This window comes from Streptomyces sp. TM32 (assembly GCF_004122755.1).
Taxonomy (GTDB): Bacteria; Actinomycetota; Actinomycetes; order Streptomycetales; family Streptomycetaceae; genus Streptomyces; species Streptomyces sioyaensis.
Genome location: NZ_SDIG01000031.1, coordinates 1 through 54,449, shown reverse-complemented (window position 1 = coordinate 54,449; position 54,449 = coordinate 1). Strand labels below are relative to the sequence as shown.

36 protein-coding genes and 1 pseudogene are annotated in these 54,449 nt (G+C 72.4%); 19 read left to right on the top strand and 18 right to left on the bottom strand.

The annotated features are described in order from the left end of the window. Positions 1–489 precede the first annotated feature (489 nt). A complete protein-coding gene (locus tag EST92_RS10580; protein ID WP_129280687.1) occupies positions 490–1,812 on the top strand; it encodes a streptophobe family protein in 1,323 nt (440 codons plus the stop codon). A gap of 2 nt (positions 1,813–1,814) precedes the next feature. On the opposite strand, the gene EST92_RS10575 is transcribed toward EST92_RS10580, so the two are convergent. The 3 genes from EST92_RS10575 to EST92_RS10565 all read right to left on the bottom strand — a co-directional run bounded on the left by EST92_RS10575 (position 1,815) and on the right by EST92_RS10565 (position 6,048). Beyond that, positions 1,815–2,810, bottom strand: coding sequence for a serine/threonine-protein kinase (locus EST92_RS10575; protein ID WP_129280689.1), 996 nt, complete (start codon positions 2,808–2,810; stop codon positions 1,815–1,817). A gap of 66 nt (positions 2,811–2,876) precedes the next feature. Then, entirely contained in the window at positions 2,877–3,686 is an 810-nt protein-coding gene (locus tag EST92_RS10570; protein WP_129280686.1) for a hypothetical protein, read from the bottom strand. A 16-nt stretch (positions 3,687–3,702) separates the two neighbouring features. Further along, a complete protein-coding gene (locus tag EST92_RS10565) occupies positions 3,703–6,048 on the bottom strand; it encodes an FHA domain-containing protein (RefSeq protein ID WP_129280685.1) in 2,346 nt (781 codons plus the stop codon). 388 nt (positions 6,049–6,436) lie between these two features. On the opposite strand from EST92_RS10565, the gene EST92_RS10560 reads away from it, so the two are divergent. Further along, positions 6,437–7,999 carry a nucleobase:cation symporter-2 family protein gene (locus EST92_RS10560; RefSeq protein ID WP_129280684.1) on the top strand — a complete coding sequence of 521 codons (1,563 nt, stop codon included), beginning with the start codon at positions 6,437–6,439 and terminating at the stop codon, positions 7,997–7,999. A 93-nt stretch (positions 8,000–8,092) separates the two neighbouring features. Here EST92_RS10560 and EST92_RS10555 read toward each other — a convergent pair whose 3' ends face one another. The 4 genes from EST92_RS10555 to EST92_RS10540 all read right to left on the bottom strand — a co-directional run bounded on the left by EST92_RS10555 (position 8,093) and on the right by EST92_RS10540 (position 13,123). Further along, entirely contained in the window at positions 8,093–8,734 is a 642-nt protein-coding gene (locus EST92_RS10555; protein WP_129280683.1) for a transcriptional regulator, read from the bottom strand. A gap of 369 nt (positions 8,735–9,103) precedes the next feature. Then, positions 9,104–9,982, bottom strand: coding sequence for a sigma-70 family RNA polymerase sigma factor (locus EST92_RS10550; RefSeq protein ID WP_129280682.1), 879 nt, complete (start codon positions 9,980–9,982; stop codon positions 9,104–9,106). Positions 9,983–10,209: 227 nt separating this feature from the next. After that, a complete protein-coding gene (locus EST92_RS10545; RefSeq protein ID WP_129280681.1) occupies positions 10,210–11,004 on the bottom strand; it encodes a maleylpyruvate isomerase family mycothiol-dependent enzyme in 795 nt (264 codons plus the stop codon). 148 nt (positions 11,005–11,152) lie between these two features. After that, positions 11,153–13,123 (bottom strand): APC family permease, encoded by a 1,971-nt coding sequence (locus tag EST92_RS10540; RefSeq protein WP_129280680.1) that lies wholly within the window; start codon positions 13,121–13,123, stop codon positions 11,153–11,155. A gap of 289 nt (positions 13,124–13,412) precedes the next feature. Here EST92_RS10540 and EST92_RS10535 point away from each other — a divergent pair, with 289 nt between their 5' ends. Next, a complete protein-coding gene (locus EST92_RS10535) occupies positions 13,413–13,865 on the top strand; it encodes a DUF4118 domain-containing protein (protein WP_254068756.1) in 453 nt (150 codons plus the stop codon). A 111-nt stretch (positions 13,866–13,976) separates the two neighbouring features. On the opposite strand, the gene EST92_RS10530 is transcribed toward EST92_RS10535, so the two are convergent. Together EST92_RS10530 and EST92_RS10525 are read right to left on the bottom strand one after the other, a co-directional pair. Then, the gene (locus EST92_RS10530; protein ID WP_129280679.1) at positions 13,977–14,459 is read right to left on the bottom strand and encodes a hypothetical protein; all 483 of its coding nucleotides are present in this window, start codon (positions 14,457–14,459) and stop codon (positions 13,977–13,979) included. 158 nt (positions 14,460–14,617) lie between these two features. Next, complete coding sequence (locus EST92_RS10525; protein WP_129280678.1) at positions 14,618–17,482, bottom strand: SpoIIE family protein phosphatase/ATP-binding protein; 2,865 nt, start codon at positions 17,480–17,482, stop codon at positions 14,618–14,620. A 319-nt stretch (positions 17,483–17,801) separates the two neighbouring features. Between EST92_RS10525 and rsgA the strand changes: the two genes are divergently transcribed. Next, the gene (rsgA, locus tag EST92_RS10520; RefSeq protein WP_129280677.1) at positions 17,802–18,977 is read left to right on the top strand and encodes a ribosome small subunit-dependent GTPase A; all 1,176 of its coding nucleotides are present in this window, start codon (positions 17,802–17,804) and stop codon (positions 18,975–18,977) included. 145 nt (positions 18,978–19,122) lie between these two features. Here the strand turns inward: rsgA and EST92_RS10515 are convergent, their stop codons facing one another. Continuing rightward, on the bottom strand, positions 19,123–19,605 hold the full coding sequence (locus tag EST92_RS10515) for a DUF456 domain-containing protein (protein WP_129280676.1): 483 nt from the start codon (positions 19,603–19,605) through the stop codon (positions 19,123–19,125). Between the two features lie 315 nt (positions 19,606–19,920). On the opposite strand from EST92_RS10515, the gene EST92_RS10510 reads away from it, so the two are divergent. Both EST92_RS10510 and EST92_RS10505 read left to right on the top strand, forming a co-directional pair. Then, a complete protein-coding gene (locus tag EST92_RS10510; RefSeq protein WP_129280675.1) occupies positions 19,921–21,303 on the top strand; it encodes a protein phosphatase 2C domain-containing protein in 1,383 nt (460 codons plus the stop codon). A 124-nt stretch (positions 21,304–21,427) separates the two neighbouring features. Next, on the top strand, positions 21,428–23,170 hold the full coding sequence (locus EST92_RS10505; RefSeq protein ID WP_129280674.1) for a pyruvate dehydrogenase: 1,743 nt from the start codon (positions 21,428–21,430) through the stop codon (positions 23,168–23,170). A gap of 485 nt (positions 23,171–23,655) precedes the next feature. On the opposite strand, the gene EST92_RS10500 is transcribed toward EST92_RS10505, so the two are convergent. After that, complete coding sequence (locus EST92_RS10500) at positions 23,656–26,811, bottom strand: glycoside hydrolase family 38 C-terminal domain-containing protein (protein ID WP_129280673.1); 3,156 nt, start codon at positions 26,809–26,811, stop codon at positions 23,656–23,658. Between the two features lie 268 nt (positions 26,812–27,079). On the opposite strand from EST92_RS10500, the gene EST92_RS10495 reads away from it, so the two are divergent. Further along, the gene (locus EST92_RS10495; protein WP_239012665.1) at positions 27,080–27,553 is read left to right on the top strand and encodes an ATP-binding protein; all 474 of its coding nucleotides are present in this window, start codon (positions 27,080–27,082) and stop codon (positions 27,551–27,553) included. 39 nt (positions 27,554–27,592) lie between these two features. Here the strand turns inward: EST92_RS10495 and EST92_RS10490 are convergent, their stop codons facing one another. Further along, positions 27,593–28,675 (bottom strand): DUF2637 domain-containing protein, encoded by a 1,083-nt coding sequence (locus EST92_RS10490; protein WP_129280672.1) that lies wholly within the window; start codon positions 28,673–28,675, stop codon positions 27,593–27,595. A 667-nt stretch (positions 28,676–29,342) separates the two neighbouring features. Here EST92_RS10490 and EST92_RS10485 point away from each other — a divergent pair. The 6 genes from EST92_RS10485 (at position 29,343) to EST92_RS10460 (ending at position 35,559) form a co-directional block, all read left to right on the top strand. Continuing rightward, on the top strand, positions 29,343–30,668 hold the full coding sequence (locus EST92_RS10485) for a pyruvate carboxyltransferase (RefSeq protein WP_343283788.1): 1,326 nt from the start codon (positions 29,343–29,345) through the stop codon (positions 30,666–30,668). A gap of 5 nt (positions 30,669–30,673) precedes the next feature. After that, positions 30,674–31,051 carry a nuclear transport factor 2 family protein gene (locus tag EST92_RS10480; protein ID WP_129280670.1) on the top strand — a complete coding sequence of 126 codons (378 nt, stop codon included), beginning with the start codon at positions 30,674–30,676 and terminating at the stop codon, positions 31,049–31,051. A 27-nt stretch (positions 31,052–31,078) separates the two neighbouring features. Then, positions 31,079–31,789 (top strand): helix-turn-helix domain-containing protein, encoded by a 711-nt coding sequence (locus tag EST92_RS10475; protein WP_161981727.1) that lies wholly within the window; start codon positions 31,079–31,081, stop codon positions 31,787–31,789. Positions 31,790–31,925: 136 nt separating this feature from the next. After that, positions 31,926–33,386 carry an FAD/NAD(P)-binding domain-containing protein gene (locus EST92_RS10470; RefSeq protein ID WP_161981726.1) on the top strand — a complete coding sequence of 487 codons (1,461 nt, stop codon included), beginning with the start codon at positions 31,926–31,928 and terminating at the stop codon, positions 33,384–33,386. After that, positions 33,383–34,615: an ATP-grasp domain-containing protein gene (locus tag EST92_RS10465; protein WP_129280667.1), complete on the top strand. Its 1,233-nt coding sequence runs from the start codon at positions 33,383–33,385 to the stop codon at positions 34,613–34,615. The genes EST92_RS10470 and EST92_RS10465 overlap by 4 nt, the downstream gene beginning before the upstream one ends. 11 nt (positions 34,616–34,626) lie before the next feature. After that, a complete protein-coding gene (locus EST92_RS10460; RefSeq protein WP_129280666.1) occupies positions 34,627–35,559 on the top strand; it encodes an EamA family transporter in 933 nt (310 codons plus the stop codon). A gap of 16 nt (positions 35,560–35,575) precedes the next feature. Here EST92_RS10460 and EST92_RS10455 read toward each other — a convergent pair whose 3' ends face one another. The 4 genes from EST92_RS10455 to EST92_RS10440 are packed head-to-tail and all read right to left on the bottom strand — an operon-like array spanning position 35,576 to position 45,144. Next, a complete protein-coding gene (locus EST92_RS10455) occupies positions 35,576–36,337 on the bottom strand; it encodes a hypothetical protein (protein ID WP_129280665.1) in 762 nt (253 codons plus the stop codon). Positions 36,338–36,351: 14 nt separating this feature from the next. Further along, positions 36,352–39,435 (bottom strand): type I polyketide synthase, encoded by a 3,084-nt coding sequence (locus EST92_RS10450; protein WP_129280664.1) that lies wholly within the window; start codon positions 39,433–39,435, stop codon positions 36,352–36,354. Position 39,436: 1 nt separating this feature from the next. Continuing rightward, complete coding sequence (locus tag EST92_RS10445; RefSeq protein ID WP_129280663.1) at positions 39,437–44,380, bottom strand: non-ribosomal peptide synthetase; 4,944 nt, start codon at positions 44,378–44,380, stop codon at positions 39,437–39,439. After that, the gene (locus tag EST92_RS10440; protein WP_129280662.1) at positions 44,377–45,144 is read right to left on the bottom strand and encodes a TylF/MycF family methyltransferase; all 768 of its coding nucleotides are present in this window, start codon (positions 45,142–45,144) and stop codon (positions 44,377–44,379) included. The genes EST92_RS10445 and EST92_RS10440 overlap by 4 nt, the downstream gene beginning before the upstream one ends. Positions 45,145–45,372: 228 nt before the next feature. Between EST92_RS10440 and EST92_RS10435 the strand changes: the two genes are divergently transcribed. From EST92_RS10435 to EST92_RS10425, 3 genes are read left to right on the top strand one after another with little or no spacing between them, the layout of a single operon-like run. After that, positions 45,373–47,181 (top strand): non-ribosomal peptide synthetase, encoded by a 1,809-nt coding sequence (locus EST92_RS10435; RefSeq protein ID WP_129280661.1) that lies wholly within the window; start codon positions 45,373–45,375, stop codon positions 47,179–47,181. Continuing rightward, positions 47,178–47,981 carry an alpha/beta fold hydrolase gene (locus tag EST92_RS10430; protein ID WP_129280660.1) on the top strand — a complete coding sequence of 268 codons (804 nt, stop codon included), beginning with the start codon at positions 47,178–47,180 and terminating at the stop codon, positions 47,979–47,981. Before EST92_RS10435 ends, EST92_RS10430 begins: the two co-directional genes overlap by 4 nt. Before the next feature lie 23 nt (positions 47,982–48,004). After that, entirely contained in the window at positions 48,005–49,231 is a 1,227-nt protein-coding gene (locus EST92_RS10425; protein WP_129280659.1) for an MFS transporter, read from the top strand. A gap of 21 nt (positions 49,232–49,252) precedes the next feature. Here the strand turns inward: EST92_RS10425 and EST92_RS10420 are convergent, their stop codons facing one another. Together EST92_RS10420 and cimA are read right to left on the bottom strand one after the other, a co-directional pair. Beyond that, positions 49,253–50,509 (bottom strand): amino acid permease, encoded by a 1,257-nt coding sequence (locus tag EST92_RS10420; protein ID WP_254068754.1) that lies wholly within the window; start codon positions 50,507–50,509, stop codon positions 49,253–49,255. 365 nt (positions 50,510–50,874) lie between these two features. After that, on the bottom strand, positions 50,875–52,527 hold the full coding sequence (gene cimA / locus EST92_RS10415; RefSeq protein ID WP_129280657.1) for a citramalate synthase: 1,653 nt from the start codon (positions 52,525–52,527) through the stop codon (positions 50,875–50,877). 298 nt (positions 52,528–52,825) lie between these two features. Between cimA and leuD the strand changes: the two genes are divergently transcribed. The 3 genes and pseudogenes from leuD (at position 52,826) to EST92_RS10405 (ending at position 54,111) form a co-directional block, all read left to right on the top strand. Beyond that, positions 52,826–53,422 (top strand): 3-isopropylmalate dehydratase small subunit, encoded by a 597-nt coding sequence (leuD, locus tag EST92_RS10410; RefSeq protein ID WP_129280656.1) that lies wholly within the window; start codon positions 52,826–52,828, stop codon positions 53,420–53,422. A gap of 188 nt (positions 53,423–53,610) precedes the next feature. Further along, positions 53,611–53,748 (top strand): annotated as a pseudogene (locus EST92_RS32100) (Lrp/AsnC family transcriptional regulator); the annotation flags it as partial. Positions 53,749–53,751: 3 nt separating this feature from the next. Next, positions 53,752–54,111 (top strand): Lrp/AsnC family transcriptional regulator, encoded by a 360-nt coding sequence (locus tag EST92_RS10405; protein ID WP_254068757.1) that lies wholly within the window; start codon positions 53,752–53,754, stop codon positions 54,109–54,111. The last annotated feature ends 338 nt before the right edge of the window (positions 54,112–54,449 follow it).

The window sequence follows — 54,449 nt, the reverse complement described above, 5'->3', positions numbered from 1 at the left end:
ACACCGGAGACCGCCCCCCACCCCGGCGGCCCCAGCGGCCCGGCCGGGGCCGCCCGGGCCGCTGGGGCCGCCGGGGTGGGGGGCGGTCTCCGGTGTGGTGGGCTCCTCCGGCCGCGCTCCCGGTTGCGGCGCCACCTGGGTGGGGTCGTGCGGGTGGCCGGAGAGCGGGCCCGACGGTGGCCCTGTCGGGTGACTGTCCGGCGGCGGTGAAGAAGTCACGGGTGGCCCTTCCGACGCGTGTGGGCCATCCGGCTATGCGAATTTTGCCCGTGTTTGTCGATGTCAAGGACATTGTGTGCCCGGGTTCGGTACGGTCCGCAAGCGGGGCGGTACACAGGGTGCTTACGGTGGTGGGGACCGCCGTCCACGCGGGCACGGCACCGCGTCGCGCGCTCCGCGGCGGAGCGTCACGGCGCCTCGTGCGCGGCCGTGACGGCGCCCACCCGGCGGACCGCCTGCAAGGGCGGTCCCGTACCGGCAGGAGAGAGCTTGAGCCAGCTGCGAGGCACCACGTCGGCCGGTCCCCCCGGCCCGGTATCCGCCCACCGCGCCCCGCCCGAGGTCCGGGCCTGGGCACACGCGCTCGGGACGGCGGTGGCGGGCATCGTCACGATGATCGTGATCGCCACGCTCGGCCTGTGGGCGGCCGGCGCCGCGGACCTCCCCGGCGGGGCGTTCCCCTCGGTGGTCGCGGCCACGGTGGTGGTCGCCGCCGGCGGCTCGGTCGGCCTGTCCGGCGACGTCGGAGCCCTCGCCCGGGCCCATGCGAACCTCGACGCCGTACCGCTGTCGGTCACGCTCGCCGGGGCGCTGGTGACCGCCGCCGTCTTCCTGCTGCCGCTGCGCCACCGGGCGGTGGCCGGCACCGGGGAGCTGCTCGGCCGGATCGGCCGTACGGCGGTGTGCTGGCTGGTGCTTCTGCTGCTGCTCGCGCTCGCGGCCGCGCACGACTTCCGGATCTCGGTGGGCAACGACCTCGCCGACCAGCTCGGCGCCGAGCTGGGCGCCACCCCCGTCATCGGCTTCCGCGCCGACCTGCCCGCGACGCTCGGTGTCGGGCTGCTCTGGGTGCTGGCGCTGCTCGTGCTGACCTTCCTCATCTCGCGCCGCGCCCCGCTCTCCCCGCGGCTGCTGCACTTCCAGGACTCGGTACGGCCCCCCGCCTTCGCGATGCTGCTGACCCTGCTCACCTATGCCGCGATCGGGCTGGTCATCGGCATCGTCGAGCTCTTCACCCGGGGGGATCCGGCACGGACCTTCGCCGTCATCTTCCTCGGGCTGCCCAACCTGGCCTGGATGGCGCTGGGCATCGGCACCGGCGGTGGCTGGGTGGGGCACGTCGACAAGGCCATCGGGCTCCCCGTGCCGCCCGCCCTCGACCAGGTGCTGCGCACCCGCGGGCAGCGGACCCTGGACCTCGGTTCGCTCGCCGCGCACGACGGCCGGGTCTGGCTGCTGGTGGCGGTGGCGGCCGTGGTGCTGCTCGCGGTCGCCTTCCGCGCGGCCGTGCGCTCCCCGGCCCGGCGGCCGGCCTGGCGGCACGCCGTCGAGATGGCCGTGGCGCTGGCGCTCACCCTGTTCACCGTCGGACTGCTCACCCGGATCTCCGCCAGCTTCGGCCTCTCCGTGATCGGCGTCGGCGACCTCGGGGGCGGCCTGGGCAATGGGGTCACCCTGGAACCGCAACTCCTGCGCCTGGTGGGGGTGGGCCTCCTGTGGGGGCTGGTCACCGGCTTCCTCGGCAGCCTGCTGGCGCGGCGGGTACGGCACCCGGGCGAGGTACCGGCACCACAGCGCCCACCGGAACCCTGACCTCACACCGCCGGTGGCTGCCCCGCGCGGCCCGGGAACACCGGGGTGGCCCAGCGCGGGGGCGGCGGGGGCGCCGCGCTGCGCCGGCCGCCCGGGTCCGCCCGGGCGTCCACCTGCGTCACGGGATGCGCCCGGGCAGCACCCACCGCTGCCCCGGGACCCGCGGTCCGACCGGCCGCACGCAGCGCCGCCACGAAGCCCCGGCAGGTCTCGTAGCGGTCCTCGGGCGCCTTGGCCAGTGCCTGGGCGAACACCGCGTCGACGGACTCCGGCAGATCCGTCCGCTGCCGGGTCGGGGGCGGCGGCGGATCGTACTGGTGCGCCCACAACAGCGCCATGTCGTCGTCGCGCCGGAAGGGCGGTGCCCCGGTCAGCATTTCGAAGAGGACGCAGGCCAGGCTGTAGACGTCGCAGCGGCCGTCCACCGGGCGGCCCGAGATCTGCTCCGGCGCCACATAGTCCAGGGTGCCGACGAACTGGCCGACGCTGGTGAACCCGGTCAGCGACAGGGACTTCTTCGTCAGCCCGAAGTCGGTGAGGTAGGCGTGCTCGGGGCGGTCGCTGTCGGTGCCCTCGGCGATCAGGATGTTGCCCGGCTTGACGTCCCGGTGCACCAGGTCGTGCGCATGGGCCGCGTCCAGCGCCGAGGCCACCTGGAGGGCGATCCGGCAGGCGGTCTCCAGCGGGAGCGGCCCGTCGCGGTCGAGCAGCGCCCGCAGATCCCGCCCCTCGACGTAGCGCATCGCGATGTAGAGCACGCCCTCGGTCTCCCCGGCCTCGAAGACCGGCACGATGTGCGGGTGGTCGATCGCCGCGGCCACCCGCGACTCATGGGCGAAGCGCTGCCGGAAGGTGTCGTTCCGGGCGAGCTCGGGCGCCAGCAGCTTGACCGCCACGGTGCGGCCCAGCCGCAGATCCTCCGCCCGGTAGACCACGGCCATCCCGCCCCGGCCGATCTCGTCCTGGAGCAGATATCCGGCGAGTTGCCGCCCGCGCATCGCGGGGGCGGACGTGGCACGCTCCTGGCCCGGGCCGGCCGCTTCCTGCTCGCCGTTCACCGGAGGTCACCCGCGTCCGGCGGCCGGCGGCGGCCCGCCGGGGTCCATGGCCCGGGTCCGGTCGGGGTCCGGCGGAGGAGGCCCGTCCGGCGGCCCCGCGGGGCCGGGGTCCGTACCGGACGCGGCGTCCCCGGAAACGGTGCCGGATGCGGGCCCGGCGGGCTTCTGCGCCGGATCCGCCGCGCCCTCCGGCCGGTCCGTCGCGCCCGTTGGCTCGTCCACCGCGCCCGTCGGCCCGTCAGCCGCGCCCTCCTCCGCCCCGTACGTCGCGTCCGGCGCGTCCCGCCCGCCGGAGCCCGGCTCCGGCGGCTTCTGCGCTCCCGGCCGTGAGGAGGGCTTCGACGCCACGGCGTACGTCTGCAACGACACCCCGTCGCAATAGCACCAGCGCTCGTGCCGGGCGTCGTACAGCCAGACCGCATCGCCGTCCACGACCACCCCCAGCCGCTTGCCCCGGGTGCGCCGGGTGAACGACTCGCCGTCCAACTGCCCGGCTGCCAGCTCCTCCACGAGGTGCCGGTACCGGCTCAGCTCCTCCTCCGCCGCGCCCAGCAGCGGCCGGGGGTCCGCGGTCCGGGCGGCGGGCTGTGCGGCGGCCGGCGGTTCGCGCGGGACGGACAGCAGCAGCCGGCCGTCCACCCAGGTCGACCAGCCGTTGGAGCACAGTGCCAGGGCCCAGTCGCCCCGGCGGTCGACGACTTGGACCGGCAGCAGCGGGTCGAGCGGCGAGGACGGGCGGGTGGTGTCCGGGGCCGCCCAGGTCGCCATCCCCTCCGGTGGGACGACATGGCTGGGGAGGAACTCGGGCGAGGTCATCGGCGGCTCCCGGGCGCTACTCACGCATGATCTCGGGCTCGTGCCGCCGCAGCAGCCTGAGCACCACGAAGCCGAGGATCAGCGAGAGCACGATCATCATGCCCATGTCCAGCAGCCAGATCCCCGCGGAGTGCTGGAACAGCGGGTCGGTGGTGCTTGCCTGCGGTACGAGATGGTGCAGATCGATGGTGCCCGCCATGGCGCCGAGCGCCCACCGGGACGGCACCAGCCACGACAGCTGCTCCAGCACCGGCACGCCGGTCAGTTTCAGCAGCGCACCGCAGAACACGACCTGGACGATCGCGAGGAGGACCAGCAGCGGCATGGTGACCTCCTCCTTCCGCACCAGCGCGGACACGAACAGGCCGAGCATCATGGCGGTGAAGGCCAACAGGGCCACCGCCAGGGTGATTTCGAGCAGCGGCGGCAGCAACACGCCCTTGCCGCCCGGTGCGTTCAGTTTGACGCCGAACAGCGCCACCAGGGTCAGCACCACGGCCTGGACGATCGTGATCGACCCCAGTACCAGCACCTTGGACATCAGATACGCCGAGCGGGACAGGCCGACGGCTCTCTCCCGTTGATAGATCGTCCGCTCCTTGACCAGTTCCCGTACCGCGTTGGCGGCGCCGGTCAACACCGCTCCGACACACAGGATCAGCAGGGCGTTGATGGCGCCCGCCCCCTCGGCGAGCGAGGACCCGGCCAGGGCGTGCGCCATCGCCCCCATCACGAACGGCAGCGCCACCATGATGACCAGGAAGGTCCGGTCGGCGGACAGCGCCGCCGCATAGCGCCGGACCAGCGTGTGCAGCTGTTTGCCCCAGCTCTGTGCCTTGGGCGCGGACACCGGCCCCCGCGGCGCCTCCGGGGCGCGCGGCGGCTGGTGGGACTCCATCGCGATGTAGCGGCGGTGCTGCGGCGAGGCGCGGAACTCGCCCGCCCAGTCACGGTCCCGGTCGTTCTCGAACGCCTCGAACGCCTCCGGCCACTGCGTGTACCCGAAGTAGCGCAGCGCCTCCTGCGGCGGCCCGTAGTAGGCGATCGTGCCGCCCGGCGCCAGGATCAGCAGCCGGTCGCAGACATCGAGGCTCAGCACGCTGTGGGTGACGACGATGACGGTACGGCCGTCGTCCGCGAGGCCGCGCAGCATATGCATGACGGAGCGGTCCATTCCGGGGTCGAGCCCGGAGGTCGGTTCGTCGAGGAAGAGCAGCGACGGTTTCGTCAGCAGCTCCAGCGCGACGCTCACCCGCTTGCGCTGGCCGCCCGAGAGGCTGTGGATCGGCTGCTTGACCCGCTGGTCGAGGCCCAGTTCATGGATCACCTCGTCGACCCGCGCCTGCCGCTCGGCCTTCGCGGTGTCCTCGGGGAAGCGCAGCTGCGCGGCATAGCCGAGCGCCCGGCGCACGGTCAGCTGAAGATGCAGGATGTCGTCCTGCGGGACCAGCCCGATGCGCTGGCGCAGCTCGGCGTAGTCGCGGTAGAGGTCACGGCCGTCGTAGAGCACCGTGCCGTCGTCCGCGGGGTGCAGTCCGGTCAGCGCGTTGAGCAGCGTCGACTTGCCCGCGCCGCTCGGTCCGACCACGGCGAGCAGCGACTTCTCACCCACCGGGAACGAGACCTTGTCCAGCAGCGTCTTGCGGCCCTTGTCGACGCGTACGGCCAGGTCCTGCACGTCCAGTGACACCTCGCCGGTGTCGACGAACTCCTGGAGTTCGTCGCCGACCAGGGCGAACGCGGAGTGCCCGATACCGACGATGTCGCCGGGGATCATCGGGGCCCGGTCCACCGGCTGGCCGTTGAGGTAGGTGCCGTTGTGGCTGTCCAGGTCGACGATCTCGAAACCGTCCGGGCCCGCGCGCAGCTCCGCGTGCCGCCGGGAGACCGTGAGGTCGTCGACGACCATGTCGTTGTCGCTCGCGCGGCCGATCCGGGTGGTCCGGGCGGCCGGCAGCGGCCGCACCGCACTGGGCCGGCGGAAGGTGCTGGTGCCCGCGGGGTGGGAGACGGCCGAGGGCCGCTCGACCCGGGTCGGGCGGGGCGGCACGGAGAGCACCGCGCACGGCCCGTCGGCGGGGTTGCCGAACCGGATCACGCTGCCGGGCCCGACCCCGGACTCCTGCACCCGCCGCCCGTCGGCGTAGGTGCCGTTGGTGCTGCCCTCGTCCTCAACGGTCCAGTGCCCGGCCTTGGCCCGGAGCACCGCGTGATGCCAGGAGACCCGGGCGTCGCTCAGCACGACCTCGCTCGCGGGGTCCCGTCCGACGTGGTAGACGCGGCCGGGGTCCATCACCTGGGTGCCGCCGTCGGACTCCACGACGAGCTCCGGCGCGGTGGGCGCGTCCTGCCACTCGGCCATACCAGAATTTTACGGCGGAGGGACCGGCTCCGCCTCTTCGCGCGGCGGCACCGCGGCCCACAAAGACCCTACCCAAAACGGCATTTCGCGACATGATCCCCCTTTATTGCGAGCGCATACGACCGGTTACTCGCGAGAATGGGCACAGGTCAACTAGGGTGAGCGATCCGATTGGCCGCACTTTCAAATTCCATGGAAATGCCGGAATTTGTTGCACTGATCGAAGGAAGTCCTGTCGAACCAGGACGACAAGTACAGCGCAGGGCTGCGTGGTGCCGGCAACACCGCAGAGCGTCGGCTTTGTAGGACCCAGCCGGCCCGTCCGTCCTCCGTGGTACGGCGGTGCCGGTCCCTTCTTATTCACCTACCTCCTGAAGGCAAGGCAGAGATGGCACGAGTCTCCCGACACGACCCCGAGCAGATCTCCCGCGACGGCACGCACCCGGTCGACGAGGTGCTCCCGGTCGGCAAGCTCACGCTCTACGGATTCCAGCACGTCCTCGCCTTTTACGCGGGCGCGGTGATCGTCCCGATCATCCTCGGGAACGCCCTCGGCCTGTCCCACGAACAGCTGGTCTACCTGATCAATGCGGACCTGCTGACCTGCGGTATCGCCTCGATCATCCAGGCCCTGGGCATCTGGAAGATCGGCGCCAGGCTGCCGTTGGTCCAGGGCGTCACCTTCACCGCCGTCTCGCCGATGATCGCGATCGGCCTGGGGGCCGGCGGCGGCACCGCCGGACTGCTCGTCGTCTACGGCGCGGTGATCACGGCAGGCATAGCGACCTTCCTCTTCGCGCCGTTCTTCAGCAAGCTGGTGAAGTACTTCCCGCCGGTCGTCATCGGCACGATCCTCACCATCATCGGCCTCACCCTGATCCCGCAGGGCCTCAAGGACGCCGCCGGCGGTGCGAAGCTGATCGGACACCCCGAATTCGGCGATCTCAAGAACCTCGGATACGCGCTGGGGACCCTGCTGTTCATCCTGCTCGTGGTGCGGCTGGGGAAGCCGTATCTCAGCAGCCTCGCCGTATTGCTCGGCCTGGTCGCCGGCACGGCGGTCGCCTGGTTCTTCGGCGACGCGGATTTCGGCGCGGTGAAGGATTCCGCCTGGTTCGGCGTCAGCACGCCATTCCACTACGGAATGCCGAAGTTCGAGCTCTTCCCGATCATCGCCATGCTCGTCGTCATGCTGATCACCATGGTGGAGACCACCGGCGACGTCTACGCCATCGGGGAGATCACCCGTAAGCGGATCGACAACACCACCGTCGCCAGCGCCCTGCGCGCGGACGGTATCGCCACCGTTCTGGGCGGGGTGCTCAACTCCTTTCCGTACGTGGCATTTGCGGAAAACATCGGCCTGGTGCGGATGTCGAAGGTCATGAGCCGGTTCGTGGTGGTCGCGGCCGGCTTCTTCATGATCGTGATGGGGCTGCTGCCCAAGGCGGGCAGCGTGGTGGCCGCGATTCCGCATCCGGTGCTCGGCGGCGCCGCGATCGCGATGTTCGGCATGGTCGCCACGGTCGGTATCCAGATCCTGGGCAAGGTGGATCTGCGCGAGGAGCGCAATGCGCTGATCCTGGCGGTCAGCTTCGCCGCCTCGCTGCTGCCGACCGCGGTCGAGCCGTTCTTCCAGCGGATGCCGGAGGACGTCCGGGCGGTCCTCGACAGCGGGATCACCCTCGGCAGTCTGACCGCCGTGCTGCTGAACCTCTTCTTCAACGTCTTCACCCGCCGCAGGACGATGGAGATCGACTGGGACGAGATCGCGGCCGACGAACCGGACGAAGCGCCCGGGCCCATGGATGCCCACGCGCCCGCGGAGCCGTACGCGCCGGCCGACCCTTACGGTCCGCACGGAGCCCCGGCGCCGAACACCCCGGGCGGCCCGCAGTACCCGCCGCACCCGCAGAGCCCCCAGTGGGGTCCGTCCGGCCAGGGTCACTGAGTCCGCCGACGGCCGCGGGCGGGGCGGGACCTGGCAACACGTCCCGCCCCGCCCGAGTCCGCCCGCCCGCCTCCGGTGCCCCGTGCTGTCCCGTCAGTGCGTGGGCACGGTGTGGAACGGCGGTGCCTCGCCCGCGTCCCCGATCAGCTCCCAGAAGTGGTCCACCAGCCGGCGCAGATACGCCGAACGCTCGGCCGCGACCTCCTTGAGGCGGGCGTCGGCGCTCCGCGCCACGACATGCCCCATGTAGCGCTCGGAGAACTCCGCGAACTCCGCATGCATCGTGCGCAGGGCGTCGCTCACCCGGGTCTTGTTCAGCGTGGTGATCGTGGCGACCGGGCCGACGTGCGACTTCCAGCGCCCGTCGATGGCCGTCCGCAGATGCCCGGTCAGCTCCTCGTTGTGCCCCATCACCGCGATCAGCTTGCGCAGCGACAGCCCGAGCGCGTCCACCAGCGCCTTGGTCTGCCGGTAGTCGCCCGTCCACTGCTGTGCCTCCTCGGCCGCCCGGTATCGGGCCGGGTCCATGCCGATCAGCTGCGACAGGCGCTCCACGCTCAGCTGGCGGGCCATCCGGTGTTCGGCCAGGGTCCGCGGCTCGACGCCCATCAGCACGGTCGGCGGGCACCACAGGACATCGGCCAGGGCGAACAGCTGCGGCTCGGTGGGGAGCTGGGAGCCGTACTCCCAGGCGTCGACGAGCTCGGGGCGTACCGGCGCTCCGCATGCCGTCATGGCCTGGGCCACCTGAGCCGTGCTCAGGCCCACCCGGGCCCGCGCGGATCTGGCCTCTGCGGGGGAAAAGGGAGTGCTGTACACGTTCGGGACACCTCGCTGCACCCGGCGGACGAAGGGTGCTTGGGGGACTGGAGATGGAGGAACATCCAGGAGCGGGCAGATTAACAGATGGTCCATACGTACGAATCTCCAGTTCGCCCTTCGGATTGAAGGCGTCACGGGCCTTGAAGATCGGGGTGCGGGGGATGTGCGCTATCTGTCCGATTTCATGCCTCAACTCGCTTACCGGGTATAGCCGATGGCTCGTCATTTACCGGGCGGTAGCGATTCTTGGGACCGGCAGCAGCTGGCTCCCGCCACGGCCGCTCAGTCGGCCAGGAGTTCCAGATCCAGCCGGCCGATGCGCTCGGCGTCGGCGAGCAGTTCGATGGCGACGACCCGGCCGTCCCGGATGGTGAATCCGAAGACGACCCGGGGGGTGCCGCCCGGGGCCCAGACGAGTCCCGCGGTGCCACCGATGAGCGCCGGCTGTGCGGCCTCGGCCCGTCCCACGAAGGCCTCGGCCACCGCCGCCGCCCCGTGCGCCGGGCCCGCCCCCGCCAGCGCGGCCGCGGCGTCGGTGCTCAGCTCCGCCTCCGGGTCGAGCAGCGCCAGCAGCGTCCCGAAGTCCCCGCCGCGCGCGGCCGCGAGAAAGGCCTCGACGGCCTCGCGCTGGCGGGCGACATCGGTCTCGGGAAGGCCGGGCACGCCGCGCACCCGGCGGCGGGCCCGGTCCGCGAGCTGCCGGGTCGCGGCCGGGGTGCGCTCGACGACCGGGGCGATCTCGTCGTACGGCACGGCGAACATGTCGTGCAGCACGAACGCCAGCCGTTCGGCGGGCGCCAGCGTGTCCAGGACGACGAGCAGCGCGAGGCCGACGGAATCGGCGAGCACCGCCTGCCGTGCGGGCCCGGTGGCCTCGTCGGCCGCGGGCCCCGCGGCCGTCTCCGTCCGGTGCGCCTCCCCGGGGTCCTGCCGCCGGGTGGCGCGCGAGCGCAGCATGTCGAGCGACACCCGCGCGACGACCGTGGTGAGCCGGCCGCCGAGGTTCTCCACCTCATCGGCGCCGGAGCGGCTCAGCCGCAGCCAGGCCTCCTGGACGGCGTCCTCCGCCTCGCCGGTCGAGCCGAGCGCCCGGTAGGCCACCGCCCGCATCCGGGGGCGGTACCGCTCGAACCGCTCCGCCGGCAGGTCCTGCTCGTCCATCGGTCACCCGTCCCTCGTCCGTCGTGGTGGCGTGCCGGAGACGTGACCCGTGGGGCAGAGCCGGTGTGACCCCCGAGCGTCAGGCTGCCACGCAGCGGGGTGCGCCGCCCGTCACCGGCGAGGTGTGGCGAGGCGGGCCCGTGCGGGGTGTGGCGAGGCGGGCCCCTGCGGAGCCGCGGTGTCCGGCCGGCGGCTCGCAGGGGTCGGCGGGTGCCCCAACGCCCGTATCAGAACTCGGAGTTGGCGAACCAGCGGGCCAGCAACTCCTCGTCGCCGGCGGTCTCGACGGCGTCTGCGCTGCGGTCGAGGCGGCCGTACAGGAGGAGCAGCAGATCCGCGGCGGGTGCCTCGACACCGGCGTCCGCGGAGTCGGGGGCCGCGGCCTCCGGGGCGAGGCCGAAGCCGTCGTGCCGCAGGCGGACCAGCCAGTCGCCGGCCGTGTCCGTGCACCGGAAGCGGAGGGTCTCGCCGTTGCCGCGCAGGTGCGCCACCTTGGGGGCGAAGGAGGCCGCGAACGGCAGATTGACCAGGAACTCGTCCACGCCGTCGGCCGCGAGTACGGGATCGATCACCGGCCGGAGACCGACGGCACGCTCCGCGTCGGTGCGGTGCACCAGCGTCTCGAACAGCATCCGCCGCATCCAGAACCGGGCGTGCGGGTCGGCACCCCAGGCCCACATCGGGGCGTCCGGGTCTGTCCCGGCGAAGGCATCGGCGGCCTCCGCCGCACTCGCCGTCAGCCAGCCGGCCCAGCCGCTGTCGTCCGCGGGCAGCCGCAACTCCACCTCGCGGCTGCGCGGAGGCTCCTGGACCCGCCGGCGCAGCAGGAGCGAGAACAGCCGCTGCACGCTCCCGGTGTGACGGACCAGGTCCCGGAGCGTCCACTCGGGGCAGCCGGGCACCGGGACCGACAGGTCCGCGCCGTCCAGTGCCGCCACGAACCGCGCGGTCTGTGTCGCGACGGCGTCGCGGTGCACGGCTGGGGCGACGGCCGCCCGGCCCGGGGTGTCCGACGGGTTCATGGGCGCTGCTCTTCCGCTCGCTGCGGCCCGGCGACCGGACCGCCGGGCCTGTGCGCGCAGCCTGTCACAACCGGCCGGGGAGGGGACGAGCGGCCACCCGGTGGGCAGGTGGCCGCCAATACCGTCGCCACCGGCACCGTCCGCCGGGTCAGCCGACGTGGACCCGCGGGCGCCGGGCCGGGTCGGGCTCGGCGCGGCGGAGGACCTCCCGGGCGACCGGCGCGACCTCGCCGTCACCGAAGACCAGGAAGCGCAGCAGATGGCTGACCGGATGGCCCTCGGTCCAGTTGAAGTAGATGTGCGGCACCTGGCCGGTGTGCTCGCGCAGCTGCATCAGCACGGCCGCGATGGTGTTCGCCACGCCGGCGCCCTCGACCCGCAGGATCTGCGCCCCGTACCGCTCCTCGCCCCGGACGTGCAGGTCCGTGGTGAAGTCCGAGGAGTCCCGGACCGTCACCTCCAGGAACAGCACCGGCCGGCCGTCGGGGATATGGGTCTCCTCGCGCTGGCTGTACTCCTTCTCCCGGTACTCCGCCGCGTCCCGCTCATCGGGCTCGTTGGCGATCAGCCGCAGCGGACCGGCCGCCAGCGCGGTGTCGATCAGCCGCTGTGCCGTTTCGTCGAAGTCGACCTGTACGGCGCGCAGTTCGAAGGCCCGGTGGACCCGCGAGGCGAACGAGGTCAGCAGGATGCCGAGGATGAACAGCAAGGCGATCTTCAGACCGTCCGGCCGCTCGATGACATTGGTGACCAGGGTGTAGCCGAAGACCAGGGTGATGGCGCCGAACCCGACGGTGGCCGCGCGCAGCCGCCGGTGGCGGGCGGCGACGGTGGAGGCGAACGACGCCGAGAGCATCAGCACCAGCACGCCGGTGGCGTAGGCACCGCTCTGGTCGTCGACGCTCGCGTTGAAGAAGAAGGTGATGCCGAAGGCGGTGGCCAGGAAGATGAGCACCAGCGGACGCACCGCCCGGGTCCACTCCGGTGCCATGCCGTAGCGCGGCAGATAGCGCGGTACGAGGTTGAGCAGTCCGGCCATCGCCGAGGCGCCGGCGAACCAGAGGATGGCGATGGTGGAGATGTCGTAGACGGTGCCGAAGCCCTCGCCGAGGTACTGGTGCGCCAGATACGCCAGCGCCCGCCCGTTGGCCGCGCCGCCGGTGTCGAACTCCTTCTGCGGAATGAGCAGGGTGGTCGCCAGGCTCGACAGCAGCAGGAAGCCGCTCATGACCAGCGCCGCGGTGGTCAGCAGCCGGCGGGTGCCGCGGATCCGGCCGGCCGGGCGCGCGGGGGTGTCGGCGGCGTCGCCCCGGATCTGCGGCATGACGGCGACACCCGTCTCGAAGCCGGACATGCCCAACGCCAGCTTGGGGAAGACCAGCAGCGCCACCCCGACGATCGCCAGCGGCGAGGAGTGCCCGGCGGTCAGCGTGCCCCACCAGTTGTCGATCACCACCGGGTGCGACAGCACGTGCCAGGCCGCGGTGCCCAGGACGACGACGTTCAGCGTCAGATAGACCCCGACCAGACCGACGGCTATGCCTATCGCCTCACGGAAACCCTTGAGGAAGACCGCGCCCAGGGCGGCCAGCAGCAGCAAGGTGATCCACAGGTTCGCGCCGTGCAGCAGGGGAGGGGCGAACGGGTTCTCCACGACGTGCGCCGAGGCGTCCGCGGCCGACAGCGTCATGGTGATGATGAAGTCCGTGGCGGCGAACCCCAGCAGCACCAGCACCAGCAGCTTGCCCGCCCACCAGGGCAGCAGCCGCTCCAGCATGGCGATCGAACCCTCGCCGTTCGGGCTCTCCTTGGCGACCCTGCGGTACACCGGGAGGGCGCCGAGCAGGGTCAGCGCGATCAGGACGAGGGTGGCGAACGGTGAGAGCACCCCGGCCGCCAGCGCGGCGATGCCCGGCTGATAGCCCAGGGTCGAGAAGTAGTCGACACCCGTGAGGCACATCACGCGCCACCAGGAGTGCCCCTTGTGCTCTGCCGGCGGGGTGCCGTGCGGCCCGGGGTGGCGGGCGGCCTGACTGCTCAGCCCGTCCAGCAGCCAGGCACGCCACCGCCGGGAGGCGGGGGCAGGGGGCGTGGGGTCCGCCTGGACAGTGGTGGTCATGTGGGCACGTCCTGCCGATCTCTTCGGTCGTCGGATTTGGGCAACGAGCAGCGAGTATGCATCACCGTGGGGGCGGTGTCGCCGGTTGCCCCGCCCCAGACGACATGCTCGGCGTCAAGAAAGCGTTAGGACGACGTCAGGAAGCGTCTGTGGTCCGTACGTACGGCGTTAAGGACCGCGCGGCGACGCTCCCGCCCGCCCTTCGGCGCGCAGTCTGGCGGCAGGGTCCACCGCGGGTCCACCGGACCGCACCGGTCCGCCGCAGGGGCCGCAGCTGGAGGTGTTCCCCATGGCTCTGCTGCACCGGCCGGCGCCCGCGCGCCGCCCCCTCGCAGTCCGGCGTCCCTTGCCCCGCGCGGCGGCGCGCCCCGCGCGCCCGGCCCACCCGGTGGCACCCGGCCGCACCCTCGCCCGTGACCTCGCCCTGCCGCTCGGCGCGGTGGGAGCGGCGCTCCTGGCGACCGCCCTGATGCTGGCCGGCGGGAGTGCCCCCGCCCCCGTCGCGCCGGCCGCCTTCCTCCTGCTGACGGTGGTGTTCTCCGCGCTCGCCCGGCCGGTTGTGGTGCCCGTGGTGGCCCTGGTGTCCTGGCTGTTCTACGACGGCTTCGTGCTGAACGGGCACTCCGACCTGGCCTTCCGGGCGCAGGACCGGACGGCTCTGCTGATGCTTCTCCTCGCTGCTGCCGCGGGCGCGTGCGGTGCCGCCGCCGTGCGCGCCGTCCGGCGCCGGTCGGCCTGCTGACCATCCGCGCCGGCTGACGTCCGCACCGGCCGCCCGGACCGGTCCGGGCCGTCGCCCGCGCCCCGCGGTGCTGTCTCCGGCGTCGTCGCGTACGACGGACGGGCCGGGTCGTCAGCGCCGGCAGCAGTGGTGGCGGCAACGGGCGACGGCCGTCCGCCGCCGGCGGGACGCGGCCCGCTGCCAGGGGCGCGCGGCCCCCAGGAAACCGAGCCCGATGCCCAGCAGCCAGACGTCCTTCGCCAGCTGAATGCCGTCCTGGGTCGGCCGCAGACTCTTCGGCTGCCGCATCCCCGGCATCCGCAGATACAGCCCGACCAGTCCGCCGGAGAACCCGGTCAGCGCCAGTCCCGCCAGTCGGGTCGGCACGAACGGCGCCAGCAGCGCGCCGCCGACCGCGATCTCGGCGCACGCCAGCAGCCGGGTGAACCGCTCGGCGGGCACCCGGTCCAGGAACGGATAGGCGACGACGGCCATCCCGTGCAGGCCCTCGGAGGTCGCCCGGTCGGCCCGCAGGTGCGACAGCCCGGAGTTGAGGACGAAGGCGCCGGTGGCCAGTCGGGGAGCCACATCTCGCGCTTCGGGCAGGTACACCACAGGAGCCTCCAAGATCAAGTCTTCGGCCCCCTGAACGAGCCTAGCCAGGGGATCACCGGGCTGCATCCGACGACGGCCGTGGCCGACACCCCCGGGCGACCACGGCGGACACCCTCCGGCGACCACGGCGCGACGGGACGGCGCCCGCACCGCCGCCCTCACAACTCGGGCACGTCGCCCCACTGGTCGAGGACGTCGTCGGCCGACTCCGGGCCGGTGGGCGGCCCGCTTCCGTCGAGGGACTGCTCGGTCCAGATGACCTTGCCGCCGGGGGTGTACCGGGTGCCCCAGCGCTGGGCGAACTGGGCGACCAGGAAGAGCCCGCGGCCGCCCTCGTCCGTGGTGGCGGCCCGGCGCAGATGCGGGGAGGCGCTGGTGCCGTCGGAGACCTCGCAGATCAGGCTGCGGTCGTAGAGCAGGCGGACCCGGATCGGCTGGGCGCCGTAGCGGATGGCGTTGGTGAGCAGCTCGCTGAGGATCAGCTCGGTGGTGAACTGGGTCGCGCTCAGCCCCCAGGACTCCAGCATGTCCAGACAGGCCGCCCGGACGGGTGCGACCGCCGCCGGGTCGGAAGCCACCTCCCAGTCGGCGACCCTGGCGGGGTCCAGCAGCCGGGTACGGGCCACCAACAGGGCGATGTCGTCGCTGGGGTGGGCGGGCAGCATCGCGTCGAGGACCGCCGTACAGGTCTGCTCCGGGGTGCGGTCCGCCCCGGCGGCCAGCGCCGTACGGAGCAGCTCCAGACCGGTGCCGATGGCGCGGTCACGGTTCTCCACCAGCCCGTCCGTGTACAGCACCAGCCGGGAGCCCTCGCTCAGGGTGAGCTCCGCGGTCTCCACCGGCACGCTGCCGCCCAGGCCCAGCGGCGGGGAGACGGGGACCTCGGGGAACGCGACGGTGCCGTCGGGGCCGATCACGGCCGGCCCGGGGTGGCCGGCCAGGGCCAGGGTGGTCCGGCCACCCACCGGGTCGTAGATGGCGTACAGACAGGTCGCGCCGGTGATGCCGGTGCGCCCCGCGCCCGCCGGGCCGCCGTCGGTGTGGCCGGGCGGCCCACCCGGCCACAACCCCTCGTCGCCGGGCCCGTCCCCGCCCCCGTCGCCGGTGCCGAGGCCGGCCGCCCGTGCCTCGTCGGTGTCGATATGGCTGACCAGTTCGTCCAGATGGCTGAGCAGCTCGTCGGGCGGCAGATCGAGGGCGGAGAAGTTGTGGACCGCGGTACGCAGCCGGCCCATGGTGGCAGCGGCGTGCAGGCCGTGGCCGACGACATCGCCGACCACCAGTGCCACCCGGGCGCCCGGCAGCGGGATGACGTCGAACCAGTCGCCGCCCACCCCGGCATGGGCCGGCAGATAGCGGTGCGCCACCTCCAGGGCGGACTGCTCGGGCAGGGTCTGGGGCAGCAGACTGCGCTGCAGGGTGACGGCCGTGGTGTGCTCGCGGGTGTAGCGGCGGGCGTTGTCGATCGCGACCGCGGCCCGCGCGGTCAGCTCCTCGGCGAACGCCAGGTCCTCCTCCTCGAAGCGACCGGAGGCCTCGGCCCGCCAGAAGTTGGCGACCCCGAGGATCACGCCCCGCGCCTGGAGCGGTACCGAGATCAGCGACCGGATCCCCCGGTCCAGCACGCGCCGGGCGCCCGCCACGTTCTGCCGCCGCCAGTCGTCCGCCGCGTGCAGATCCCCCACGAGTACCGGCCGTCCGCTCGCCAGCACCTGGGCCATCGGGGTGCCGTCCACCACGGGGAGGGCCTCGCCGACCCGGTAGGCCGCCGTCTCCTCGGGGAGGCCGCGGAGCGCCGTCCGCCGCAGCACCGCGTTCGCCCCGGTCTCCGGTTCGCCGCCGTGCTGCACCGATTCCAGCAGTTCGACGGTGACCACATCGGCGAACCGGGGGACCGCGACGGCCGCCAGTTCCTCGGCGGTGCGCCCCACGTCCAGCGTGGTGCCGATCCGCAGCCCCGCGTCGTAGATCAGCCGCAGCCGCTCCTGGGCCACCCCCGCCCGGCCGGACAACGCCCGCAGCTCGGTGGTGTCCCGCAGCGTCACCACGGTCCCGGCCCGGCCGCTGCGGGGGGCGGTGGGCCGGACGTTGACCGAGAGCAGCCGGTCGCCCGCCAGATGCACCTCGTCGGTCGCGGGCCGTCCCGAGGCCAGCAGGGTGCTCAGCCGCGCCGACAGGCCCAGGTCCGTGACCGGGCGCCGCTCCGCGTCCGCGGGCAGTTCGAGCAGCCGCCGGGCCTCGTCGTTGGCCAGCAGCAGCACCCCGTCACAGCTGATGATCAGTACGCCCTCCCGTACGGCGTGCAGCACCGCGTCGTGGTGGTCGTACATCCGCCGCATCTCGGCCGGATGCAGCCCGTGCGTCTGCCGTCGCAGCCGGTTGCTCACCCATGCCGCCCCGCCGGTGACCAGCAGCAGCGCCCCGGCGGCGGAGCCGAGCAGCAGCGGCAGCTGGCGCTCCGTCCACTCGGCCGCCTGGTGGACGCGGATCGAGACGGAGACCAGCCCGGCGATCGAGCCGTTCTTGGCGCGGACCGGCACCGTGGTGCTCACCGCCCGGCCGACCGACGTGGTGAACGTGGCGGTGTGCGTCTTGCCGTCGAGCGGCGGCCGGTGGGCGACGGGTTTGCCGATCAGGCGGGGATCGGGGTGGGTCCAGCGGATGCCGTCGGGCCGGAGCGCGACGACGAGGTCCGCGCCGGAGGCCTTGCGCGCCGCCTCCGCCGCGGGCTGGAGCTGCGCGGTCGGGTCGGCGGACTGCATGGCGGCGAGGGTGCCCGGCGCATGGGCGAAGGTTTCGGCGCCGACGGCCGAACGCTGCCGGGCCTCCTGGGTACCCGCGCGCTCCGACTGGAAGAAGAGTGCCAGCAGCGCCGCGAGGACCAGCAGCACCGTGAGCGCGAGCTGCAGTACGAACACCTGGCCCGCGACGCTGTGGGCGGTCAGCAGCGCGCGCAGGTGCTGTCCCGGGGAGCGCGACGATCCCGGGGAATCGTCGCGCCCACGCCGGAAAAATTCCCTCATGGCCACATATTTAGCATTACACCCAGTCAGCCGTGACGCCCCCACGTGGTGGCGGTCCGCCGCGGCCGGAAAAACCGGTGGCGCCCCGACCGGCACCGCGTTAGCGTCTGCGGCGTTCGGGACGGCGGCAGTGGCCGCTGTCATCAGCCGTGTGAGCGAACAGGAGGTGAGGACATTGATGACTGCCGTTGCGGTGGGCACTGCCCGCATTCAGGAGTTCCTCAACCCCACCCCTGTGGTCTCCGGCTGACGCAGCTTCATCACGCACATCCGCGCGTGGGCGCGGCGCCGGGGCCCCACCCTCTGAAGGGCCATCCCGTTGTTCGACCTCACCTTCTCCACTGCGCACCCGCTGTCCGCCTATGGCTGGGACCAGGGGTTCGCGGAGAGTTTCGTTCCCTTCGCCGAGCAGGGGTTCCTGCCCGGCCGGATCGTCCGCGTGGACCGCGGGCGGGTGGACGCCGTCGTGCCGGACGGCGACGGCGTCCGGACCGTGCTGGCGGACACCGCGCTGGTGGCCACCGGCGACCCCCTGCGCGTGCCGTGCACCGGGGACTGGGCCGCGCTCGACCTCGGCAACGGCCGGAGCGGAGCCCATGTCGACGGTGTCGTACGGGCGTTGCTGCCGCGCCGTACGGCATTCGTGCGCTCCACGTCCTCGAAGCGGGCCGAGGGCCAGGTACTGGCCACCAACCTCGACCACATCGTCATCTGTGTCTCGCTCGCGGAGCCGCTGGACCTCGGGCGGATCGAGCGGTTCCTGGCGCTGGCGATGTCCAGCGCGTCCGGCGAGGGACCGCTGGACACCTCCGCCCTCGCCCCGGCGGGCGGGGCACAGCCCGTGATCGTGCTGACCAAGGCGGATCTGGCCGGGGCACCCGAGGGCCTCGCCCATCTCGTCACGGATGCCGAATCCGTGGCGCCCGGAGTGCCGGTGCTGGCGGTCAGTTCGGCGACCGGTGACGGGCTCGATGTGCTCCGCGCCGTGCTCGCGGGCGGCACCTCCGTCCTGCTCGGCCGGTCCGGTGCCGGCAAGTCCACCCTGGTCAACGTACTCGTCGGCGAGGAGGTGCAGCTGGTGCAGGCGATCCGCGACCGGGACGGCAAGGGCCGGCACACCACGACCACCCGCGATCTGCGGCCGCTGCCCGGCGGCGGGGTCCTCATCGACACACCGGGGCTGCGCGGCGTCGGGATGTGGGACGCACACACCGGCCTCGCCCGGACGTTCTCGGACGTCGAGGAACTGGCCGAGGAGTGCCGTTTCCACGACTGCGCACACCGCGGCGAACCGGGCTGCGCGGTGCAAGAGGCCATCGACAGCGGCGAGTTGAGCGTCCGTCGGCTGGAGAGTTACCGCAAGCTCCAGCGCGAGAACCAGCGCATCGTGGCGAAGACGGACGCCCGGCTGCGCGCCGAACTCCGCCGGGACTGGAAGCAGAAGCAGGCGCTGGGCCGGCACATGATGGAGCGGAAGCGGGGGCCGCAACGCTGAGACGGCAGTGCGGGGGAGGGGGCCGGTGCCGTCCCTCCCCCGAGAGTCATCCCCGACAGCCACGTCCAGTACGGCACGCCGCTGGGCCGGGCGGAGGGCGGGCTACGGCGGGCTGAGGAGTCACCCATCTGGGCCGGGTGACTCCTCAGCCCGCCGACACCGCCCCGGCCCAGGCGCCGGCGACCAGCAGGCAGGCGAACAGCTCGACCAGCACGCTCAGGCCGGTGGCGCGCAGCACCGTACGGGTCGAGGCCCAGGCCTGGCCGTGGCCGCCGAGCCGGACCCGTTCCAGCAGATAGAGACCGCCGACGGCGCCCAGCGGACACCCGAGGACCGGGACCACGAAGAACCCCACGATGCCGGCCACCCCCGCCAGGAACAGCGTCCGGTACGGCGCGCCCGCGGCCCGCGGGTTGCGGGCCGGCAGCAGCCACTTCACCACCTGGTTGAGCAGCAGCACGGCAGTGGCGCCGATGAGCACCGCCCAGGCCGCGCCGGACTTCTCGGACAGCGCCCACCACATCGTGGCCGCCCACACGATCAGCGGTCCGGGGATACCGGGCACCAGCACCCCGAGCAGCCCGAGCAGCATGACCAGGCCGACCGCCACCAGCTGCCACACATTCATGCGCGGGCCCCGCTCCGCCCGTCGACCCCGCCGTCACGGGGCGCGGCTCCCGTCCCGGCCCGCCCGCAGCCCGCACTCACCCGCCGGCCTCACTCCCGGCGGGCGCACGCCCCGTGACGGACCGTCCGCTGCACACTCTCATGGGCCCAGCGTGCCGGACGCGGCCCGGAAGCGCTTGCCGGCGGACTCCCGGGGCGGGTGCCGCCGAAGCCACCCCGGCAGCCCCGATCAAGGCCGCGCCGTCCGATGCCCCCGACGGGGGAACGCTCTTTCGCGCCCTGTCCGGTCCGCGGCCGTCCGGGAACAATACGGTCCATGAAGCAGCAGGGGACCGGGCGCGGCCACGAGGACGACTGGTGGCGGCGGCTGTACGGCGACGGCGGCGGCAGTGGTGGCGGGGGCGCGGGGGACGACGTCCCGGGGCGCGGCGCGGTGGGCGACACCGGGCCGTCCGACGCTCCGGACACCCTCGACGACCGGGTCGCGTCGGCGCTCCGGGCGCTCGCGGCGCCGGGACGCTCCGACCGTGCGCCCCAGCGCCCTCCCGGGAGATCGGAGCCGCTTCCTCCGGCGTCTCCTCCGGCAGCGTCACCGCCCCCGCCCGCCCCGTCGGCACCGATCCCGCTCCAGTCCACCGGCCCCGGAACGCGCCCGGCAGCCGCCGCCCGCCGGCCGGGCTACGGGCCCAACGGGTCCGACCCCGACGAACCCGAGCCGAACGAATCCGACCCCAACGGCTACGAGCCCAGCGAATCCGACCCCACTCCGCACGGATACGGACCGCACGGATACGACCCGAATGGATACGAGCCCGAGCCGGGCCCCCTGCCCGCCGCCGACCCCGCCGCGCTCGATGAGCAGGTGCCGGACACCGCGCTGGACGGTGCCCGATACGGCTCGTTGACCCTGCGCGCCGCCTCCCGGCGCGGCGATCTGGCCCGTCACCGCGGCGACGTCCGCCGCGATGCGCTGCTCACCGTCCGCTTCGGGGCCGGCCGCCATGCACTGATCCTGGTCGCCGTCGCCACGGGGCTGCCGGGCGGCGAGGGTGCCCCGCGCGCCGCCCGCGACGCCTGCGCCTGGATCGGCGGTGCGGTCGGCCGCAGTTACACCCGACTGGCGGAGGACATCCGTACCGACCAGCGCGACGCCCTCAAATCCGGGTTGCAGCGGCTCCTCGACCGCAGCTACGGCAAGCTGCGTGCCCGGGCGGAGGAGCGGGGCGTCCCGCCGGAGCAGTACACGGCCGCGCTGCGCTGTCTGCTGCTGCCCGCCGACCCGGAGTGCCGCACCCGGGTGTTCTTCGGTGTCGGCGCGGGCGGCCTCTTCCGGCTGCGGGACGGTGCCTGGCAGGACCTGGAGCCCGCCACGCTGGACCACCTGCCGCGGCACGCCCCGGCGGACGCCGGCGACCCGCCCGCCGCCGGCGACCCGTCCCCGCCCGCCCCCGGCGGGAGCCCGGCGCGGCCCGAGCCGTTCCTCTTCCGGACCGCCTTCGCCCGTCCGGGGGACATCCTGCTGCTGTGCAGCGCCGGTTTCGCCGAACCGCTCCACCAGGAGCCCGCGTTCGCCGCCCGGCTGGCCGCCGCATGGTCCGCCCCCGAGCCGCCGGGCCTGGCGGACTTCCTCACCGCCGCCCAACTGCGGGTCGAGGGCCACCCGAAGGACCGTACGGCCGTCGGGGTGTGGGAGGCGTAGCCCGGGGCACACGGGCACCGGACCGGATCGGAGGCGGACGTCCAGCGGAGGCGCCCCGGGGCGGCGCGTGGGTTCATGGGGAGACGGACCCGCAGTCACCACCCGTCGAAGGAGCACCAGCGACATGGCGAAGCAGACCGTGGCCGAGCAGTTCGTGGACATCCTCGCGCGGGCGGGGGTGCAGCGGCTCTACGGCGTCGTCGGTGACAGCCTGAACCCGGTGGTGGACGCCGTCCGCCGGAACTCCGCGATCGACTGGATCCAGGTCCGCCACGAGGAGGTCGCGGCCTTCGCGGCCGGAGCGGAGGCGCAGCTCACCGGCTCGCTGGCGGCCTGTGCGGGCTCCTGCGGACCCGGCAACCTGCACCTGATCAACGGCCTCTTCGACGCCCACCGCTCCATGGCCCCGGTCCTCGCCCTGGCCTCCCACATCCCCTCCAGCGAGATCGGCACCACCTTCTTCCAGGAGACCCACCCCGACCGGCTGTTCACCGAGTGCAGCCACTACAGCGAACTGATCTCCAGCACGAAGCAGATGCCCCGGGTACTGCAGACCGCGATCCAGCACGCCATCGGGCAGCGCGGGGTCTCGGTGGTCTCCCTCCCCGGCGACATCGCCGCCGAGCAGGCCCCCGAGCGGGCCATCGAGCACGCGTTGGTCACCTCGCGCCCGTCCGTGCGCCCCGGGGACGCCGAGATCGACACGTTCGCCCGGATGATCGACGAGGCCCGGAGGGTCACCCTGTTCTGCGGCAGCGGCACGGCGGGCGCCCACGCCGAGGTCATGCAGTTCGCCGAACGCGTGAAGTCCCCGGTCGGCCATGCGCTGCGCGGCAAGGAATGGATCCAGTACGACAACCCCTACGACGTGGGCATGAGCGGCCTGCTGGGTTACGGCGCGGCCTACGAGGCCACCCACGAGTGCGATCTGCTGATTCTGCTCGGCACGGACTTCCCGTACAACGCGTTCCTGCCCGACGACGTCAAGATCGTCCAGGTCGATGTACGGCCCGAACACCTGGGCCGCCGCTCCAAGCTCGACCTGGCGGTCTGGGGCGATGTCCGCGAGACGCTGCGGTGCCTGATCCCCAAGGTCAGGCCGAAGCAGGACCGCACGTTTCTGGACCGGATGCTGAAGAAGCACGCCGACGCGCTGGAGGGCGTGGTCAAGGCCTACACCCGCAAGGTCGAGAAGCACACCCCGATCCACCCGGAGTACGTCGCCTCCGTCCTGGACGAGGAGGCCGCCGCCGACGCCGTCTTCACCGTCGACACCGGCATGTGCAACGTCTGGGCCGCCCGCTATCTCAGCCCCAACGGCCGCCGCCGGGTGATCGGTTCGTTCAGCCACGGCTCGATGGCCAACGCGCTGCCGCAGGCGATCGGCGCCCAGTTCATCGACCGCGGCCGGCAGGTCGTCTCCATGTCGGGCGACGGCGGGTTCTCCATGCTGATGGGCGACTTCCTCACCCTGGTCCAGTACGACCTGCCGGTGAAGGTGGTGCTGTTCAACAACTCCGCGCTGGGCATGGTGGAGCTGGAGATGCTGGTCTCCGGCCTGCCGTCGTACGGCACCACCAACCACAACCCGGACTTCGCGGCCATCGCCCGCGCGGCCGGGGCCCACGGCGTCCGGGTGGAGAAGCCCAAGCAGGTACGCGGCGCACTGCGCGACGCCTTCCGGCACAAGGGCCCGGCGCTGGTCGACATCGTCACCGACCCCAACGCCCTGTCGATCCCGCCGAAGATCAGCGCGGAGATGGTCTCCGGCTTCGCGCTGTCGGCCGGCAAGATGGTGCTGGACGGTGGGGTCGGCCGGATGCTGCAGATGGCCCGCTCCAACCTGCGCAACATTCCCCGGATGTAGTCGGCTTCACCCCCAGGCCAATGGCCCGTGGTGGCCGATACGAAGGGCTCGCCTTCCCCTCAGCCGGATACGGTCACCTGAACCCGGAAATGGTCACCTGAAGCCGGAAACGATCACCCGAACCCGGAAACGATCATCCGAACCCGGAAACGTCACCGCCCTCGGAGTTGAAGGGATACCACGATCAGCTCGCGCAGCTCTTTCGGTGCTCCCTCGTGTGCGCCCGCGGCGATTTCGTAGAGGGTGTCGAACGATCCCGGATAGAGCATGACCGGCAGACGCGTTCCTTGAGGCAGCAGAAGATGGCGCATTCTTCCAGGAAGTGGTCCGAGGACCTCCGGATACGCCGTTCCAGTTGTTCCGCCGAGGCTCCCTCCGCATGCTTGGTGTGGTAGCGGCTGCCGAACGACTCAACTGAGGAGCGGAACGCGGCGTCCTCGTCGAAGTAGTCCCGCAGTGCGCACGCTCCGCCCGCGGTTTCGCGCTCAGCCCGCCGGCGGGTGCTGGGGGCGCAGCCGCAGCGTGAGGATCTGGAACGGCCGCAGCTCGATGGTCAGATCGGAGGTCGGCCCCTCCTCCTCCCGGTGCAGCGGACGCTCCAACAGGTCGGTGACGGTGGCCCGTTCGACGGGGAAGCCGGGGGAGAGGGTGCCGCTCGCCCGTCCGCCGTGGGACTCGTACAGCCGCACCACCACATCGCCGCTGCGGTCCTCGGCGAGCTTGACCGACTCCACGGTCAGGGCCGGGTGGTCGACGCGGATCAGCGGCGGGACCGGCGGGGTGGCGGCGGTGCGCAGCGGGAGGTTGAGGGCCAGGCCCTCGGCGACGGCCTCGCCGGTGCCGGCGCCCGGCAGCAGCGCATAGGTGAAGCGGTGGGTGCCCTGGTCGGTCTCGGGGTCGGGGCTGTGCGGTGCGCGCAGCAGGGTCAGCCGCACCGTCGTGCCCAGGCCCTCGGGGTGCTGAGTGCGGGTGACGTCATGGCCGTACGTCGAGTCGTTGAGCAGCGCGACGCCGTAGCCGGGCTCGGCGACCCGCAGCCAGCGGTGGGCGCAGATCTCGAAACGGGCGGCGTCCCAGCTGGTGTTGGTGTGGGTGGGGCGGTGGACGTGCCCGAACTGCACCTCGGAGGCGGACCGTTCGGCGTGCACGTCCAGCGGGAAGGCGGCTTTGAGCACCTTCTCCGACTCGTGCCAGTCGATGTCGGTGCGGATGTCGAGGCGGTGCGAGCCGGCCCGCAGGGTCAGCTCCTGGACGATCCGGGACGCGCCGAACGCCCTGGTCACCCGCACCGTCGCGGACAGCGGCCCGGCCGCGGCCAGCTCGACGGACTCGGCGTCGGTCAGATCGGTGTGCCGGTTGCGGTAGTGCCGGTCGAGGTCCCAGGCGTCGTACTGGTTGGGGTGGTCGGGGTGCAGCTGCAGCAGATTGCCGCGGGCGCCCGGCGCCAGGACCTCCCGCCCGGCGTGCAGATCGCGTACGGACACCAGCAGCCCGTCGGTGTCGAGCCGCACCCGCAGCAGCCCGTTGTCGAGGGTGAGGTCGCCGTCGGCGCCGGTCTCGGCCCGGACGGGCGCCGGCGGCGGGGTGGGGGAGTCCGGGCCGGGCGGGCGGACGGCCGCCGAGCCCAGCGCCGGGACGTGGACCGCGACGGCGGTGGGTCCGCCCGGGACCGCGTCCTGCGCGGGCAGTTCGACGATCTCGTCCCGGCCGTACGGCGAGGCGTTGAACACCGTCGGCGCAGCGGCCGGCTCCGCTCCCGTCTCGTCCAGCGCGCCGATCGCCGCCTCGATGATCCCGGTCAGCTCGGCCTCGACCTTCGCATAGGTCTCCCGGGCCTCGCGATGCACCCAGGCGATGGACGAGCCCGGCAGGATGTCGTGGAACTGGTGCAGTAGCACGGTCTTCCACAGACGGTCGAGGGCCTCGTACGGGTAGCGGTACGCGGCGCCCCCGTCCGCCCGTACGGAGGCCTCACCCGCCCGTACGGCGGCCGTCGCGGCCCACAACTCCGCCTCGCGCAGCAGGTGTTCACTGCGCCGGTTGCCCTGTTTGGTCTTCGCCTGCGAGGTGTACGTACCGCGGTGGAACTGGAGGTACAGCTCGCCCGACCAGACCGGCGCGGTCGCACCGTACTCCTCGTGCGCCGCCGCGAAGAACCGTGCCGGCGGCTCGATCTCCACCCGCGGTGAGCCCTCCAGAGAGCGCAGCCGGCGGGCCCGCTCCAGCATCTCGCGGGTCGGCCCGCCGCCGCCGTCGCCCCAGCCGAACGGCACCAGGGAACGGGTGGCCCGGCCCTTGTCGGCGAAGTTCCGTTCGGCGTGGGCGAGTTCGCGGGCGTGGAACTGGGCGTTGTAGGTGTCGACCGGGGGGAAGTGGGTGAAGACGCGGGTGCCGTCGATGCCTTCCCACCAGAACGTGTGGTGCGGCATCCGGTCGGTCTGGTTCCACGACAGCTTCTGGGTCAGGAACCACTTCACCCCGGCCAGGCGGGCCAGCTGCGGGAAGGCGGCCGTGTAGCCGAACGAGTCCGGCAGCCAGATCTCCTCGGTCTCCACCCCCAGCTCGTCAAGGAAGAAGCGCTTGCCGTGCACGAGCTGGCGGGCCAGCGCCTCACCGCCGGGCATATTGGCGTCGGACTCCACCCACATCGAGCCGACCGGCGCCCAGTTGCCGCCCCGTACGGCCTCCTTGATGCGCTCCCAGATATGCGGCTGGTGCTCCTTGACCCAGGCGTACTGCTGCGCCTGGGAGCAGGCGAACACCAGCTCCGGGTAGTCCTTGGCGAGCTGGGTGACATTGGCGAAGGTGCGGGAGGCCTTGCGTACGGTCTCGCGCAGCGGCCACAGCCAGGCGGAGTCGATGTGCGCATGGCCGGCGGCCGAGACGCGGTGCGCGCTGGCGGCGGCCGGGCGGCTGAGCACCTCTGCCAGCGCGGCCCGGCCCGCGGCCGCCGTGCCGCCGACGTCGTGCAGATCGAGCGCGTCCAGCATGTCCTCCAGGGCCCGCAGGATCTCGGGCCGGCGCGGGCGGTCCACCGGCAGCTCGTGCATCAGCTCCGACAGCACCTCGATGTCGAGGATCAGCTGCCAGACGGTCTCGTCGAGCACCGCGAGATCCGCCGCGGCGAAGCGGTACAGCGGCCGACGGGGCGCGGTGCGGACATCGCCGAGGTCGGTGGGGGAGAAGTCCCGCAGCACCGCCGGGTTCGCGGCGGCCTCCAGCAGCAGCCGGACCTCCTCACCGCCGTCGGCCGGCGCGCCGACCGGGATGTGCCGGTTGTGCGGATGGATGCCCTTGAGCGGTACGCCGTCGGCGTCGTGGACGAGCCCCTCGGCCTGGAAACCGGGCCCGTCGCCGCTGAAGCCGGGGTCGATGACGGCCTCCACCCGCCGCCCGGCCCACTCCTGCGGCACCCGGCCCGCCAACCGGAACCAGCTGGTGGACCACGGCGGCCCCCACGCCTCACCGACCGCGAACGGTTCGTACGCGGCCTCCAGCGCCTCGCCCACGGGGACAGGCTCTCCCGGCGCATGCCAGACCGAGAGCCGCAACGGCACCCGCGCCGCGTACTGCGCGGGCCTGATGAACTGCCTCAGCGCCCGCTCCAGGCGCCCCTCCACCAGCAGTCGGTCGTCGTGCACAGCGGCTCCTCACGCTCGTTCTCCCCGTGCGCCGGGGGCGCGCCCCCCGGCGGGTGGCCGGGGAGCGTCCCCGGCGCGGCCCGGTCCGGCGGGGTTCCACGACGGGCTCGGGTCAGGCATACCCACGGGAACACGGGGGGCTCACCCGGCGCGCGGGGCGTGCACCGGTGACCCCGCGGGCGGAAGCATGGCGGCTGATCCGATGGGCATGCTGACCGTGAGGCTGTTCGAGGCAGAGCGCCGAAGTTCGTTGGGGGCGGGGGAGAGTATGCGTCAGCCTGTGCGGCGCGAGGAACGGGACAGAGGAGAGCGCGGCATCGAGGGGAGCCGGGGCGGCGGGAGCGCCGCGCGGGCGCCGGGCGTACTGGAGCGGAAGGTGCGCCATGCGGACCTGAAGGCGGTCGGCGAGGTGCGCCGGGAGCTGCGCCAGCTGCTGAGCCGCTGGACGGTGCCGGGGGGCGGTGAGCTCATGGAGGTCGCCACCCTGCTCACCAGCGAGCTCGTCACCAACGCCCTGGTACATGCCGAGGGCGGTGCCGTCGTCACGGCCCGGGTCGGTGACCGGCTGCGGGTGGAGGTCCGGGACTTCGTCCCCGGGCGCCCCGAGCCGCGCGCCCCGACCACTGACGGAACCTCCGGCCGCGGGCTGATGCTGGTGCGTTCCTTAGCCGATGCGTGGGGGATCCGCACCGAGAGCCTCGGCAAGAGCGTGTGGTTCGAGCTGGGCGGCGGACCGGCCTGACCAGGGGCGGGTGCGCCGGCAGGCGCGGTCCGCCACCGGTCAGCCGAATTGCCGTTCGATCTCGGCGAGCTTCTCCTCCAGGGAGTCCAGCCGCGGAATCGTCTGGGTGTCGTCCTCGGCGGTGAGATCGACGGTCCGCGGGGGACCGGCAGCGGCCTCGGCGCCCCCGGCCTCAGCACCGGACACGGCCTTCAGGGCCGGACGGGAGTGCGCCGGCGGCTCCCCGGCGAGCGGCGGCTGCGGCTCGCCGGCTATGGCCGGGTCCGGGCCGGCCACCTCCGCGGTGGCCGACGCCGCCTGCGTCACCGCCAGTTGCCGGCCGCCGCGGCCCCAGCTGCGGTGCTGCCGGTTGATGGCCTTGATCCTGGCCCGGTCGAGCTTGCCCTGCTCGCGTCTGCGCAGACGATTCTGCTCGCTCTGCCGCCGGTCCTCCCGCACCTCCTCGACCGCCTCGTCCAGCGTCCGTACGCCCTCCAGCAGCATCAGCGACCAGGCGGCGAAGGTCTCCCGAGGCGCGCGCAGCCAGCGGACGATCCGGATCTGCGGCAGCGGACGCGGCACCAGACCCTGTTCGCGCAGCGCCGCCCGGCGGGTCTGCTTCAGCGCCCGGTCGAAGAGGACCGCGGCCGACAGCGACATCCCGGCGAAGAACTGCGGCGCACCGGCGTGGTCCAGGCCGCGCGGCGCGTGCACCCAGTTGAACCAGGCAGCGGCGCCCGCGAAGGTCCACACCAGCATCCGGGAGCCGAGCGCCGCGTCACCGTGGCTGGCCTCCCGCACGGCGAGTACGGAGCAGAACATCGCCGCGCCGTCGAGCCCGAACGGCACCAGGTATTCCCAGCCCCCGGAGAGGTTGAGGTTCTGTACGCCGAAGCCGACCAGACCGTGGAAGGACAGTGCGGCGGCGACCGCCGCACAGCAGAACAGCAGCAGATAGGAGGCCGAGGCGAAGACGGTCTCCTTGCGCCGGCGGCGCTCCTCGCTACGCTCCCACGAGTCGCCGGCGGCGGACCGCGCGGCCGCCCGCCGACCGCGCACCACCAGCGCCACCGCGACCGGCACACCGACGAGCACCAGGGCTCCGGGAACCAGCCAATCCAGCGATATGTCGGTCATTCTCATTCTGGGGGTCCTTTTGCCTCGGGTATGCGGTGTCGCGCGACATCCTGACGGAAGCCGCTGCCGTAACCGAGGCATTCGAAGCAAGTGGGCGCCAAGGGGTGCGAGAAGGTCACCTTGATATCGAACTGCCACCCTTTGAGGGGAAGTTGTGTTCGAGTTGGATCATCCTGGCGGGTGAGGGAGGGGATCGGGGCGCGAGGCCGAGCATCGCATCGTGCCTGCACACCGTGCCGTGGGGTGGCCTAGGCGAGCGTGACCGTGCGTCCAGTGTGTGGCCACCTTCAAGTGTCTTAGTAGCCCCTGATGCTGCCCTAATGCTGACTTTCGCGACGGACCATCAGGTGAAAGCTCGGTCCTCCAGAACCTTGTGCCGACGACGATCGCTCAGTGGCGGGAGTTGTTGCGGATGCCCCGTGCTCACTCGCCGCGCCGGGAGGTTGGCTGGTGGATTTGTCACGCAGGCGCGGTGCGCGTGGTGGTCTCGCGAAGGGGCCGGCTTGCGGAAAGCCCACAAGGTGGAGCAAGAGGGAGATGCGTTGCATCATGCCGCACCCCGAGCGGGTATCCCAACATGTGAGACGTTGATGCTCGGTCAGCAGACATTCGGGACCGCCCGGCATCCCGAGTGTTCGAGCAATCCGGGCATGAGCCTCCCCGGACCGAATGAATGACGTCCGTGGTGGATGTGCAGCGGAATGTAATTCGGCGACCTTCGCTCTGCCCTCCGGGAATCGTTACGTTTCCCTCGGCGGTGCAGGCGATTCGGCTCGCCGGTCACATGCCGAATGGATGGACACCAAGGATTGGGGGAGTCGTGTCACCTGCCAGGACAGCACGTCGAATATCTGTCTTCGACACCACGCTGCGAGACGGTGAGCAGGCGCCGGGGAATGCCATGACGCCGGAGCAGAAACTCGAAATGGCGCTGCGCATCGAGGAGCTGGGCGCAGACCGGATCGAGGCCGGTTTCCCCGCTGCCTCGCCGCGGGACTTCGAGGCCACGCAGCTCATCTCCAAGGGCCTCAAGGACGCTCAGTTCGTGACGTTCTGCCGGGCGGTACGGGGTGACGTGGAGGCTGCGGTCGAGGCGGGCGGCACCGCCAACCACCAGGTCGAAACGGTGACGGTCGGCAGCGATGTCCACCTCAGGTACAAGCGGGGCATCAGCCGGCGGGAGGCGATAGAAGAGATCGTCGATGTGGTCGAGTTCGCGAAGTCGTTCGGCGTCGAGGAGGTCGCCGTCGCGATCGAGGACGCCACGCGCGGCGCCGAGGAACATCTGCGTGCCACCACCGAAGCCGTGCTGGAAGCCGGCGCCTCCTGCATCGTCGTACCCGACACGGTGGGTGCCATGGTGCCCGGCGAGTACGGCGAGCTGATCGCCAAATTCCGGGAGTGGGCTCCCACGGCCCGGATCTCCACCCACTGCCATGACGACTTCGGGCTCTCGCTGGCCAACGCCCTGGCCGGCATGGAAGCGGGCGCCGACGAGGTCCAGGTCACCCTGGGCGGCATCGGTGAGCGCGCGGGCAACACCTCCCTGGAGCAGTTCGCGGCGACCCTCGCGTACAAGAGCGACTTCTACGGCGCGTACAGCACCGTCGACATCGCCGGGATGCATGAGGCCTACACGGCCCTCCGCCGGATCATCAAGATGGAGGAGCCGCGGAACAAGCCGATCGTCGGCGCCTACGCCTTCGGCTCCGCCGCCGGCATCCATCAGCAGGGACTCCTGCGCAACCCCGAGACGTACGAGTACGTGGAGCCGGCCCGGTTCGGCCGCAAGACGGAGATCCTCATCGGCCGCCATTCCGGGCGTGCCGTCCTGCGTCACCTTCTCGACGAGCTCGGCATCGTCGCCGACGACGCACAGGTGGAGGAGCTCTACCGGGCCCATGTCTCCGAGCGCCCGGGCAGTGACTGCGAGGACCTCTCGGTGGTGCGCGACCGGCTCGACCGGGAGCTCGCCTCCTGGCCGCGGAAGGGTCGGTGAGCCCCATGGACCGCGCAAGCCAGGCCGTGCGTCCCGCGGCCGACCTGGTCCGCAGCTACTACCAGCGGGTCGATGCGGGCGACGTGGACGGCGTGCTCGACCTGTTCGACCCCGAGGCCGTTTACCGGCGTCCCGGCTACGAACCGATGCGGGGCCGCGACGCCCTCAACGCCTTCTACCGGAGTGAACGCGTCATCGAACACGGCACCCACACCGTGGTGACCGTGACCGAACAGCTGCCCCGGGTCGCGGTTTCCGGAGAATTCACCGGCACGCTCAGAAGCGGTAAGCAGGTCTCCCTTGAATTCGCCGACTTCTTCACGGTAGGGACCGATGGCAGGTTCAGCCACCGCGAAACGTACTTCTATTCTCCGCTGGTGTGAATCCGGCGCTGCATTGATGAGGTAAAAGTGGCTGACAACCTCAAAACCGTGGGCGTCTCGGTGACGAGTCGGGCGCTGGCCATTCTTGGGGCGTTCGACGCGGTGCACAGCGGCCTGTCGCTCTCCGAACTCTCCCGGAGAACCGGCCTTCCGCTCGCCACCGCCCATCGGCTCATCAGAGAACTCCAGAGCTGGGGCGCGCTCAGCCGCGGGCTCGACGGGCGGTACCGCATCGGGTTGCGCATCTGGGAGCTGGGGGCCCTGACCCCGAGCAGGACCGGACTGCGCGAAGCGGCTCTGCCGTCCCTGCTCTCGCTCCTCGAAGCGTCCCGTGAGGAAGTGCGCCTGGTGGTCGCGGACGGCGGGGACGCCGTATGCGTGGAGCACCTCGGCGCCCGCGATGACCGGCGCGGCACCGATCTCCGAGGACTGCGCCGCCCTCTGCACGAATCGGCCTGCGGCCTGGCACTCCTCGCCCACCGGGGAGCGGGCGGCACCGCGGTGCAGCGCTGTCTGCCGCTGTACCGCAAATACGGCTGCGTGGTGCGCCCCGGCGAACCGCGGGCCGGCCGGAAGACGGTGGCCATGCCCGTGGTCGGGGACGACCTGACCGCTGTTGCCGCCGTCGGACTGACCCTGCCGGACGAGGCCGCCCTCGGGCACGGGCGGGAGCTGTTGATAGCCGCCACGGCCGGCATTCAACGCGCGCTCTCGCGCCGACGAGCCGTCGCCGCCTGACCGGCAGCGGCACCGGGGCGCCCGGCACCACCCAGGCCGGGCGCCCCGCTCATGCCCGCGTGGACGGCCGGGGCAGTCCGGCCGTCGCGGCGCCCGCCCCTCGAATCACCCGCACGACTTCCGATGAGGCATCTTTGTGACCAGGCAAATCGTCATCGTCGGCGGCGGTGCTGCCGCGGTGAGTGCCTTCGCCCAATTGGCGGCCGTCCCGGCCCTGTCCCGCGTGACGTTCGTCGCGCCCGGCCCCATCGGTCTGGGTACCGCGTTCGGCACCACCGACCCCACGCTGCTGTGCAACACCTCCGTCGATGTGACCTCCCTGCGGTCCGAGGGACGCTCCGACCTCCTCGACTACCTCGCGTCGCGCGGACACCCCGTCCACCGCGACGACTTCGTCCCCCGCCACCTTGTCGGGCAGTACTGCCGCGAGCGCTTCCGCAGGCTGGCCAAGACGGCGGGGCGGGCCGGTGTCCGCGTCGCGCACGTCCGCGACCGCGCCGTCGCGATACACCGCACCGGCCAGGGCTATCGGGTGGAACTGGCCGACGGCGGCTCGGTGACCGGAACCGACGTCGTGTTCTGCGCCGGCGTCGACACCCCCTTGTTGCCGCCTCTGGTGCGCGCGCATGCCGACCACCCGCGGCTCACCCACTCCCCGCACCCCGCGCAGCGCCTGCGACAGATTCCCGAGGACGCGCGGGTGCTGGTCCTCGGTACCAAGCAGTCGGCGGTCGACGCCGCACTGGTCCTGTGCGGCAGCGGCCGGCGGAGCGTCGTCATGACCTCCCCGTCGGGCATGTTGCCGGCCGTACGCAATCGGCTGCGCCGCCCGGACGCACCACGGCTGCACCGCGAGGCCTGGACCCGGCCGGTACGGGACGAGGCGGCCCTCGACCGGGCCGTGACCCGCCAACTCGTCGCCGCCATACGGTCCGTGGGGTCGGAACGGCGGGTCCGCCCCGCCACCGTCTCAGGTGTCGCCGAGGAGCTGCTGTGCCAGGAGAGCGCGCTCGCCGAGCAGCGCAGGATTCCCTGGGAGGACGTCATGGCGGAGCTCATCGACACGCTCAACACCGCCGTCCCGCACTGGTCCCCCGAGACCCGCGCCCGCGTCCTGCCGCGCTACCGGCCGCTGATGTCCCGCTACATCTCGGCGATCCCGGTCCGCAACGCCGCGCTGCTGAGCGGATACCTTGACCGGGGAAGGCTGCGCGTCGCCCCCCGCTACCCCCGGAGCGCGACGCCTCGCGGCGACGGGTGGGCGGTGCGCTGGCCGGACGGCTCGGCCGAGGAGTTCGACCACGTCGTCTGCGCCTCCGGTTACCGGGTCGGCCCGCTGACCGTCACCGACGGTGGCCTGCGCATCGGCGGCTCGGCGGACGGCCCCCGCCCGGAGATCCTCGACAGCCTCCGGATCCGGCTCGCGCCGGGGCGGCCCGCCGAGCGCATCTGGGTCGTCGGCGCGGCCGCAGGTACGCGCTTCCCCATCGTGAACTACCTACGCGCCGCGGCCCAGCACGCGGCCGTCGTCGCCGAGCAGTTCTCGCGGCCGGTCGTCACCGAGGCCCGGCCGCCGGCCGAAAGGACAGTCCTGTGATCGCTCTCGTGAACCCCGTCTCCAGCGGAGTGCAGCTCGCCGAGGCCCTCCTGGAGGAGGGCGCTGCGTTCGTCGAGGTTTACGCCGAGGAACACGCTGCCGCGGCACCCGCGGCCCGCCCCGTCAAGGCAGTCCTGCACCGCGACGTGGAGGTCACGGCGGACGAACTGCAGGCGCTGGGCACGACCGCCGTGATAGCCGGCAGCGAGTTCGGCGTGACGCTCGCCGACGAACTCTCCGAACGGCTCGGCCTGCCGCACCACCGGCACGCACTGCGGTCCGCCCGTCGGGACAAGTACCGGATGGCCCTGGCCCTCGCGGACGTCGGGCTGCCGCATGCGCGGACCGTCGGCGTGCACAGCGAGGCCGAACTCGACCGCGTGCTGGCGGACTGGACCGCGTACCCGGTCGTCGTCAAGCCGCTGAACAGTGCGGGCGGCGACGGGTGCCGGATCTGTCCCGGGCCGGCGGAGGCCCGGGAGGCATTCACCGCCACCGTGGGCCGGCGCAACCTCATGGGTGAGGTCAACCAGGGTGCGCTCGTCCAGGAGTTCCTGGCCGGTTCCCAGTACATCGTCAACACGGTCAGCATGGCGGGCCGCCATCTGCCGGCCGAGGTGTACGCGGAGCGCATTGATCAGCTGCACGGCGAGCCCGTGCTCCGGCACATCGTTTCCCGGCCCACCCTGGACGAGTCCGAACAGGACCTCGTCCAGTACGTCCTGCGCTGCCTGGACGCTCTCGGCGTGCGCGAGGGCGCGGCGCACACCGAGGTGATGCGCACCGCGGACGGGCCGCGCCTGGTCGAGGTCAACTCCCGGCTGATGGGGCCTCACCTGGCCGCCGACGCCTACCACGCCGCGTACGGCTACAGCAGCCCGCACCTGGTCGCCGAACGGTTCCTGCGCCCTGGGGAGTTCGAGAACCGCTTCGACCCGCCGTACGGCCCCGCGGCCTCCCTGGCGAAGGTCTACCTGCGCGCGCACCGCAGCGGGGTCCTGGAGGCGCTCGACGGGCTGCGCCTGGTGCGCCGCCTGCCGGGGTTCCACAGCGTGGCCCGCATGCCCCAGCCGGGGGACACCGTCCGCCACGGGCATCTGACCACCGGCACCTGCGGGATCGCGTTCTTCGTGCACGAGGACCATGAGCTGCTGGAACACAGCCTGGGCGTGCTGCACGACCTGGAGGACTCCGGGGGCCTGTTCCGCATCACGGATACGGGGGTCTGACCATGCCGGCCGTGTCCATCGTGGCCTCGGTGCTGCTCCAGGCGACCGTCTACGGGCTGGTGTCGGGGCGGCTCGGTGCCGCGGACAGCCTCGCCCTGTCCTGCGCGGGCTTCGGTACCGCCGCCGTCGTCTTCAACGTGGTGCTCCTGGTGCGGCGGCGCGGCGGGGGTGCCGTGGCCCAGTCGGAGCGGGTCACGGGGCCGCTGCTGGCGATGAACGCCCTCACCGCGGTCACCTTTCTCGGCTTCTACGCGGCGTTGAGCTGGATACCCTCGGGCCTCGCCACGGCCATCGAGACCACGGTGGGTCCGCTGGCCGTCGCCCTGCTCGGGCTCGCGGGGGTCGGCAGGCGCCCGACCGGGCGTGCCTGGGCGGGGTGCGCTGCCCTGGTCGTGTTCGGGCTGGCCGTCGCGTGGCGCTTCACCGGCACCGCCGACCTGGGCTCGATAACGGGCCTGGCCGGCATCGGCCTGGCGGTCCTGGCCGGCACCGGCGCCGCTCTTCTCGCTCTGGTGTCAGCGGATTTGGGCCGCCGGGGCGTCGACCCCGTACGGGTCACCGCGCACCGCTTCCACCTCACCTATCTGTGCGGCGGTGTGCTGCTCGCCGCCACGGGCGGTGCGGGCCACCGTTGGGCGGCGGGGCTCCCGGCCCTCGTCGCGACGGGCGTCCTTGCCGTGACCATTCCGCTGTTCCTGCTCCAGAGGGGGCTGCAACGCACCGACCCCATGGTGGCGATGGTGCTGCTCACCACCCTGCCCGGAGCCACGTACCTCGCGGAGACCGCGTTCCACGGCGGCTTCGATCCGGCGACCCTCGCGCTGATCTGCTGCCTGGTCGCGGCGGCGGCCTGGTACGCGCGCAGCCCGCGGCCGGCCTCCGGGCGCAGCGGTGTCCGGCAGTCGTCTGCGGAACGGGTGCCGGCCGTGCGCCAGGAGCAGTGAGCGGGCTGCCGGAGCCTCAGCGCTCCACGGCCGCCAGGACCGCGCTGCGGGTCTCCGCACACCGCAGCAGGTCCTTACGGGCACAGTCGATCTGAGTCCGCCGCACCGAGCGGGTGCCGTGCGGGAAGGGGGACGGCGCACCGTCCGCCGAGACGATGTGCAGGACGTCCCCGGTCCAGTCCGTCACCGCCGAGTGGTGCGCCGCGACGAGATGGCGGAGCCAGTCGGCGTAGGCGTCCGCCATCTGCGCGGCGCTTGCGACGGCCTCCTCCTGGTCGCTGCCGAGCGTGTGCAGCGCGGAGACCGCATGGCCCCGCAGCCTGCCCACCAGGCTCTCCACGAATGCCTCCGGCGCGCGGTCCAGAAGGCCTGGTTCCGGGGGCTCGGAAGGGGAGACGCCGAACTGGGCAACGGCCTCCCGGTAGCTGTCCAGGGCAGGGCGCCGGGTGTCCGGTTCGGCGTCGAACAGGATGAGCAGAGGGGGCGTTCCGGCGTCGGCCCCGAGCCGGGCCGCGACCTCGAACGCCAGCGGCGCCGAGGCGCAGTACGCGGCGACCGCGGCAACCTCCCGGGTGCCCGGCCCGCCGGGCAGGGGATGGCTCGCCAGCAGGTGTGCCGCGTAGTCCGTGCCGCGGGTCGCACACGGCAGCGGCCTGCTCAGCAGCTCGTGCACACCCAGGCCGTGCTCGGGCAGCCGTAGCTCCGCCAGTCGGGCCTCCGCCCGGTATCCGGGGTAGTCGAGCGCGACCAGCAGTGGTTCCTCGGCGGGGTGGGTCATTGCGGAGCGTCCCTTCAGTCTCCCGCGCGCGGGGTCCGGCGTCCCGGCAGCGCGCGCAGCTGTGCGGTCAGGAGATCGGTCGTGTCGTCGAGCAGCCGGCCCATCACCGCGAGCTGCCGGACCGCGGTACGGCCCACCGGGCCCGCACCGTCCGGAGCGGCCCCGGGACCCGCGGCCCGCGGAACGGTGGAACTGGAACCCGTAACGGCACGGTCCACGACGGCAGCCCCCGGAACGGGCGGCAGGGCGGGTACGGGAAAGCGCTCGCCGAGGAAAGGCCTGCCGGGCAGTGCCACGCGCCGGCCTCCGTGGGCGATCCGTGCCCAGTCCAGGGGCACACCGTGGCCGTACAGCGCGGCGAGCGCCTCCCGGGGCGACCGGGTACCGGGGGAGCGGCTCGGGGCCCACCAGGTGCCGGGCAGCGCCACGCGCCCCAGTCGGGTCAGGACGTCGCCGGGGCCGATCTCCACGAAGTCGGCGCAGCCGAGCGCGCGCACCGCCGCGAGCGTGGCGGCGAACAGCACCGGCTGCCGCGCCTGCCGCACAAGATGCTCCGCGTCGAGGACGGTACCGACGGGGAGCACGGCGCCGCGTGCGGTGTCCCCGCACGGGGTGTGCAACGGGGTGAACCGCACCGCAGCGGCCGCCTCCCGCAGTTCGGGCAGCACCGGGGCGAGCCGCGACGAGTGGAAGGCCCGGCCCACCGGGAGCTCGCGGCATGCCAGGCCGCGCTCCTCCAACAGCCGCTGCGCGTCGTCGACTTGGGGCGCGGTCCCGGACAGCACATGGGAGCGGGGCCCGTTGGCCGCCGCGAGGTCCGCCCCGGTGGCAGCGCACACCTCTGCCACGGTGTCCGGGTCCGCGGCGACCGCCAGCATGCGCCCGGCCGCCTGCCGCGTGGCCATCGCCCGCCCCCGCGCAGCCGTGAAGCGCAGCCCGTCCTCGATCGAGAAGGCCCCGGCGTCGCAGAGGGCGGCGAGTTCGCCCAGGCTGTGCCCGAGCACACCGGCGGGTTCCACGCCGAGCGAACGCCACAGCCGCGCCTGTGCCATCTGCAGGGCGAACAGCGCGGCTTGCGGTGTCTCGTCGGGCCCCGCGGCGCCGGCCGGGTCCCGCAGCAGACCGTCGAGCAGACTTCCGTACCCTTCCTGCCGGTGGATCTCCTCGCAGGTGTCGAGCACGCTCCGCGCCGCGTCCCACTCGTGGTACCAGCCGAGCGCAGCCCCCACGGCAGGAACGCCCTGCCCCGAGAAGGCCAGGACGGGCGCCCCGGTGGCCCGGACCGGCTCCGCCTCGCCGGGCGCGGACAGCAGGGCGTCCAACGCGTCGGCCAGCTCCGGCCCGTTGCTGCCGTGCACCACCGCGCGGTAGCGCAGATGCGGCCGCCCGGCCGCCAGACTCGTCTGGAGGTCGTACGCGGACAAGCCGGGGTGGTCGCGGAGATGGTCGCGCAGCCGCCGCGCATACTGGCGCAGCGCCACCGGCCCGTGCGCGCTCAGCGGTACCGCGACCGGCGCGGAGGCCGGTCGCGCGGGCGCCCGCGCGGGCGGTTCCTCCAGGATCACATGGGCGTTGGTGCCGCCGAAGCCGAGCGCGCTCACCCCCGCCCGCCGCGGCCCGCCGCCCTCGGCCGTCCACTCGCGCGCGCGGGTGACCAGCCGGAAGGGGCTGTCCTGCCAGGGCAACCGGGGGTCGGGACGGGTGTGGTTGACGGTGGGGACGAGCGTGCGGTGCCTGAGCATCAGCACCGTCTTGAGCAGCCCCGCCATCCCCGCGCAGGTGTCCAGATGGCCGAGGGCGGGCTTGACCGAGCCCAGTGCGCACCGCCCGGTGGCCCCGTCGCTCCGGCGATAGGCGCGCGACAGCGCTTCGAACTCGACCCGGTCGCCCAGCGCGGTGCCGGTGCCGTGCGCCTCCACATGGCTGACGGTCTCGGGGGCGGCTCCTGCGCGGGCCAGCGCCCGGCGCGCCGCGTCGGTGTGGCCGCGAACGCCGGGCGCCGTGAACCCTGCCTTGGCGTCTCCGTCGTTGTTCACGGCGGAGCCGAGGAGGACGGCCTGGATCTCGTCGCCGTCGGCCAGTGCCCGGTCGAGCCGCTTGAGCAGTACCGCGGCCACACCGTTCCCGCCCACCGTGCCGTCGGAAGCCGCGTCGAAGGCACGGCAGACCCCGCTGGGGGAGAGGATGAACCCGGGCTCGTGGTCGTATCCGGCGTCCTGGGGCAGCTGCACGGCGGCCGCACCCGCGAGGGCCAGGTCGTTCTCCCCGGTCAGCAGGGACTGGGCGGCGAGGTGGACGGCGACCAGCGAGGTCGAGCAGGCGCTCTGCACGCCGACGGCGGCGCCGGTCAGCGACAACCGGTACGCCACCCGAGTGGCCAGAAAGTCATGTTGAGCCCCGATCAGCCCCTGCATCCGCGTCTCGATGTTGTCCGTCTCACTCCCGGTGCCCAGGCCGTGCCGTGCGTAGTACGGGAGGCGGGGGCCGTAGAGGTTCATGCCCGTACCCGCGTACACGCCGATGCGCCGGCTGTCGTCCCGGCCGGCATACCCGCCGTGCTCCAGGGCCTGCTGGCACACCTCCAGAAACAGCCGGTGGGCCGGATCGGTGAGCCCTGCCTCCTGCGCACTCATGCCGAAGTAGGCGGCGTCGAACCGGTCGATGTCGTCGAGCACTCCGGCGACCGGCACATGCCCCGGCTGCGACGCCCCGGCGAAGGAACGCACCGCGCACACGCCCTCGCGCAGGTTGCGCCAATACGTGTCCACGTCCGGGGCGCCGGGGAACCGCGCCGCCATGCCGATGACCGCGATCCGCTGCCCGTTCCCGTCGGCGGCGGTGGTCGGCGCCGGGTCCGGAGCGGGCGGGGGGCCCGCCAGGTGCGCGGCGAGCGCCGCCACGCTGGAGTGATCGAAGAGGGCGGTGTCGGCCAGGGGACGCCCCAGGCTGCGCTGGAGCAGCAGCCGGACCCGGGTCAGGGCCAGCGAGGTCAGCCCCAGCTCGAAGAACGACGTCTGCGGATCGGCCTCCCGCCCCAGCACCGTCTCGACCGCCGTGCGGATCTGCCGCAGCAGGTGCTGCTGTCCGGGCTCGGTCATCTCAGGCAGCCTCCTGCCGGAGCCGCTCCGTGAGCGCCTGGAGGGTCGGCGAACCGAAGAACTCCGCCACCGGGATCCGGAACCCGAACTCGCTGCGTATCCGCTCCAGCAGCCGCACCGCGGACAGCGAGTTGCCGCCGACGTCGAAGAACGACCGGTCCACCGGTACGCCGGCGGCGACCCGGTCTCCGAGCTCCATGGCCCACAGCTTGCGCAGCACCTCCTGCGGCCCCGCGGCGCCGCCGGTGTCCGTGGCGGCGTCCGGGCCCGTGGCGGCGTCCGGCGCTCCGGTGCCGGCGGAGACCGGGGCTCCGACGGCACCACCGCCCGGCGCGAGCAGCGCGGCGCGGTCCAGCTTTCCGTGGGCGGTGTACGGGACGCGCTCCAGACGCATCCAGGATCGCGGGATCAGATAGTGCGGCAGGGTGGCCGCGAGCCGGCTGCGCAGCGGGGTGCTCCAGTCCTCGTCGGCCGGTGCGGGGTCTTCCAGGACGACGTAGGCGGCGAGTTCGCTCTCGCCCGTGTGGTCGGGGCGGGCCAGCACCACCGCTTCACGCACCCCGGGCAGGCCGGCGAGCACCCGCCCGGCCTCGTCCGGTTCCACCCGGTTGCCGCGGATCTTCACCTGCCCGTCGATGCGTCCGAGGTACTCCACAGTGCCGTCGTTGCGCAGCCGCACCCGGTCCCCGGTGCGGTAGAACCGCTCCTCCGCGCTCCGGCCCGCTGGAAGGTCCGCGGCGGCCGGTCCGCCCGCGGGACCGGCCGCCTTCGCACCGAAGCGCTCCGTCGTCAGGGCGGGCCTGCCGAAGTAGCCGCGTGCCACCTGGACACCGCCGATGAGGAGTTCACCGGGCACACCGACCGGAACGTCCCGGCCGTGATCGTCGAGCACGCGCAGCGTCACGTTGTCGACCGGGCGGCCGATCGGCGGGACCGTCTCGGTCAACGGGTCCACCCGGTGCGAGATCACCACCACCGAGGTCTCCGTCGGCCCGTAGTGGTTGTGGATCTCCAGCTGCGGGTTCGCCTCGGCCAGCGCCCGCAGTTCAGGGGTGATCACCAGCCGTTCCCCGCCGACCAGCAGCTGGCGCAGCGACGGGACGTGGGCCAGTTCCCGGGCCAGGTGCTTGAGCGGGGTGTACGGGATGCTCATCCGCTGCACCTCGTGCTGCCGCAGGTGCTCGGCGACGGCCGCCGGATCGTAGCGGGTCTCGTCGTCGAGGAGGACCAGCGTGGCTCCCGAGGCCAGGGTGGCGAAGATCTCCTGGACGCTGACGTCGAAGCCGGCCGAAGCCCACTGCACCGTGCGCAGCGCCCCCAGGGTCGCGGTCTGCCACCGGATCAGGTTCACCGGCCCGCGGTGCGGTACGGCCACTGCCTTGGGCTGCCCGCTGGTTCCCGAGGTGTAGAGGTGGTACGCGGTGTCGTCCGGGCGGACCGGTACCCCGAGCGGGGCCTCCGGGAGGCCGGGGTCGACGTCATCCAGCCACTGGACGGAGCACGGGAGCGTGCCGCCGGAGCCGTCCAGGCCGTGCTCCGAGCCCTCCTCCGCGGCACGGTCGGCGATCACCAGCTCGGCCGCGCTGTCCTCCAGCATGAACCGGCGCCGCTCGGCCGGCAACGAGCGGTCCAACGGCACATAGGCGGCACCGCACTTGAGGACCGCGAGGATCGCCACCACCAGTCCGGCACCGCGGGGCACGCACACCACGGCACGGTCGCCGCAGGCCAGTCCCCGCTCGGCGAGGCGGTGCGCGAGGCGGTTCGCGGCCGCGTCCAGGGCGCCGTAGCTCATCGGCTCACCGTCACCGGTGAGCGCCAGGGCGTCCGGCCGGGCCAGCGCCTGTTCCTCGAAGAGCTCATGCAGGCATGCGGCGTCGGCCTCGGTGCGTCGGCCTTGCCACCGGGCGAGGTCCTGCGCGTCGCGCGAGGTGAGTGAGGGAAGCAGGGACAGCGGCCGGTCCGGGGCGGCCACGGCATGCCGCAGCAGGTCCTCCACGTACTCCAGTACGCGGCGGACGGTGTCCTCGTCGAAGAGCCCGGTGTCGTACTCGACCGCACAGCGGATGCCGTCGGACCGGTCGGCGAAGTAGAACGAGAGGTCGAACGGGGCCTGCTTGCGGGGCACGTCGAGCAGCCGGGCGGCCAGGCCGGTGCCGGAGAAGTCGAGCGCGGTCTCGTTCTCGAACTCCATCATGGCCCGGAACAGCGGGTTGCCGCCCGCCGCACGGGTCGGGTTGACGGCCTCGACCACCTGGTCGAAGGGGGCCTCCAAGTGCTCGATCGCCGTGCTGAGGCGGGACCGCACGCGGTGCACGAGTGCTTCGAAGGCAGGGTCCCCCGACAGATCGATGCGCAGCGCGGCCGCCTCCACGAACATGCCGACGGTGTGGCCGGCGCTCTGCGGGCGGCGGTTCACGGCCGTTCCCAGCACGACGTCGTCCTGGCCGGCGAACCTGCCGAGCACCGCGCCCACCGCGCCGAGCAGCGTCATGAACACGGTGCAGTTCCGGGCCCGGCTGAAGGCGCGGACCTCCCGTGAGAGGCCGGGGTCGAGGATGTGTTCCAGGGTGGCGCCGACGACCGGGGCCGTGTGCTGCCGGCGCCGGTCGGTGGGGAGTTCCAGAGGCGCGACGCCGTCCAGCTCACGCTTCCAGAACGTCAAGGACCTCTCCACTGCGGCCGGTTCGGGCTCGGGGACCTCACCGGAGCCGGGCTCGACGAGGTCCTCGGGCTCACCGGGCCAGGCCCGGTAGAAGGCGGTGAGGTCCTGGCAGAAGACCGGAGTGGACAGCGCGTCGAACACGATGTGGTGGGCCACCAGGTACAGCAGGTGCCGGTCCTCGGCGAGCCGCCCGAGCTTCGCCCGGAGCAGCGGACCGCGTGCGAGGTCGAAGTCGAGCAGGTCCTCGTCGTCCCGCATCCGCTCCAGGGCGGCGGCATCGTCCAGGCCGGTCAGGTCGACGACCGGGCAGTCGACGGCGAGGGAGGCCAGCACCACCTGTTCGAGCACACCGTCGTGGCTTCGTTCGTGGAAGACGGTGCGCAGCTGCGGGTGCCGGTCGACCGTGCGGCGCAGCGCGACACGCAGGGCGTCGAGGTCGAGAGGGCCCTCCAGAAGGAGCGCCTTGGGCTCGTGGTACGTGTGTTGCCCGGGTCGTATCCGGTCCAGCAGCCACATCCGGCGCTGAAGGGCGGAGGCCGGCGCGGAGCACGCTGCCTGCTCCGGGAGCGGCGCAACCGCGGCCGGAGAAAGGGACGGATCGGGCTCCGGCGCGGTGTAGCACCGCCGTAGCTCGTCGAGGTGGGGCAGTGCGTCGAGCATGAGCCCCGGCTCCACGCCGAAGTCGATGAAGCAGCCCACTTCGTCCACCCCCGCGTCGACCAGCGAGTCGAGCACGGGGCCGACGCTGACCGGGCTGCCGATGAGCGCGCGCGTCGCGCGGTATTGGTCGTACGCCCGGTCGAGGACGAAATCGAGGTCCTCGGGGGGTGTTGCGGACAGGTCGACGTCCAGGCCGAGGCTGTTGGCCATGGTGTCGAAGAGCTGAAGTGAGGACCGCAGATAGTCGCGGAAGGGGCGGCGGGCCTGCCGGCCGGCCCGCTCGGCGTCCGCACCGAGGTAGGTGTGGACGAGGACCGTCACTCGCCCACCGGCGGGATCGAAACCGTGGGCCGCTCTGGCCCTGCGGTACCGGGCGATGTTGTCGCGCAGATCATCGACGCTCTGCGTCATGAGGTTGGTGACGACACCGAGGCCCGCCGCGCCGGCCCGTTCGTAGCTCTCCGGGTTCGACAGGACCGCCAGGAACAGGGGAGGGGCCTCCTGCACCGGACGCGGGTGCAGCCTGACCTCGACCTGCTCGCCGGTGCCCGACGCCGTGCGAACGGCGCGCCCGGCCCACAACTCCTGGAAGGTGTCGAGGTGTTCGTGCAGGATCTCGCGCTGGCGACCGTAGTTCTCGGGGGCCAGGACGAAGTCGCGCGAGTGCCAGCCGGAGGCGAAGCCGAGGCCGACCCGGCCACCGGACAGGTTGTCGATGACGGACCATTCCTCGGCGACGCGCAGGGGGTTGTGCAGGGGCAGCACGACCGAGCCGGCATGCAGCCGAATACGGGAGGTCCGCGCGGCCAGTGACGCCGCAAGCACCGCGGGGCTCGGGAAGAGTGCGCCGAAGGAGTGGAAGTGGCGCTCCGGTATCCAGATGGCGTGGAAGCCGTGGTCGTCGGCGAAGGTCGCGGCGTCCATCAGGTGCTGGTAGCCGGCGGCGGCGTCCGGGTCCGCGTAGTCACCGAAAAAGTAGAGACTGAAGTCCGGGCGGCCGGCGGCTGCCTGCGGCGACGGGCGCAGCTGGGGACGCGTGACCGGCCGCTCCGCGACGGGCTGCGGCGGCGCGGACCCGGTGGGTGCGGCCTGCGGCTGCCGCGGGGCGCGGTCCGTGGGGCATTCCGGCAGGCCTTCGTCTCCCCCCGGCCCGGCCGGCGGGTCCCTGCGCAGGTCCTCCAGCGCCCGGAGCTGTTCCCCCGCCAGCTCGGTGAACTTCTCCAGCATGCTCTCGGCAAGCCGCAATTGACCGTCGATGACGGCGCATACGTCCTTCGTCGGCTCGGCGGGCTCCGCGCTGCCGGCGGGCCCCGTACTGCCGACGAGCTCCGTGCCGCCGGCGGGCCCTGCCAGAGGTGTGCGGTCCGCTGTGCCGTCCCCGTCGGGCGCCTCGGGTGCGGACAGCAGCGTGAGGAGCTTGCGCGGGGTGTCCGCGCCCTCGAACAGTTCGCGCACCGGCACCCGCACCCCGGCACCGGACTCCAGCTCTCGGGCCAGGGCCATCAGCGCCAGCGAGTCCGCCCCGGAAGCCACGAAGGTGCGGTCGAGGTCCAACTGGCCGGCGGTGAGGCCGACATGGCGTGCTATCAAAGACAGAACGTCCTGGCTGGTCTGTGTCACCGCGCGGATCCTCCTTCGCCGCGTCGCCAGAACGCACCGAGCCCGTCGATGTCTTCGATCGGATCGCTGACTCCGTGGCGCGCGCGCCAGTCGTGCACTGCCTGTCGGCAGACCGGGATGTGGTAGTCGTCGATGATGACGAAGCCACCGGGCGAGAGCTTCGGATAGAGGTGGACGAGCGTGTCCATGGTGGATTCGTAGAGGTCGCTGTCCAGGCGCAGCACCGCGATCCGCGGCACCGGAGCATGGGGCAGGGTGTCCTTGAACCAGCCGGGCAGGAACTTCACCTGGTCGTCCAGCAGGCCGTACCGCTCGAAGTTGCCGCGCACGGTGGCCAGATCGGTCGCCAGGAACGCGTTGTAGCGGTCCGTCGCGAGCAGCCGGTCACCCTCGTACGCGGACGCCTCCGCGGGCGGCATCCCCTGGAACGAGTCCGCGACCCACACCCGCCGGTCCGTCGCGCCGTACGCCGCAAGGACGGCGCGCATGAAGATGCAGGTGCCGCCGCGCCAGACGCCGGTCTCGATGAGGTCGCCCGGAACGCCGTCCCGCAGCACGGTCTCGACGCAGTTTTCGACGTTCTCCAGGCGCCGCATTCCCACCATCGTGTGTGCGACGGTCGGCCAGTCCACTCCCAGCCGCCGGTTGAGTTCGTCGTACGTCTCGGCAGGGGCCCAGCTCGCGGGGATCGGCGGATCCTCGTAGATCGTGTTGGTCAGGACGCGTTTCATGAGGTCCAGATAGAGCTGCGTGGTCGAGGGCACGAGAACCTTCCGAAGAGCCGGTGGCCGGTGGGGCCCGGACGCCGGCGGCGGCGCACGGGCAGCGGACGGCGGCGACCGGACCACCCACGTGGTCCGGTATCGACACTAGGGAGGTCGCGGGTGCCCGCGGCGCGGGCTTCCGGGGAGTGGAAGCCCCGCGACGGCGGCTCTGCTCCGCGTGTGATCGTCGGCTCATGCGGCACGGTGCCGCGGGGGAGGAGCCGCACGATGCCCGGTCGAGTGGGTGAGCTGATGGCGCATCACATACGTCGTCATCCCGAAGCGCCCGCCCTGGTCGCGCCGGACGGGAGCCTCACCTACGCCGCACTGGACCGGCGTGCCACCGCGCTGGCGCGGCGCTTGGTGCGCCAGGGCGTCCGGCCGGGCGACGTCGTGCTGGTGCAGCTGCCGCGCGGAGTGACGCTCGGCGTCACCGTCCTCGGGGTGCTGCGCGCCGGGGGCGCCCTGTGTGTGGTGGACCCCAGCTACCCGTCCGAGCGCATCCGCCACATGTGGCGGCACAGCGGTGCCCGCCTCGCCCTCGTGTCCGGCCCGGACGCGGCACCGGAGCCCGGGCCGCGGCTGCTGGTGCCCGACACCGTTCGCCCCGGACAGCTCCCTGCCGACGATTTGGGGCCCACCGGGCCCGAGTTGGCGCCCCCGCTGCCGACCGACCTGGCCTACGCCGTGTTCACCTCGGGGTCCAGCGGCGGACCCAAGGCCATCGCCATGCCGCACCGCTGCCTGGACAACCTCGTCGCCTGGACGCTGGCCGGCACCAGCGCCGAGCCGCTGCGCACCCTGATGTTCGCACCCCTGGGCTTCGACGTCTTCGTCCAGGAGGTGTTCACGGCCTGGTGCAGCGGGGGCTGTCTGTACGTCCCGGCCGACGAGCAGCGCAGCGACCTGCAACAGGTCCTGGAGCTGCTCTCCCGGTGGAGGATCCAGCGCCTGTTCGTGCCCCCGGTGGCGCTGAGCAGGCTCGCCGATCTCGCCGGGACACTGGGGCCGGTACCCGAGGACTTGCGGGAAGTGGCCGCCGCGGGCGAGGCGTTACGCATCACGCCCGGCATCCGCGAACTGTTCGCCCGGCTGCCGGACGCCCGACTGCACAACCACTACGGTCCCGCCGAGACCCATGTGGCGCTCGCCCACACCCTGACGGGCCCGCCCCGAACCTGGCCGGACGCGCCTCCGATCGGCCGGCCCGTCCCTGGGATGGCAGCCCATCTGCGGCCTGTCGCCGGGCGCCGGGAGGACCGGGCGTCCCAAGGGGACACCGAGTTGTGGCTGTCGGGCGTGGGGCTGGCCCACGGCTATCTGCGGGACGAGGAACGCACGGACCGGAGCTTCGCCCCGCTGCCCACCGAGGAGGGGACGGTGCGGGCGTACCGCACCGGGGATCTGGTCCATCGCCGCCAGGACGGCCTCCTGGAGTACGCGGGGCGGGTCGATGACCAGGTGAAGATTCGCGGGTACCGGGTCGAACCCGGGGAGGTCGAGTGCGCCCTGGGCCGCCACCCGGCCGTACGGGAGTGCGCCGTCGTCGCCTGGGAGCCCCCGGCCGGGGCCGAACGGCAGCTGGTCGCACATGTGGTGTCCGAGGCGGGACACCCGCCGGACCCCGCCGCGCTGCGCGCACATCTGGCTGCCCTGCTCCCCGACCACATGGTGCCCCGCCACGTCGTGACGGCCACCGCCCTGCCGCTCTCCCCCAACGGCAAGGTCGACCGCCGGCGCCTCCCGGCACCGTCTGTGGTGCCCGAGCCCAGCTCGTCCGCCCCGGGGCCGGGCGGCACCCCGGCGGGCGGGCCGGTGGCGGACGCGGTCGCCCGTCTCTGGACAGAGGTCCTCGGCGTGCAGGTCACGGATCCCGGCCACAGTTTCGTGGACCTGGGCGGCACCTCGCTGTCGGCCGCGGTCGTGGTCACGCGGCTGCATGCGCGCTACGGAGTCCGCATCGACCTTCAGGAATTTCTCCGGACACCGACCGTCGGTGCGTTGAGCGCTCTGATCACCGAGCGGGCCGGAGCATGACCTCCCCGCACCGCCGGCCGGCACCCGCCCCGGCCGGGCGCCGGGCGGGCGGCCACACGTCCTGGCTCCGCCAGTTCCACCCCGTGCCCCCCTCCTCCACGTCGCCAGGGCCGGTGCGCCGCCTGGTGTGTTTCCCCTACGCGGGAGGGTCGGCGGGAACGTACTTCCCGCTGTCCGAGGCGCTTGCCCCCGGGATCCGGGTGGAAGCGGTGCAGTACCCGGGGCGCCAGGACCGGGCCGGCGAGCGGCCGATCGAAGACCTGACCGTCCTCGCGGAGCACATCGCCCGGCAGGTGGCCGCCGGCCGGCATCCGGCGCCGGTCCTCTTCGGTCACAGCATGGGGGCGCTGCTCGCCTTCGAGACGGCCCGGTGCCTGGAGGCGGCCCACGGAGTCAGCCCTGGCCTGCTCATCGTCTCCGGGATGCCGCCACCCACCCGGCTGCCGTCCGTGGCGCTCGGGGACGGCTCCGAGATCCTCGCCGACCTGGCGCGTCTGCGCGGCATCGACCCCGGCCTGCTGCGCAACCCCGAGCTGCAGGAGATGATCCTGCCGGCGCTGCGCAGCGACCACCGCGCGCTGGACTCGTACCGGCCCGCTCCCGACGCCACGGTGGGGTGCCCGATCTCGGTCTTCACCGGCTCCGAGGACCCGCTCCTCGACGAACGCGCGGCCTGCGCCTGGGCGCAGCACACGCGCCGTGCCTTCCGGTTGCGTGTCTTTCCCGGCGGCCACTTCTACCTCGACGGCTTCCCGTCCGCGGTCACGGCAGCGGTGAAGGCCGAGACCTTTCTGACCTGACCGCCGAGACCGCAGAGGACCCGATGCACCCTCCCACGACTTCCGCTCCCCGCGCGCGTGCGCAGTTGCCGCCGCATGTGTACCTGCTGGCGCTGGGCACGTTCTTCATCGGCACGGACGTGTTCGCGATAGCGGGGATGCTGCCCGCGCTCAGCGCCTCGCTGGACGTCAGCCTGTCGGCCGCGGGTCAGCTGATGACGGTCTTCTCCCTCAGCTACGCGGTGCTCGGCCCGGTCCTGTCGACCGTCCTCAGCCGCTGGTCTCCCCGTACGTGTGTGACGGGTGCCCTGTGCGCGGTGGCGGCCGGCAATCTGGTGTGCGCCGGGGCGCCCTCGCTCATGGTGGCCTTCCTCGGCCGGGTTCTGGTGGCCGCGGGTGCCTGCCAGTTCACCCCGCATGTCGCCGCCCTCGCCGCCGCCTCGGTGACCGAGCAGCGGCGCGGCAGAGCCCTCGCCGTCGTCAACGGCGGACTCGTGGCCGGCTCGGTGATCGGTGTGCCGGCGAGCACGTGGGCCGCCGAGGCCACGAATTGGCGGATCTCCCTGACCCTCCTGGGGCTGGGGACGGCCGTGGTGGCCTCGGCGCTGGTGAGCGGTCTGCGCGGCCATGCGGAGTGTCCTCGTCCGATGAGCCTGCGCGAGCAGCTCGGAACCCTGCGCTCGCCGCAGGTCCGTCTGCTCCTGAGCGTCACCGCGCTCGCCGTGGTGGCGGAGTACTCCCTCCTCACCTACGCAGGCGCGGTGTTCGCCCCTGCCACGGGCCACGACGGCGGACGCCTCGGCCTTCTGCTGCTGGTCTTCGGTGTGGGCGGTCTGGTGGGCAACTCTGCCGCGGGGGCCTTTCTCGACCGCCCCATGGGCCGGCATCTGGTGCTGCTCTCCCTGGCCGGAATGGCGGTGGCGTTCCTCGTCATGCCCTGGACCACCACCTGCTACCCCGCCGCCCTGGTCTGCGTGGCCCTGTGGGGGATCGCGGGCTGGATGTACGCGACCCCCCAACAGCACCGTCTGCTGCGCCAGTCCGGTCCGGCAGGCCCGCTGGCGGTGTCCGTGAACAGTTCGGTGATCTACCTGGGCGGAGCGGCCGGCGGGGCACTCGGCGGCGCCCTGCTCGCGTGGCTGCCGGATCACTGGACGCCGCTGCCGGCGGCCGCCCTCTGTGCCCTCGCCGTGGTTCCCGAACTGCTCTTCCGGCGCCGGGAGCCGGTCACCGCCCGGCCGATCCGCGAGCCACGACCGACACCCCGGTAGGACGCGGCGGGCTGCCCGCGGTCAGCCCTCGCGGGATGTCACCAGGCTCGGCACGGCGGTCTGCTCCGCTTCGGGCACCGGGCGGTTCAGACGCCGCTTGGCGCCCAGGGCGCAGCCGGCCAGGCCTACCGGCAGCAGCACCATCCAGCCACTCCACAGCAGCACGAGGGCGCTCATCGCACACGCCATCACGGCCGCCCACCACAGGGGACGGCGGCTCGGCAGCAGTGCCACGCCGGCCGCCATACCGGCAGTGGTGACGGCGGAGAGCAGCACCGACGTCACCCGCATCAGCGGATCGAGGTCGATCCCCACCGCCACAACCGTGCCCATCAGGAGTGCCACCAGTGCCGCCTGCACACTCAGACTGCGGCGCGGCACCTCACCGGCGTTCGAGCCCTTCGCCAGGTACCGGGGCAGCACGCCGTCGCGGCCGAGGGCGGCCCCCAGACGGACCGCGCCGGCGATGAACGTGTTCACGGCACCGAAGGTCAGGCACACGGCCGCCACCGCGGTCAGGACGCGCGCGGCCGGCCCCAGGCCGACCTCCAGCAGCATCATCAGCGGGACGTGCGAGTTGCCCGCGCTGTCACCGAGCACGGCGATCGTGACCAGGCACAGTCCCAGGTACAGCGCGCCCACCACGACGAGGGTCACGCCGGTCGCGGCCGGCAGGTCCCGGCGCGGGTGGGAGAACTCGGCGGACAGGTGGCTGGCCGCCTCCCAGCCGCTGAACGCGTAGAAGATCAGCACGGCGGCGGACCCGATGGATCCCCAGCCGTGCGGGGCGAACGGCGTGAAGTTCTCCCACGAGGCATCGGGAGAAGCCGCAGCCATGGCTCCGACCAGCAGCAGTACGAGCACGCCGACCAGAATCAACTGCAGTCGCCCGGACAACGAAAGACCGACGCAGTTCGCCACCACAGCGGCGAGCAGAATCACCGCGGCGCTGGCCAAAGCAATTCCCTCGCCCATCCCCAACGCCTCGGCTACATATTCCCCGCCGATCATCGCCCCCGAAACGACTCCGAAGGGAACGGCGGCATAGAACCACCACCCCACGGTTGCGGAAGCGGACGCCCCGAAGGCTTTGGCTACGAAAGTGGAAACACCGCCACCGTCCGGAAAGCGGGTACCGAGCGTGGCGAACACCACCGCGACGGGGACACTCAAGGCCAGCAGCCCGGCCCAGGCCACAACGGACGCGGGACCGGCGGCAGCAGCGGCGAGTGCGGGCAGCGCGAGAACCCCGGGCCCCAGTACGGCGCCGATATACAAGGCGGTCCCTTCTCCGAGACCCAGGCGTCCACCCGACATAGGGCAGCCCTCACTTTCTTCGACAGCGGAAGGATTGAAATGCGGCCGCGGAAATTCATGGAAAAATTCCTGTTCCCTTGCGCCGCGCGTCGATGCTAGAGGGGTATTGCTTCCGCCGCCGCAAGGGCTGCACGAAATTCGTGCCACAGGAACGCGGGCCGGTCCGCGTCGAACATCATTCGCTGGATGGCCGGTTGAACATGCGGACATACGGTGGAACGCGGGTGATCGTCGAAGTCATGCCGCCTGACGGGACGGAACATCGAACCCTTGACTGCCGATGAAAAGACCTCCCCCTCCGTCGGGAGGCCGCGCCGCGGCTCTGCTCATACGGAGGCGGCTTCGGCCTGTGCCGGGTACGCCGTCGCAGGGGCAGGACGCTCAGCGGAGCCGTCTTTCCGCTCGCTGCGCAACAGGCCGTAGGCGTAGGCGTCTTCCAGGGCCTGCCAGGAGGCGGCGATGACGTTGTCACCGACGCCGACGGTCGACCACTCGCCGCTGCCGTCGCTGGTGGAGATCAGTACGCGGGTCGTGGACCGGGTGCCGTGCCGGCCCTCCAGAATGCGCACCTTGTAGTCGACCAACTCCAGCTCGGCCATCTGCGGGTAGCACTTCTCCAAGGCCCACCGCAGCGCCCGGTCCAGGGCGTTGACCGGGCCGTTGCCCTCCGCGGTGACCACGACCCGCTCGCCCTCGGCCCATAGCTTGACCGTGGCCTCGTTCGCATGGCTGCCGTCCGGGCGGTTCTCCACGATCGTTCGCCAGGACTCCACCCGGAAGGAGCGAGGGTCGTGCTCCGCCACCTCCTCGCGCAGCAGCAGTTCGAAGGAGGCGTCGGCCGCCTCATAGGTGTAGCCGGCCAGCTCCCGCTCCTTGACCCGCGCCACGACCCGGCCGACCAGCTCCCGGTCCTCGCCCAGGTCGATGCCCAGCTCCTTGCCCTTGAGCTCCACCGAGGCCTGCCCGGCCATGTCGGACACCAGCATCCGCATGGTGTTGCCGACCTGCTCCGGGGCGATGTGCTGGTACAGGTCCGGATCCACCTTGATCGCCGAAGCGTGCAGCCCGGCCTTGTGCGCGAAGGCGGACAGCCCCACGTACGGCTGGTGCGTGGCAGCGGTCAGGTTGACCACCTCGGCGATGGCCTGCGAGATCCGCGTCATCTCCGTCAGCTTGCCCTCCGGCAGCACCCGCCGGCCGTACTTCAGCTCCAGCGCCGCCACCACCGGGAACAGGTTGGCGTTGCCGACCCGCTCGCCATAGCCGTTGGCCGTGCACTGCACATGCGTGGCGCCGGCGTCCACCGCGGCCAGGGTGTTGGCCACTGCGCAGCCGCTGTCGTCCTGGGCATGTATGCCGAGGCGCGCCCCGGTCTCCGCCAGCACCGTGGCCACCATCGACTGCACCTGGGCCGGCAGCGTGCCTCCGTTGGTGTCGCACAACGCCACCACCTCCGCCCCCGCCTCGTGCGCGATGCGCACCACCTGCTGGGCGTAGCCAGGGTTGGCCCGGTAGCCATCGAAGAAGTGCTCGCAGTCCACGAACACCCGGCGGCCCTGGGCGTGCAGATGGCGAACGGTGTCGCGGACCATCGCCAGGTTCTCCTCCAGCGTGGTGCGCAGCGCCAACTGCACATGCCGGTCATGCGCCTTGGCCACCAGGGTGACCACCGGCGCCCCGGAGTCCAGCAGGGCCGCGACCTGCGGGTCGTCCTCGGCTGCGATCCCGGCCCGGCGGGTGGAGCCGAAGGCCACCAGCTGGGCGTGCCGGAAGTCGATCTCCGCGTGGGCGCGGGCGAAGAACTCCGTGTCCCGGGGGTTCGCCCCCGGCCACCCGCCCTCGATGAACCCCACGCCGAAGTCGTCCAGGTGCCGGGCGATGGTCAGCTTGTCCGCGACGGTGAGGTTGATGCCCTCGCGCTGCGCACCGTCGCGCAGCGTCGTGTCGAAGACGTGGAAGCAGTCCATGCTCTTCTTCATGGCAGTGCCGTCCTAGTGGTGATGGCCAGTCAGGGCACCCCGCGCCTCCTCCAGCTCAAGACACGGGACGGCCTCGGGCACCGTTTCTCCGACCGGTCCCCACGTCACGGATTCCAGCACGGAGGCAGCGGGGCGGGCGCACGCGTTTTCCACTGAACGCAAGGAAGATTTGCCGCCCGTACCGTGGACCGCAAGACTCCAAGGCCGAGCGGGGCGCATGGGCTCGCGGCCGTCACGTCGCGCGTTCGTCGCGTACCCGCGTACGGATCCCCTCCCACGACCGAGGACTGGCGACAACGTGCAGCAATTCACGGTTCATCGCGGAACGGCTGCGCCGCTCCGGCGCCGCGACATCGACACGGACCAACTGATCCCCGGCGAGTACTGCAAGCGCACCGGGCGCACGGGATACGCCGACGCCCTATTCGCCAACTGGCGTGAGGAGCCCGGCTACCTGCTGGCCAAGCCGGAGTACGCGGACGCGTCGGTGCTCGTCACCGGACCGAACTTCGGCATCGGATCGTCCCGGGAACACGCCGTCTGGGCATTGCTGGACCATGGTTTCCGGGCCGTGGTCGCCCCCTCGTTCAGCGACATCTTCCGGGGCAACGCGCTCAACAATGGCCTGCTGCCGGTCGAGATTTCATCGGCAGCGGTCGAACGCTGCTGGCAGCTCGCCGAGGACGACCCGGCCGCGATTTTCACCGTCGACCTGGAAAGCTGTGTTCTGCGCTGCCGTGATGCCGCATTCCCCTTCGCCGTGAACGAGTACAACCGCCGTATGCTGCTGCGCGGTTGGGACGACATCACCATGACCCTGTCGCATGAATCCGCTATTGCCGCCTATGAGAAGAAGCGGCCGATGTGGCTCCCCCGTACTCTGCTCGCCGTGTAGAAGCGGCGATCGGCGTGCGGATTCAGACGGTACGCCCGATGTGAACTACTGCTCCGTCTCGGGAAATGAGACAGGCTTCCTCGCCGATGACATGCTGGGCATGATCATTGCGGGCTGCCGAGTGCGGGCCGTCGATCGCGCCCCCTCATGTCGCCCACCGAGAACCGGGGACGACAAGGGGTTGTGTCGTGGAGTTGGACGCATTGGACCGAGCACTCCTACGCGCTATCCAGGCGGATGCACGGAGAAGCAACCGGGACTTAGCCTCAGCCGTCGGCGTTGCGCCCTCCACCTCTCTGGAGCGGCTCCGCACGCTACGGCGCCGCGGCGTGATCCGCGGCTTCACCGCCGAGGTCGACCTCGCGGCGCTGGGACGTCCGGTGCAAGCGCTCGTGGCCGTCCGCATCCGCCCGCCGTCGCGGAAAATTCTGGAGGAGTTCCGTGAGTGGGTCCGCGCCCTTCCCGGAATCGTCGGACTCTTCGTCACCACCGGGGACCACGACTTTCTGCTGCACTTGGCGGTGCCCGGCACGGACCACCTCTATGCCTTCGTCATCGATCGGCTGACGGAGCGCAAAGAGGTGGCGGATGTGCACACCTCGATCGTCTATGAGCACTTGGAAACCCAGATCATCGACCCGGCCGTGACGTCCGAATCCAAACCATCGCGACGCCGTAACGAGAGGTGAGATCCGTCATGCCCGGGGTGTGCAGCCGAAATCCGTACCGGCTGCGCGCCCTGTGCGCGTTCCACCCGGGTTCGTGCTGAGAGCCTTCCCCTCCTCTTTTCCACTGGCCGACAAGGCCGGATGGCAGCCCTGCGTTCGTCCGTAACGTGAAGCACCGCGCCGGACGGTCGTACACCGTCCGGGATGTGCTGCGCCAAGAAAGGAAAAGCGATGGGACGGACACTCGCGGAGAAGGTCTGGGACGATCATGTCGTCCGGCGTGCGGAAGGCGAGCCCGACCTTCTCTTCATCGATCTGCACCTGCTGCACGAGGTGACCAGCCCGCAGGCGTTCGACGG

Bases quoted from the DNA above. Each gene is read 5' to 3' on its own strand.
- EST92_RS10575 (WP_129280689.1), bottom strand. From the start codon at position 2,810: ATGCGCGGGCGGCAACTCGCCGGATATCTGCTCCAGGACGAGATCGGC.
- EST92_RS10570 (WP_129280686.1), bottom strand. From the start codon at position 3,686: ATGACCTCGCCCGAGTTCCTCCCCAGCCATGTCGTCCCACCGGAGGGG.
- EST92_RS10565 (WP_129280685.1), bottom strand. From the start codon at position 6,048: ATGGCCGAGTGGCAGGACGCGCCCACCGCGCCGGAGCTCGTCGTGGAG.
- EST92_RS10560 (WP_129280684.1), top strand. From the start codon at position 6,437: ATGGCACGAGTCTCCCGACACGACCCCGAGCAGATCTCCCGCGACGGC.
- EST92_RS10555 (WP_129280683.1), bottom strand. From the start codon at position 8,734: ATGACGGCATGCGGAGCGCCGGTACGCCCCGAGCTCGTCGACGCCTGG.
- EST92_RS10550 (WP_129280682.1), bottom strand. From the start codon at position 9,982: ATGGACGAGCAGGACCTGCCGGCGGAGCGGTTCGAGCGGTACCGCCCC.
- EST92_RS10545 (WP_129280681.1), bottom strand. From the start codon at position 11,004: ATGAACCCGTCGGACACCCCGGGCCGGGCGGCCGTCGCCCCAGCCGTG.
- EST92_RS10540 (WP_129280680.1), bottom strand. From the start codon at position 13,123: ATGACCACCACTGTCCAGGCGGACCCCACGCCCCCTGCCCCCGCCTCC.
- EST92_RS10535 (WP_254068756.1), top strand. From the start codon at position 13,413: ATGGCTCTGCTGCACCGGCCGGCGCCCGCGCGCCGCCCCCTCGCAGTC.
- EST92_RS10525 (WP_129280678.1), bottom strand. From the start codon at position 17,482: ATGAGGGAATTTTTCCGGCGTGGGCGCGACGATTCCCCGGGATCGTCG.
- EST92_RS10515 (WP_129280676.1), bottom strand. From the start codon at position 19,605: ATGAATGTGTGGCAGCTGGTGGCGGTCGGCCTGGTCATGCTGCTCGGG.
- EST92_RS10510 (WP_129280675.1), top strand. From the start codon at position 19,921: ATGAAGCAGCAGGGGACCGGGCGCGGCCACGAGGACGACTGGTGGCGG.
- EST92_RS10505 (WP_129280674.1), top strand. From the start codon at position 21,428: ATGGCGAAGCAGACCGTGGCCGAGCAGTTCGTGGACATCCTCGCGCGG.
- EST92_RS10495 (WP_239012665.1), top strand. From the start codon at position 27,080: ATGCGTCAGCCTGTGCGGCGCGAGGAACGGGACAGAGGAGAGCGCGGC.
- EST92_RS10490 (WP_129280672.1), bottom strand. From the start codon at position 28,675: ATGAGAATGACCGACATATCGCTGGATTGGCTGGTTCCCGGAGCCCTG.
- EST92_RS10485 (WP_343283788.1), top strand. From the start codon at position 29,343: ATGACGTCCGTGGTGGATGTGCAGCGGAATGTAATTCGGCGACCTTCG.
- EST92_RS10480 (WP_129280670.1), top strand. From the start codon at position 30,674: ATGGACCGCGCAAGCCAGGCCGTGCGTCCCGCGGCCGACCTGGTCCGC.
- EST92_RS10455 (WP_129280665.1), bottom strand. From the start codon at position 36,337: ATGACCCACCCCGCCGAGGAACCACTGCTGGTCGCGCTCGACTACCCC.
- EST92_RS10450 (WP_129280664.1), bottom strand. From the start codon at position 39,435: ATGACCGAGCCCGGACAGCAGCACCTGCTGCGGCAGATCCGCACGGCG.
- EST92_RS10435 (WP_129280661.1), top strand. From the start codon at position 45,373: ATGCCCGGTCGAGTGGGTGAGCTGATGGCGCATCACATACGTCGTCAT.
- EST92_RS10430 (WP_129280660.1), top strand. From the start codon at position 47,178: ATGACCTCCCCGCACCGCCGGCCGGCACCCGCCCCGGCCGGGCGCCGG.
- EST92_RS10425 (WP_129280659.1), top strand. From the start codon at position 48,005: ATGCACCCTCCCACGACTTCCGCTCCCCGCGCGCGTGCGCAGTTGCCG.
- cimA (WP_129280657.1), bottom strand. From the start codon at position 52,527: ATGAAGAAGAGCATGGACTGCTTCCACGTCTTCGACACGACGCTGCGC.